General features: G+C 63.9%; 49 protein-coding genes, 5 tRNA genes and 1 pseudogene (1 of these 55 running past the window's edge). 23 read left to right on the top strand and 32 right to left on the bottom strand.

What is annotated here, in order from left to right; genetic code table 11:
* Window positions 1-559: 559 nt before the first annotated feature.
* The 5 genes from HDG34_RS17460 (at window position 560) to HDG34_RS17440 (ending at window position 5,494) form a co-directional block, all read left to right on the top strand.
* Entirely contained in the window at window positions 560-1,468 is a 909-nt protein-coding gene (locus HDG34_RS17460) for an aldose epimerase (RefSeq protein ID WP_184061450.1), read from the top strand.
* Window positions 1,469-1,621: 153 nt separating this feature from the next.
* Window positions 1,622-2,344 carry a peptidoglycan DD-metalloendopeptidase family protein gene (locus HDG34_RS17455; protein ID WP_184061449.1) on the top strand — a complete coding sequence of 241 codons (723 nt, stop codon included), beginning with the start codon at window positions 1,622-1,624 and terminating at the stop codon, window positions 2,342-2,344.
* Window positions 2,345-2,438: 94 nt separating this feature from the next.
* A complete protein-coding gene (locus HDG34_RS17450; RefSeq protein ID WP_090801089.1) occupies window positions 2,439-2,765 on the top strand; it encodes a hypothetical protein in 327 nt (108 codons plus the stop codon).
* A 996-nt stretch (window positions 2,766-3,761) separates the two neighbouring features.
* The gene (locus tag HDG34_RS17445) at window positions 3,762-4,070 is read left to right on the top strand and encodes a DUF2288 domain-containing protein (protein WP_184061448.1); all 309 of its coding nucleotides are present in this window, start codon (window positions 3,762-3,764) and stop codon (window positions 4,068-4,070) included.
* Between the two features lie 56 nt (window positions 4,071-4,126).
* The gene (locus tag HDG34_RS17440) at window positions 4,127-5,494 is read left to right on the top strand and encodes an MATE family efflux transporter (protein WP_184061490.1); all 1,368 of its coding nucleotides are present in this window, start codon (window positions 4,127-4,129) and stop codon (window positions 5,492-5,494) included.
* Window positions 5,495-5,712: 218 nt separating this feature from the next.
* Here the strand turns inward: HDG34_RS17440 and HDG34_RS17435 are convergent, their stop codons facing one another.
* Window positions 5,713-5,880: a hypothetical protein gene (locus HDG34_RS17435; protein ID WP_167368601.1), complete on the bottom strand. Its 168-nt coding sequence runs from the start codon at window positions 5,878-5,880 to the stop codon at window positions 5,713-5,715.
* A 178-nt stretch (window positions 5,881-6,058) separates the two neighbouring features.
* On the opposite strand from HDG34_RS17435, the gene HDG34_RS17430 reads away from it, so the two are divergent.
* The 5 genes from HDG34_RS17430 to HDG34_RS17410 all read left to right on the top strand — a co-directional run bounded on the left by HDG34_RS17430 (window position 6,059) and on the right by HDG34_RS17410 (window position 8,603).
* Window positions 6,059-6,235 carry a hypothetical protein gene (locus HDG34_RS17430; protein WP_018421224.1) on the top strand — a complete coding sequence of 59 codons (177 nt, stop codon included), beginning with the start codon at window positions 6,059-6,061 and terminating at the stop codon, window positions 6,233-6,235.
* Window positions 6,236-6,619: 384 nt separating this feature from the next.
* Window positions 6,620-6,778, top strand: a complete 159-nt coding sequence (locus HDG34_RS17425) for a DUF3309 family protein (RefSeq protein WP_090801093.1) — start codon at window positions 6,620-6,622, stop codon at window positions 6,776-6,778.
* A gap of 110 nt (window positions 6,779-6,888) precedes the next feature.
* Window positions 6,889-6,965 (top strand) — tRNA-Pro (locus HDG34_RS17420).
* Between the two features lie 211 nt (window positions 6,966-7,176).
* Window positions 7,177-7,635, top strand: coding sequence for a histidine phosphatase family protein (locus tag HDG34_RS17415; RefSeq protein WP_184061447.1), 459 nt, complete (start codon window positions 7,177-7,179; stop codon window positions 7,633-7,635).
* A 155-nt stretch (window positions 7,636-7,790) separates the two neighbouring features.
* Window positions 7,791-8,603, top strand: coding sequence for a GNAT family N-acetyltransferase (locus HDG34_RS17410; protein ID WP_184028352.1), 813 nt, complete (start codon window positions 7,791-7,793; stop codon window positions 8,601-8,603).
* A gap of 93 nt (window positions 8,604-8,696) precedes the next feature.
* Here the strand turns inward: HDG34_RS17410 and ppx are convergent, their stop codons facing one another.
* Entirely contained in the window at window positions 8,697-10,349 is a 1,653-nt protein-coding gene (ppx, locus tag HDG34_RS17405) for an exopolyphosphatase (protein WP_184061446.1), read from the bottom strand.
* 204 nt (window positions 10,350-10,553) lie between these two features.
* Here ppx and ppk1 point away from each other — a divergent pair, with 204 nt between their 5' ends.
* Window positions 10,554-12,617, top strand: coding sequence for a polyphosphate kinase 1 (gene ppk1, locus HDG34_RS17400; RefSeq protein ID WP_090801097.1), 2,064 nt, complete (start codon window positions 10,554-10,556; stop codon window positions 12,615-12,617).
* 116 nt (window positions 12,618-12,733) lie between these two features.
* On the opposite strand, the gene phoR is transcribed toward ppk1, so the two are convergent.
* From phoR to HDG34_RS17345, 11 genes are all read right to left on the bottom strand, one after another.
* Complete coding sequence (gene phoR / locus HDG34_RS17395; protein WP_184061445.1) at window positions 12,734-14,047, bottom strand: phosphate regulon sensor histidine kinase PhoR; 1,314 nt, start codon at window positions 14,045-14,047, stop codon at window positions 12,734-12,736.
* A gap of 85 nt (window positions 14,048-14,132) precedes the next feature.
* On the bottom strand, window positions 14,133-14,834 hold the full coding sequence (gene phoB, locus HDG34_RS17390; protein ID WP_008922879.1) for a phosphate regulon transcriptional regulator PhoB: 702 nt from the start codon (window positions 14,832-14,834) through the stop codon (window positions 14,133-14,135).
* A gap of 26 nt (window positions 14,835-14,860) precedes the next feature.
* Entirely contained in the window at window positions 14,861-15,565 is a 705-nt protein-coding gene (phoU, locus tag HDG34_RS17385; RefSeq protein ID WP_027198295.1) for a phosphate signaling complex protein PhoU, read from the bottom strand.
* 28 nt (window positions 15,566-15,593) lie between these two features.
* On the bottom strand, window positions 15,594-16,442 hold the full coding sequence (gene pstB / locus HDG34_RS17380; protein ID WP_184061444.1) for a phosphate ABC transporter ATP-binding protein PstB: 849 nt from the start codon (window positions 16,440-16,442) through the stop codon (window positions 15,594-15,596).
* Window positions 16,443-16,458: 16 nt separating this feature from the next.
* On the bottom strand, window positions 16,459-17,355 hold the full coding sequence (gene pstA / locus HDG34_RS17375) for a phosphate ABC transporter permease PstA (protein WP_090801102.1): 897 nt from the start codon (window positions 17,353-17,355) through the stop codon (window positions 16,459-16,461).
* Complete coding sequence (pstC, locus tag HDG34_RS17370) at window positions 17,352-18,353, bottom strand: phosphate ABC transporter permease PstC (protein WP_184061443.1); 1,002 nt, start codon at window positions 18,351-18,353, stop codon at window positions 17,352-17,354. Before pstC ends, pstA begins: the two co-directional genes overlap by 4 nt.
* A gap of 160 nt (window positions 18,354-18,513) precedes the next feature.
* A complete protein-coding gene (gene pstS / locus HDG34_RS17365; protein WP_184061442.1) occupies window positions 18,514-19,545 on the bottom strand; it encodes a phosphate ABC transporter substrate-binding protein PstS in 1,032 nt (343 codons plus the stop codon).
* A gap of 435 nt (window positions 19,546-19,980) precedes the next feature.
* The gene (gene glmM, locus HDG34_RS17360; RefSeq protein ID WP_184061441.1) at window positions 19,981-21,339 is read right to left on the bottom strand and encodes a phosphoglucosamine mutase; all 1,359 of its coding nucleotides are present in this window, start codon (window positions 21,337-21,339) and stop codon (window positions 19,981-19,983) included.
* Window positions 21,340-21,368: 29 nt separating this feature from the next.
* Entirely contained in the window at window positions 21,369-22,268 is a 900-nt protein-coding gene (folP, locus tag HDG34_RS17355) for a dihydropteroate synthase (RefSeq protein ID WP_409259409.1), read from the bottom strand.
* 83 nt (window positions 22,269-22,351) lie between these two features.
* Complete coding sequence (ftsH, locus tag HDG34_RS17350) at window positions 22,352-24,241, bottom strand: ATP-dependent zinc metalloprotease FtsH (protein WP_018421239.1); 1,890 nt, start codon at window positions 24,239-24,241, stop codon at window positions 22,352-22,354.
* Window positions 24,242-24,431: 190 nt separating this feature from the next.
* Window positions 24,432-25,094 carry an RlmE family RNA methyltransferase gene (locus HDG34_RS17345; protein ID WP_184028328.1) on the bottom strand — a complete coding sequence of 221 codons (663 nt, stop codon included), beginning with the start codon at window positions 25,092-25,094 and terminating at the stop codon, window positions 24,432-24,434.
* A gap of 197 nt (window positions 25,095-25,291) precedes the next feature.
* Between HDG34_RS17345 and HDG34_RS17340 the strand changes: the two genes are divergently transcribed.
* Entirely contained in the window at window positions 25,292-25,819 is a 528-nt protein-coding gene (locus HDG34_RS17340; protein WP_184061440.1) for a YhbY family RNA-binding protein, read from the top strand.
* Window positions 25,820-26,020: 201 nt separating this feature from the next.
* On the opposite strand, the gene HDG34_RS17335 is transcribed toward HDG34_RS17340, so the two are convergent.
* The 7 genes from HDG34_RS17335 to gloB all read right to left on the bottom strand — a co-directional run bounded on the left by HDG34_RS17335 (window position 26,021) and on the right by gloB (window position 36,353).
* Window positions 26,021-26,530 carry a DUF4149 domain-containing protein gene (locus HDG34_RS17335; RefSeq protein ID WP_184061439.1) on the bottom strand — a complete coding sequence of 170 codons (510 nt, stop codon included), beginning with the start codon at window positions 26,528-26,530 and terminating at the stop codon, window positions 26,021-26,023.
* Window positions 26,531-26,550: 20 nt separating this feature from the next.
* Complete coding sequence (gene greA, locus HDG34_RS17330) at window positions 26,551-27,027, bottom strand: transcription elongation factor GreA (protein ID WP_026225947.1); 477 nt, start codon at window positions 27,025-27,027, stop codon at window positions 26,551-26,553.
* Window positions 27,028-27,180: 153 nt separating this feature from the next.
* On the bottom strand, window positions 27,181-30,435 hold the full coding sequence (gene carB / locus HDG34_RS17325) for a carbamoyl-phosphate synthase large subunit (RefSeq protein ID WP_184061438.1): 3,255 nt from the start codon (window positions 30,433-30,435) through the stop codon (window positions 27,181-27,183).
* A gap of 158 nt (window positions 30,436-30,593) precedes the next feature.
* On the bottom strand, window positions 30,594-31,748 hold the full coding sequence (gene carA, locus HDG34_RS17320; protein ID WP_090801117.1) for a glutamine-hydrolyzing carbamoyl-phosphate synthase small subunit: 1,155 nt from the start codon (window positions 31,746-31,748) through the stop codon (window positions 30,594-30,596).
* Between the two features lie 462 nt (window positions 31,749-32,210).
* Window positions 32,211-33,452 carry a nitrate/nitrite transporter gene (locus HDG34_RS17315; protein WP_184061437.1) on the bottom strand — a complete coding sequence of 414 codons (1,242 nt, stop codon included), beginning with the start codon at window positions 33,450-33,452 and terminating at the stop codon, window positions 32,211-32,213.
* Between the two features lie 263 nt (window positions 33,453-33,715).
* Window positions 33,716-35,404, bottom strand: coding sequence for a transglycosylase SLT domain-containing protein (locus tag HDG34_RS17310; protein WP_184061436.1), 1,689 nt, complete (start codon window positions 35,402-35,404; stop codon window positions 33,716-33,718).
* A gap of 157 nt (window positions 35,405-35,561) precedes the next feature.
* Window positions 35,562-36,353: a hydroxyacylglutathione hydrolase gene (gloB, locus tag HDG34_RS17305; protein WP_184061435.1), complete on the bottom strand. Its 792-nt coding sequence runs from the start codon at window positions 36,351-36,353 to the stop codon at window positions 35,562-35,564.
* Window positions 36,354-36,371: 18 nt separating this feature from the next.
* Between gloB and HDG34_RS17300 the strand changes: the two genes are divergently transcribed.
* The 5 genes from HDG34_RS17300 to HDG34_RS17280 all read left to right on the top strand — a co-directional run bounded on the left by HDG34_RS17300 (window position 36,372) and on the right by HDG34_RS17280 (window position 41,028).
* Window positions 36,372-37,253, top strand: coding sequence for a class I SAM-dependent methyltransferase (locus HDG34_RS17300; RefSeq protein ID WP_184061434.1), 882 nt, complete (start codon window positions 36,372-36,374; stop codon window positions 37,251-37,253).
* Complete coding sequence (rnhA, locus tag HDG34_RS17295; RefSeq protein ID WP_184028269.1) at window positions 37,250-37,696, top strand: ribonuclease HI; 447 nt, start codon at window positions 37,250-37,252, stop codon at window positions 37,694-37,696. The genes HDG34_RS17300 and rnhA overlap by 4 nt, the downstream gene beginning before the upstream one ends.
* Before the next feature lie 81 nt (window positions 37,697-37,777).
* Complete coding sequence (dnaQ, locus tag HDG34_RS17290) at window positions 37,778-38,512, top strand: DNA polymerase III subunit epsilon (RefSeq protein ID WP_184061433.1); 735 nt, start codon at window positions 37,778-37,780, stop codon at window positions 38,510-38,512.
* A gap of 48 nt (window positions 38,513-38,560) precedes the next feature.
* A tRNA-Val gene (locus tag HDG34_RS17285) sits at window positions 38,561-38,635 on the top strand.
* A 518-nt stretch (window positions 38,636-39,153) separates the two neighbouring features.
* Window positions 39,154-41,028, top strand: a complete 1,875-nt coding sequence (locus HDG34_RS17280) for an ABC transporter ATP-binding protein (protein WP_184061432.1) — start codon at window positions 39,154-39,156, stop codon at window positions 41,026-41,028.
* 84 nt (window positions 41,029-41,112) lie between these two features.
* On the opposite strand, the gene HDG34_RS17275 is transcribed toward HDG34_RS17280, so the two are convergent.
* The 3 genes from HDG34_RS17275 to HDG34_RS17265 form a co-directional block, all read right to left on the bottom strand.
* Window positions 41,113-41,577, bottom strand: a complete 465-nt coding sequence (locus tag HDG34_RS17275) for a DUF2214 family protein (protein ID WP_184006244.1) — start codon at window positions 41,575-41,577, stop codon at window positions 41,113-41,115.
* A 150-nt stretch (window positions 41,578-41,727) separates the two neighbouring features.
* A complete protein-coding gene (locus HDG34_RS17270; protein WP_184061431.1) occupies window positions 41,728-42,576 on the bottom strand; it encodes a hypothetical protein in 849 nt (282 codons plus the stop codon).
* Between the two features lie 260 nt (window positions 42,577-42,836).
* On the bottom strand, window positions 42,837-43,901 hold the full coding sequence (locus HDG34_RS17265; RefSeq protein WP_184061430.1) for a glycosyltransferase family 4 protein: 1,065 nt from the start codon (window positions 43,899-43,901) through the stop codon (window positions 42,837-42,839).
* Window positions 43,902-44,597: 696 nt separating this feature from the next.
* Between HDG34_RS17265 and HDG34_RS17260 the strand changes: the two genes are divergently transcribed.
* Entirely contained in the window at window positions 44,598-46,433 is a 1,836-nt protein-coding gene (locus HDG34_RS17260) for an ABC transporter ATP-binding protein (protein WP_184061429.1), read from the top strand.
* Between the two features lie 90 nt (window positions 46,434-46,523).
* On the opposite strand, the gene otsA is transcribed toward HDG34_RS17260, so the two are convergent.
* Both otsA and otsB read right to left on the bottom strand, forming a co-directional pair.
* Window positions 46,524-48,002, bottom strand: a complete 1,479-nt coding sequence (gene otsA, locus HDG34_RS17255; protein ID WP_184047663.1) for an alpha,alpha-trehalose-phosphate synthase (UDP-forming) — start codon at window positions 48,000-48,002, stop codon at window positions 46,524-46,526.
* 53 nt (window positions 48,003-48,055) lie between these two features.
* Entirely contained in the window at window positions 48,056-48,805 is a 750-nt protein-coding gene (gene otsB / locus HDG34_RS17250) for a trehalose-phosphatase (RefSeq protein ID WP_090801136.1), read from the bottom strand.
* Between the two features lie 487 nt (window positions 48,806-49,292).
* Between otsB and HDG34_RS17245 the strand changes: the two genes are divergently transcribed.
* The 3 genes from HDG34_RS17245 to HDG34_RS17235 are packed head-to-tail and all read left to right on the top strand — an operon-like array spanning window position 49,293 to window position 51,321.
* Window positions 49,293-49,907 (top strand): SCO family protein, encoded by a 615-nt coding sequence (locus HDG34_RS17245; protein WP_184061428.1) that lies wholly within the window; start codon window positions 49,293-49,295, stop codon window positions 49,905-49,907.
* 28 nt (window positions 49,908-49,935) lie between these two features.
* Window positions 49,936-50,397: a copper chaperone PCu(A)C gene (locus HDG34_RS17240; protein ID WP_184061427.1), complete on the top strand. Its 462-nt coding sequence runs from the start codon at window positions 49,936-49,938 to the stop codon at window positions 50,395-50,397.
* 39 nt (window positions 50,398-50,436) lie between these two features.
* On the top strand, window positions 50,437-51,321 hold the full coding sequence (locus HDG34_RS17235) for a cytochrome c oxidase assembly protein (RefSeq protein WP_184061426.1): 885 nt from the start codon (window positions 50,437-50,439) through the stop codon (window positions 51,319-51,321).
* 11 nt (window positions 51,322-51,332) lie between these two features.
* Here the strand turns inward: HDG34_RS17235 and HDG34_RS17230 are convergent, their stop codons facing one another.
* Both HDG34_RS17230 and HDG34_RS17225 read right to left on the bottom strand, forming a co-directional pair.
* Window positions 51,333-51,833, bottom strand: coding sequence for a GNAT family N-acetyltransferase (locus HDG34_RS17230; protein WP_184061425.1), 501 nt, complete (start codon window positions 51,831-51,833; stop codon window positions 51,333-51,335).
* A gap of 139 nt (window positions 51,834-51,972) precedes the next feature.
* Window positions 51,973-52,509, bottom strand: a pseudogene (locus HDG34_RS17225) (TraB/GumN family protein); the annotation flags it as partial.
* Between the two features lie 228 nt (window positions 52,510-52,737).
* Between HDG34_RS17225 and HDG34_RS17220 the strand changes: the two are divergent.
* The gene (locus tag HDG34_RS17220; RefSeq protein ID WP_184061424.1) at window positions 52,738-52,938 is read left to right on the top strand and encodes a hypothetical protein; all 201 of its coding nucleotides are present in this window, start codon (window positions 52,738-52,740) and stop codon (window positions 52,936-52,938) included.
* 142 nt (window positions 52,939-53,080) lie between these two features.
* Here the strand turns inward: HDG34_RS17220 and HDG34_RS17215 are convergent.
* The 5 genes from HDG34_RS17215 to uvrC all read right to left on the bottom strand — a co-directional run bounded on the left by HDG34_RS17215 (window position 53,081) and on the right by uvrC (window position 56,705).
* Window positions 53,081-53,154, bottom strand: a tRNA-Cys gene (locus HDG34_RS17215).
* A 128-nt stretch (window positions 53,155-53,282) separates the two neighbouring features.
* A tRNA-Gly gene (locus HDG34_RS17210) sits at window positions 53,283-53,358 on the bottom strand.
* Window positions 53,359-53,419: 61 nt separating this feature from the next.
* Window positions 53,420-53,495 (bottom strand) — tRNA-Gly (locus HDG34_RS17205).
* A 181-nt stretch (window positions 53,496-53,676) separates the two neighbouring features.
* Window positions 53,677-54,270, bottom strand: coding sequence for a CDP-diacylglycerol--glycerol-3-phosphate 3-phosphatidyltransferase (gene pgsA / locus HDG34_RS17200; protein ID WP_184061423.1), 594 nt, complete (start codon window positions 54,268-54,270; stop codon window positions 53,677-53,679).
* 203 nt (window positions 54,271-54,473) lie between these two features.
* Window positions 54,474-56,705 (bottom strand): excinuclease ABC subunit UvrC, encoded by a 2,232-nt coding sequence (gene uvrC, locus HDG34_RS17195; protein WP_184061422.1) that lies wholly within the window; start codon window positions 56,703-56,705, stop codon window positions 54,474-54,476.
* A gap of 263 nt (window positions 56,706-56,968) precedes the next feature.
* Here uvrC and earP point away from each other — a divergent pair, with 263 nt between their 5' ends.
* Window positions 56,969-57,259, top strand: the beginning of a protein-coding gene (earP, locus tag HDG34_RS17190) for an elongation factor P maturation arginine rhamnosyltransferase EarP (protein ID WP_184061421.1). The gene runs 903 nt beyond the window's last position; 291 of the gene's 1,194 nt are visible here — the first part of the coding sequence; the start codon lies at window positions 56,969-56,971; the stop codon falls past the right edge of the window.

The following is a 57,259-nucleotide window of genomic DNA, read 5'->3' as shown; positions in this document are numbered from 1 at the left end:
GAACTGCGCGCCGCACAAAAGGGGGAGCCGGCGCGTCAAAGGCGCACCGATTATGCCTGGCTACACACCCAGCGCCAAGCGGTTAGGCCACATTCGGAGAGATATTGACGCGCCGCGTCACAACTCGACACCGTTGTTACGCGAGAGCAAGAAAGCGGGCGGCGGATTCGTCGCGCGCGTGCTGCGAAAGCAGGGAATGAAAACCAGCGGATCAGCGCTCGAGAGAGTGGAAGAAGTAGTACGTGCTGGCGGTGAATATACCGAATAAGGCCACCGCCATTGCCGTTGCGAGATCCATGATGCCTCCTGAGCCGATTCGCCCGGGAGTCGGATGGACCGGACGCTCCGACGGATTATCAATAGGATTCGCCCTTTTCCGACACCCGCAATTTCCCGGGAAGGGTTTCCCCGTAGCGCAAAGCAGCGCAAAATCGCGGTTTCGCCGCGCGAGACGCAGTCGCCGCGAATGGCGCAAAACGCCGCTTCCATGCAGATGCAACGGCCGACCCACGCGGCCGCTTTGCGCGACCCTCAACCTCTATCTGGCTAGCTATTGACCATGCCCCTCTCCCCGGAACAGGACATTCTCGAGATCGCCCAGGACGCCTCGGTGCTCCGTTTTTCGCCGCAAGCCGGCGGCCGTCTGCTGTCGTGGACGATCGACGGCGAAGAGGTGATTCACTGGCCCGAGCACGCTGACTGGAGCGTGCCCGCGCGGATTCGCGGCGGCAATCCGCTGCTGTTTCCATTTCTCGGCCGTCATCGCGTCGACGGCAAGATCGGCTATTGGCGTGACGCGCGGGGCACCGTGCGCGAGCTGCCGATGCACGGCTTCGCGCGCGACCTGCCGTTCGAGCCTCACGCCGACGTGCATGGCGCCGGCCTGCGGATGGTTCTGACCGACAGTGAAGCGACCCGCGGCTCCTATCCGTTCGGCTTCCGCTTCGAGGCCGCCTACGAGCTCATCGATCCGCGCACGCTCGACGTGACGCTGACCACCACCAATACCGGCGACGCGCGCCTGCCCTACTACGCCGGCCATCACTTCTACTTCACGCTGCCGCACACGCAGCGCGCGCAAACGACGCTCGAACTGCCGCGCACCGAGCGGTGCCGTCAGCTCGAGGACGGCTCGATCAGCCCCGCCGAGCCGGGCGAAGCGAGCTACACGCTCGACGAAGACCGGATCTACGACCGCTTCCATTGCCTGACCGGCACGCCCGATCGACCGGTGAGGGTCGATGCGCCGGGCATCGATCGCGTGATCACGATCGATCTGCAGCGGCCCGGCTCGGTGCCCTGGTACGCGGTGACGACGTGGACTGAAACGCCGCAGTCGGACTTTTACTGCGTGGAGCCGTGGCTCGGGTTGCCCGATGCGATCCACAACGGCCGAGGTTTGCGCTGGCTCGAGCCGGGACAAACCGAAACGGCGGCACTGCGCATTACCGTCGAGAAGACCAGCTGATACGCCGGCGCCGGCGGCGAGCCGCTCGAAGCGGCCGCCCGCCACTTCGCTCCCCTCGCCGGGGGGCGCAACACAAAACCGTTAGAATCGAACGCTTTGTCTGTCTGTGCCGCGTGATCGGGATCAGCGCGCGGCAGTGTTTTGCGAGGTCCAATGCTGGAAACGACAAGAATCAAACGACTCGGCTGCGCGGCATTGCTCGCGCTGCTCACCGCGTGCGGGTCGGCGCCGGTGGGGCCGGGCTACTACCGGGTCGAACGGGGCGACACGCTGTCGAAAATCGCGCGCGGCAACCGGCAATCGGTGCAGAACATCGCACGCTGGAACAACCTGACCAATCCCGACCGCATCGAGGTCGGCCAGGTGCTGCGCGTCGCGCCGCCAGGCGGCGCGGCGTCGACGAGCGGCGCGATCCGCAGCGGCGGTGGCGATAGCAGCAGTGGCAGCGCGAGCGCGGCGGTCGCGCCGCGTCCTGCGCCCGCGGACACTGCGCCGGCGACCGCGCCCGTCCCGATCTCGCTGGTATGGCCCGCCGACGGCACGGTGTTCCGCCGTTTCGACGGCGGCAACTCGAAGGGTATCGATATTGCCGCGGCGGCCGGCACGCCCATCGTCGCGGCGGCGCCTGGCACCGTCGTCTATGCGGGCAACGGTCTGCGCGGCTACGGCAATCTGCTGATCCTCAAGCACAACGCCGACTATCTGACCGCTTACGCGCATAACCGCGCGCTGTTGGTGAAGGAAGGCGAATCGGTCAAGCGCGGCCAGAAAATCGCCGAAATGGGCGACACCGATACCGATCGCGTGATGCTGCATTTCGAACTGCGCTACCAGGGCCGTTCGATCGATCCGTCGAAACAACTGCCACCGCGCTAGGCGGCGGGCGCGGGAACCCGCCGTGCTATAAACGCTCAATTCGAAGCGGCGTGGCTGCGCGCCACGCCCTTCCGTTATTTGCAAGGAATCTGAAATGAAAAGCCCATTGGCGCGCGTCGCGGCGGCTGCGACGATCAGTCTTGGCCTCCTGACGCTCGGCGGCCTCGGCGGCTGCTCGACCACGACCACGATGACCTATCTGCCGAGCGGCGACACCGGCTTCGCGATCAACTGCAGCGGCAGCGACGCCAGCACGAGCTGGGCCGAGTGCTACAAGCGCGCGGGCGAAACCTGCGGCAACTACGGGTACGACGTGGTTTCGAAAGACGTCGACAACGGCGCGACGTCGGGCGGCACGATCGGTGGGATTTTCGGCGCGAATGTGAAAAACCGTTCGATGGTCATCCGCTGCAAGCAGTAAAAGGCAGCGCGCCGTGCGGCACGCGCGGCCGCCGAGCGGCAGAGCGTCACCGCTTAGCGGCGTCGCCAGCGCCCGGAGCGCGGATCGATGCGCGTGGCGAAGCGCACCAGCAACGCGAGCGCGATTAGCCACACGCCGACAAAAATGATCACCCCGGTCATGAGTCTCGCGCCGAAAAATAATCCGCCATCATCGGCCGCATATGTGAATTCGCGGTGAAGATCGCTGCGGCAGGTTAAACATCCGCGTAAATCCATTCAAAAAAAAAGCCCGGCACGAGGCCGGGCTAACGGGGGTTCGGCGCATATCGGCAAAGGACCGGTTCACCATGCGCCAGAACGAAATCTAACAATCCGCATTTCCAAGCGCAATGTATTAATTTTGCGGCCAATGTTACACGGCGTACGGATTCCGCAATCCGTGAATCGGAAATGTCGGAATCAGACCGGCTTAATGCGCCGCAGCTGGGATACTCCACACGCCAAATCATTCAAACCAGGAATGTCGGAGTATCGCACCGGCTAATGTTCCTGGGCTATCGGCGGAAAGTCCCGCCAAACCAGCAGAGGAAAGACGTCTGGCCGAATAACACTAACTCATCCGGCAATAACGCCGCTTTGGCTTGCGAATATTAACTTGGTGCGCAAACGCACGTAACGCATCGATTAGTCGCGGCAACTCTTCCGAATAAGCGTCGATACTGCTTCGCAATAAATTCGCGAATAGTGAAATATTTAACATTGACAATTCCGCCGACAATATTGAAACCGCATTCAAACTCGTTTCAGTTTTGAATATTCGGACGATTAATAGCCGGTGCTGATGGGCGGCACGCCTCGTGTGCCGCCGTCGTTGAATCCGCCGGTATCCAGGTTCAGAATCCGATTCAGTCCGCGCTGCATAAAAGGCCGCCCGGCGCGTTGCGCAAGGCCGCCACGCGGCCCGCCGGTCCTTGCCAATAGTTTATAGTGACGGCCCCGTCCGACCCTGTCCACGATGACTTCCAACGACGCCTCCCAAAGCCCCCTTTATGCGAAGCTACTCGGCGAAACCGCCAAGATCGGCTGGAGCGAACTCGAACGTTTTTTTGCGCGCGGCATACTGCTGCACGTCGCGCGCGACCTCGATCTCGTGAGCGTCGCCGAGGCAATCGCCAACGACGACAGCACCCGGGTCGCCCAATGGTTGTCCTCCGGCCTCGTCGTGCGCGTTCAGTCGGAGACGGCCGCCGATTTCGCCGCGCGCGACCCCGAGCTGTGGGCCGTCGTCGTCTCTCCTTGGGTGTGCGTGCAGGAGCGCTCTTGAACGACGCGAGTACGCCCGATGCCGGTATGCCCGATGCCGGTACGCCCGATGCCGGCATGCCCCCCGCCGCGCGATCCGAAACCGCCGCACACCCAGCCAGCGCGCCCGCGCTGCCGGTGCGCTGGCATCGCCGGGTGCTCGCGCTCGCATTCCCGATCGTCCTCGCGAATCTGACGCAACCGATCCTCGGCGCGGTCGACACCGCCGTCGCTGGTCATCTGGACAGTGCCTCTTACCTCGGCGGCGTCGCGCTCGGCGGGCTCTTCTTCAACTTCGTGTTCTGGGGCTTCGGCTTCCTGCGCATGGGCACGACCGGCCTCGTCGCGCAGGCGCACGGCGCGGGCCGCAGCGACGAGTTGCGCAACACCGTCGTGCGCGCACTGCTGATGGCGGCCGCGATCGGCGCACTGGTGCTGCTCGTGCAGCAACCGCTGATCGACTATGCGCTGCGGGCGATCGGCGGCAGCGACGCCGTGCAGCGGCACGCGCTGGTTTATTGCCACGCGCGCATCTGGGCCGCGCCGCTCGCGCTCGGCAACTACGTGATACTCGGCTGGCTGCTCGGCACGCAGCAGGTGCGGCTCGCATTGCTGTCGCAGGTCTTCATCAACAGCGTGAACATCGCTGCGGTGCTGCTGTACGTGTACGCGTTTCATTGGGGCGTGGCCGGCATCGGCGCGGCTACCGCGACCGCCGACGCGCTCGGCTTCGTGCTCGGGCTCGCCCTGCTATGGCACGGCAGGCCGCGCGGCCTGCCCGCGCTGAATCGCGCCGCCTTGTTCGACGCCGCCGCGCTGAAGCGGCTCGTCGTGCTTAATCGCGACATCTTCGTGCGCACGCTGTGCCTGCTGTCGTCGTTCGGCTGGTTCGCGCATCTCGGCGCGCGGCAAGGCGACGCGACGCTCGCCGCGAACGCATTGCTACTCAATTTCCAGACCTTCATGGCGTACGGGCTCGACGGTTTCGCGCACGCGGCCGAGGCGCTGGTCGGCGCGGCGATCGGTGCGCGCGATCGTCACGCGTTCGCGCAGGCGGTCAAGCTCACCGCGCTGTGGTCGGCGCTCGGCGCGATCGGCTTCTCGTGCGTCTACTGGGGCGCGGGCGCGTGGATCATCGAGCGGCTGACCGATCAGGCCGCCGTGCGTGCCGCGGCCGAAACCTATCTGCCGTGGGCGGCGCTGTCGCCGGTCATTTCGGTGTGGGGCTTCCTGCTCGACGGCGTGTTCATCGGCGCGACGCGTACGCGCGAGCTGATGATGTCGATGGCGGTGTCGCTTGCGGTGTTCGTGGCGGCGTCGTCGGCATTGCTCGCGTGGCACGGCAATCACGGGCTGTGGATCGCGCTGCTGATCTTCATGGCCACGCGTGGCGCAACGCTCGCGCGTTACCTGCCGGGCGTGTCGCGGGGGCTTGCGGCTGCCTAGCGCGGTGCGCTGGGCACCGTTGGCTATTCGGCGGACGACAGACCGTTACGGCTTGAAACAAGCGCATACATATCGCATAACGAGCGCGTCCTGGAATGCTCTCAGCCCGTGCTCTCCGCGCGAACCGTCGGCACGGGTCAGAAGTGCCGGCGTGCCCGCGCCGGTGCTTCGCTTTCCCCGCCCTTTCCCGCTCGTTTTCACTTCAATTCAACGAGCGCTCACTGCGCGACGGGCGCGGGCACCATCGCGGGCGGCCGATCGTCGGTGGGCACGCCGTGGTAGTCGGCGGGATCATGTGGTGGGCTGCCGCGATGCGCGGACGGATTGTCCGCACAGCCGGCGACGCCGGCGCACAACAGCAAGGCAAGAGTCAGAACGCGGGTCATTTTGCAATCGTCTCCGGGACAAAGCGATGGCGGAGGTCCGCCATCGCGCCGAGAGTCTAACCGCAAAGCGCGTTCGGCGACGCCATCACACACCTCGTGCGTCGCCGGTTCCAGTTCGTGAGATTTCACCGGACCTGCGCTACTATGGGTTCATGGCTGAACCTACCGGGAGACTGCCATGGACGGTGAATCGATCGCGGGCCTGATCGGGCTCGCAATAGGCCTGATCGTGCTGGTGGCGTTGTCGATTTTCGAATCGCGGGCCTACCGGCGTGAACACGATGGCGAGGGCATGCTGCATCACTGGACGCATCAGCATCTACATATGCCGCATTGGAGGCGTCCAAGGCATTGATGCGGGTGATCTTCAACTCTGACCGAATGGCCTCTGGCCGCGGCACCGGCATGTCACGGTACCTCAGTCGCGCGTCCGCTCGATGACGCGTTGACCGGCGTTGCGGCGCCTGCGCGCATCGAGGTCCGCTGGACGTGCGCAACGCCTTTCCGGTTCTTTGCGCATACCTACATCGAACGACGACGCTTCCTGCGTCGCTCTCTCCTTCTGCGCTTTCGTCCAAGGCCTCACTGCATCGAGCTTAACGGGTGATGGGCACATGCCTTGCTGGTTCCGATCCAGCAACAGACGCGCGACACGCGCGTCGATTGTCGCGGCGCGCGCGCCAAACCAGCGTGAAGATGCGGCCAGCGATTTCGCGGCCCCCTCAAAAAGGAGAACGCCATGACCGTCGGAACCATCCTGCTAATCGTGCTCATCCTGCTGCTGATCGGCGCGTTGCCAAGCTGGCCGTATAGCAGCGGCTGGGGCTATCGGCCGACTGGACTCGTCGGCGTCGTGCTGATCATCGTGATCGTTCTGCTGTTGATGGGGCGTATATAGCCCACCGCGAGGCCGGCGCGAGCCCGCTACGGTGAACGTCGTTGCCCATGCGGTTAGGGCCGCCAAGGGATTGACGCTCCTGCCCGCACCCCCTATACTCTCGGATTCGTCGGAGCGTAGCGCAGCCTGGTAGCGCATCTGATTTGGGATCAGAGGGTCGTAGGTTCGAATCCTATCGCTCCGACCACGAAAAGCAGCTCGAAACCCGCGAAGCCTCCGGCTTCGCGGGTTTTTGCTTTTTTGGCTCGCGTTCAGGTGGACGCCGACAGCCGACCCGTCAGGCACTCGCCTTGCAAATCATCACCTGCGCATGCGACAGTGCTTGAGGCAGTACCTCGCTGCGAAGACGCGCAAGCCCGCCGCAACGCCATCCCAAGCCGCTCAAAAAGGAGACTCCCATGGACCTGATCCTCTGGCGTCACGCCGAAGCAGAAGATGTCGCCGCGAGCGATCTCTCCCGCGCGCTCACCACGCGCGGCCGCAAGCAGGCGCAGAACGCCGCGAAATGGCTGCGCGCCCGTTTGCCCAACGACGCGGTCATACTCGCGAGCCCCGCCGTGCGCACCATCCAGACCGCCGAGACGTTGAGCGACCAGTACCGCGTCGTGCGCGAACTCGCGCCGAACGCGAGCGCGAACGACGTCCTGGAAGCGGCCGGCTGGCCCGGCGGCATCGCGCAAACCGTCGTGATCGTCGGCCATCAACCGACGCTCGGCCACGTCGCCGCGCAACTGCTCGGCGACAGCCGCGCGAGCTGGCCACTGAAAAAAGCCGGCATCTGGTGGATCGAGAGCCGCGAGCGCAACGGCGAAGATGAGGCGGTGTTGCGCGCCGCCATCAGCCCCGATCTGATCTGAGCGCGCGTGTCGCGCGACACCTCCGACATTACAGGCACCCACGCGAGGGCTTACGGGCAGTCATCCAATCGTCACGGCTTTGCCATGCGAGCGTCACCGCGCGTTACTACATTGGCGAAAAAAGAAATCCTCACTCTTTTCGACCAGGACAGCCAATGCGAGAACTGCCGACGCCCACCCTGCCCTTCGCCTCGCTTTTCGAACCGCGCCGTCTGCCGCGCGCCGAGGAAACGGTCACCGCGCAGCATCGCCTGCAAGTGTCGTGGGCGCGTACCGACGAAGAGCTGCGTGAAGCGCAGCGTCTACGCTATCGCGTCTTCGCCGACGAAATGGGCGCACGCCTCAGCGGCCCCGCGGGCCTCGACGTCGATGCCTTCGATTCGTACTGCGACCATTTGCTGGTACGCGATCTCGACACGTTGAAAGTAGTCGGCACGTATCGCGCCCTGCCGCCGCATCAGGCCGCGCGCATCGGCCGTCTATATGCGGAAAGCGAGTTCGACGTGTCGCGTCTCACGCATCTGCGCGCGAAGATGGTCGAGGTCGGCCGCTCGTGCGTGCATCCCGACTATCGCAGCGGCTCGGTGATCATGTCGCTATGGGCTGGGCTCGCCGCGTACATGAAGCACAACGGCTACGAGACGATGCTCGGCTGCGCGAGCGTCGCGATGGCTGACGGCGGCCACTATGCGGCGAACCTGTATTGCTCGCTGCGCGACAACGCGCTGACCGCGCCCGAATATCGCGCGTTCCCGCATACGCCGCTGCCGGTCGACGAACTGCAGACGGGTGCCGCCGTCGCGCCGCCCCCGCTCGTGAAGGGCTACTTGCGTCTCGGCGCGAAGATTTGCGGCGCACCGGCGTGGGACCCCGACTTCAATACCGCGGATTTCCTGACGCTGTTCCGTCTGTCCGATATCAACGCGCGCTATGCGCGGCACTTCCTCGGCGATGCGTTGCCGCGATAAGCTGCGCCGAGATACGAAAAAGCCCTGCATTTGCAGGGCTTTTTTTGTTCGTGCACACGCCGCGAATCGACGCGTGCGTCGATCCGCATCGCGTCAATCGTCCGTATAAACGACACGGTACGGAATCCCGACTTTCTCCCACTCCGCCGCCTCCTGGATCAGGCTGTAATCCGTCAACGGATTGTTGGCGACCCACTCGTTCGGCAAACGCACCTCGTAACCGCCGTTCGCCTGAGCAACCGTGATGCCCGGCAGGCCGACGTCCGCGCGTCGACGGCACAGCAACGCCGCGAGCCGCAGACAGAACAGCAGCGGCCATTCGACGTCGCGCGTCTGCGACAGCTTGCCGAGCTTGCCCGCGTGGCCGAGCACGAGCGCTGCGAGGCGCGCCTGGTCGGTACGCGAAAAGCCCGGCATGTCGGCATTGCTCGCGATATAAGCCGAGTGTTTGTGATACGCGCTATGCGAGATCGACAGGCCGATTTCGTGTAGCGACGCCGCCCAGCCGATGAACATGCGGTTTTCCGCGCGGCGTTCCTCGTCCGGTTCGACGAACTGGTCGTAGAAGCTCGTCGACAGATCGCGGATGCGCCCCGCCTGCGGGCGATCGATGCCATAGCGGCGCATGAAGCCCTCGACCGTCACCGTACGCATGTCCTCGTGCTGCGAACGGCCGAGCAGGTCGTACATGACGCCGAGGCGCAGCGCGCCGTCGGTGGTGTCGACATAGTCGACGCCCAGTTCGTCGAACACCGCGATCATGATCGACAGCCCGCCCGCGAGCACCGGCACGCGGTCGCTCTTCAGCGCAATCAGTTTCAGCCGGTTGACGTTTTCGGCCTTGATCAGCGCGCGCTTGAGCCGCTCGAGGCCGCCGCGCGAAATGCCGTGGGTGACGCCCGCATCGTTGAAATTGTTCGCCTCGACCAGTTCGGCGAGCGCGCGCGCGGTGCCCGACGAGCCGATCGCCTGCTCCCAGCCGGTCTTCTTGTATTCGGCGGAAATGATCTGGATTTCGCGGCGCGCGGCGAGCTCGGCCTGGCGCATCGTGTACTCGTCGACGTTGCCGGCCGGGAAAAACGCGCGGCTATGGCTCACGCAGCCGATATACAAGCTCTCCATCATGATCGGCGTGTAGTGCGAGCCGATGATGAATTCCGTCGAGCCACCGCCGATATCGACGACGAGCCGCTTGCCCGCGCTCGCCGGCACCGAGTGCGCGGCGCCCGCATAAATCAGGCGTGCTTCCTCGCGCCCGGCGATCACTTCGATCGGAAAACCGAGCGCGGCCTCCGCCTCGCCGAGAAATTCGCCCGCATTCTTCGCGATGCGCAGCGTATTGGTCGCGACCGCGCGCACGTGGTCCGGATGAAAATCGCGCAACCGCTCGCCGAAGCGCTTCAGCGCATCCCAGCCACGCACCTGCGATGCGCGATCGAGCATCTTGTCGCTCGATAGCCCGGCCGCGAGCCGCACCGGCTCGCGCAAGGCGTCGACCTGATAGATCTGGCTGCCCGCGTCGGTTTCCTCGACCCGGCCCACGATGAGCCGGAAGCTGTTCGAACCGAGATCGACGGCGGCGAGGAGATGAGGAATATTGACCATCGGGTAAGCGTACTCCATGCGCGCGAGCGCGGCGGCTGCGGCCGAGGGCGTGGCGGCGGACTCCGGCAGCGCCACGCGCCGGCCCGGCGCCTTCGGCGCATGGTGCGCGTCGCGGCCAGCCGCACTGTTCAAAGACGCCATTCTAAGCGTAGCAGCCTTCACGGTGTCACCTCGCGGCGCAGGGAGTTCGGTATCGTCGCATAGGTAGCGCGTCATATTGACGACAGACGACGATTGCGGCATAAAATGTTAAAAACATCGCCGATGTCATCAGGACGTCATCAAACCGTGAGAATTTCCGAGCGTCTTTCCGTCTCCATTTCAGACATTCCAATCTCGCCGCCGATGTCCGTCCGCTATCCCCTATTGAATCGCGAGCTGGGCATTCTGGGTTTCAACGAGCGTGTGTTGGCGCAAGCCGCCGATCCCGCCGTCCCCTTGCTCGAACGTCTCCGCTTTATCTGCATCACCAGTAGCAACCTCGACGAATTCTTCGAAGTCCGCATGGCCGGGCTTCAGGAACAGATGGGCGACAACCCCGGCGCATTGTCGCCCGACGGCATGTCGCTGCTTCACATGTACGACCTCGTGGTCGAACGTGCGCAGAAGCTCGTGCATCGCCAGTACACGATGCTGCACGACACGGTGCTCACCGCGCTCGAACAGGAAGGCATCTATTTCCACGGCAACGAAGCCTGGAGCGACGCGCAGACCGAATGGGCGCGCAACTACTTCTTCAACGAACTGCTGCCGGTGCTCACGCCGATCGGTCTCGACCCCGCGCATCCGTTTCCGCGCGTGCTGAACAAGAGCCTGAACTTCGTCGTCGAGCTCGAGGGCAAGGACGCGTTCGGCCGTCAGGCGATGATGGGCATCGTGCAGGCGCCGCGCGCGCTGCCGCGACTCGTGCGCATGCCGCAGGAGCTGTCGGGTTATCCGCATGGCTTCGTGCTGCTGAGCTCGCTGCTCCAACACTTTGTCGGCGAGCTGTTTCCGAATCTCTTCGTGCGCAGCTGCAATCAGTTTCGCATCACGCGCAACAGCGAGCTGTTCGTCGACGAAGACGAAATCACCAATCTGCGCGTCGCGTTGCAGGGCGAACTGCCGGCGCGGCATCTGGGCAATGCGGTGCGGCTCGAAGTGTCGGCGGAAACGCCCACGCATGTGGTGCGGCGCCTGCTCGACGAAAGCGGTCTGTCGAACAAGGACTGCTACTACGTGAACGGCCCCGTCAATCTGGTGCGGCTGATGCAGCTGCCCGAGATGGTCGACCGGCCGGATCTGAAGTTCGTGCCGCACATTCCGTCGACGCCGAGGCAGATCGCCAACAGCGCGAGCATGTTCGACGTGATCGATCAGGGCGACGTGCTGCTGCATCATCCGTACGAGAGCTTCCAGCCGGTGCTCGAGCTGCTGTTGCAGGCGGCCAAGGACCCGAACGTGGTCGCGATCAAGCAGACCATCTATCGGACCGGCACCGACTCGCCGCTGATGGATGCGCTGATGCAGGCCGCGCGCAACGGCAAGGAAGTCACGGTGGTCGTCGAGCTGCTCGCGCGCTTCGACGAGGAAACCAACATCAACTGGGCCTCGCAGCTCGAAGCGGTCGGCGCGCACGTGGTCTACGGCGTAGTCGGCCACAAGTGCCACGCGAAGATGATGCTGATCGTGCGACGCGTGTCGGCGGGCGGCAAGGCGAGCCTGAAGCGCTACGTGCACCTCGGCACGGGCAACTATCACCCGCGCACCGCGCGCCTCTATACCGATTTCGGTCTGATGACCGCCGATCAGAAGATCTGCGAGGACGTGCACCATGTGTTCCAGCAGCTCACCGGCATCGGCGGCGAGCTGAAGCTGCACGAGCTGTGGCAGTCGCCGTTCACGCTGCATCCGAAGCTCGTCGACGCGATCCGCAAGGAAGCCGAGCATGCGCGCGCGGGCAAGAAGGCGCGCATCGTCGCGAAGATGAACGCGCTGCTCGAGCCGACGGTGATCGCCGAGCTGTACGAAGCATCGCAGGCCGGCGTGAAGATCGATCTGATCGTGCGCGGCGTGTGCTCGCTGCAGCCGGGCGTGCAAGGGCTCTCCGAGAACATCACGGTGCGCTCGATCGTCGGGCGCTTTCTCGAACACCATCGCATCTACTACTTCTACGACGGCGGCAAGGAACAGGTCTATCTGTCGAGCGCCGACTGGATGGATCGCAATCTGTTCCGGCGCGTCGAAGTCGCATTCCCGGTCAACAACCGGCGACTGAAGCGGCGCGTGATCGCGGAAGGGCTGTCGGCGTTTCTCGGCGACAACCAGTCGGCCTGGTTGATGCAGAGCGACGGTCACTATCGCCGGCGCCGGCCGGGCAAGGCGTCGCGCAATGCTCAGATGAGTCTGCTCGGCAAGTTCTGTTCGTAGTCGCCCGCGTTTCGGGTGCTCGCCGCGATGGCGGGCACCCGACGATCCGCGCGCATAAAAAACCGCCTTTTTCAGGCGGTTTTTTTATGCGTCGACCAGTCGTACGACTGCCGCGTTCAAACCTGTGCGGTTTGAACGCGCGCCGTCCGATATACCGGAAAGCGCACCGTGAACGTGCTGCCGCGCCCTTCTTCGCTCTTCACGTCGAGTTGCGCATCGTGCCGTTGCAGTACGTGCTTGACGATCGCGAGACCGAGCCCGGTGCCGCCCGTGTCGCGCGAACGGCTGCGATCGACGCGATAGAAGCGCTCGGTGAGCCGCGGGATATCGGCGGCCGGAATGCCGAAGCCGCTATCGGTGACCGAGAACACCGCATGGCCACCCTGCGCACGCCAGTTGACCTTGATCGAGCCGCCGTCCGGCGTGTAGCGGATCGCGTTCGTCACCAGATTGCCGAATGCGCTGAAAATCTCGGTTTCGACGCCGGTGACGGTCAGTGCTTCGTCGGCATCGAAGACGATCTTGTGATGATCGCTGGACAGGCTCTGCGCGTCGTCATGCAGATGCCGCAATACCGCGCGCATGTCGATCATCTGATCGCTCGGTGGCTTGTTGTCGCCTTCGAGCGTCGCGAGCACGAGCAGATCGCTGACGATATGACGCATGCGCGACGCCTGCTGCTCCATCAGTTCGAGATAACGCGCGCGCTCGGCTTCGCCCAACGGCAGCTCGCGCATCGTCTCGAGAAAGCCGGACAACACCGTGAGCGGCGTTTTCAATTCGTGCGACACGTTGGCGACGAAGTCACGCCGCATCGCATCGGTGCGCTCGAGCTCGGTGATGTCCTGCGACAGCACGAGCTTGCGATTGTCGCCGTAAGGAAACACCTGTACCGACAGCACGTTCTGGCGCTTGTCGCCCATGCCGCGCATGATCAGCATTTCCTCGTACCGATGCGAATTCAGATAGCGCACGAAATCCGGATGACGCACCAGATGCGTGATGTGCTGACGCAGATCGCGCTTCGCATCGAGCCCAAAGTGGCTTTCGGAAATCGCGTTGCACCACTCGATCTGATCATGATCGTCGAGCATCGCGACACCGTTAGGCGACGCCTGGATCGCCTGGATGAAACGCGAATGCTGCTGCTCGACCTGGCGCACCTGGGCATGCCAGCGCTTCGCGAGCTTGTGCAGACGGTAATAGATTTCGCCCCAGATGCCGGGGGCGCTCGGCACTTCGCCGTACACCGGCGCGTCGAGCAGACGCCACAGACGCTGCTTGTGGAAGGTACTGAAGACACTCTGTACGAGCAGCAGGACGATGGCGAGAGCGAGCCCTGCCTTGACGTTCAGCAGTGCGCCGACCACCACGCACAGAACAGCAAGCAGCACGACCGACACGATGGAGCGCGCCCAGATGATGTTCATGGTCTAGCGATCGAAGAGAAAATACAGCGCAGGAGGGAGGCACGGCGGCACAGCGCCATGCGATGCAGCGCGCCGCCGACGGCTATCAGGCGCTCTTCGCCAGCCGGTAACCGCTGCCGCGTACCGTTTCAATCATAGCATCGCACCCGGCCGGCTTGAGTGCCGCGCGCAGACGCTTGATATGCACGTCGACGGTCCGCTCTTCGACGAACACGTGATCGCCCCACACCTGATCGAGCAGTTGCGTGCGGCTGTGCACGCGCTCCGGGTGAGTCATGAAGAAGTGCAGCAGACGGAATTCGGTCGGGCCGAGATCGAGCTTGATCTCGCTGCCTTCCGCATGCGCGGCGACGCGGTGCGTGGCGGGATCGAGCTTCAGGCCGTTGATTGCGACCACGTCTTCGGTCAGCTGCGGCGCGCGGCGGCGCAGCACCGCCTTGATGCGCGCCATCAGTTCCTTCGGCGAGAACGGCTTCGTCACGTAGTCGTCGGCGCCGATCTCGAGGCCGAGCACCTTGTCCTGCTCGTCGCCTCGCGCGGTCAGCATGATGATCGGGATATGCTTCGTACGCTCGTTGTTGCGCAGATCGCGCGCGAACGAAATACCCGATTTACCCGGCAACATCCAGTCGAGCAGCACGAGATCGGGCAGTACGTCGCTGATCAGGTTGTGCGCCTGCTCCGCGTTGTACGCGCGAATCGGGCAGTGCCCGGCGTGTTGAAGATTGACCGAAATCAGTTCGGAAATGGCGGGCTCATCTTCAATGACGAGAATGCTGCTGGGCATCGGCACCTCTGTTCCTTATCTCTGGATTAGCTGAGCGCTTCGCGTTCGAGCGCGTCGCGCGACTGGTGCCGCACGTCGGTACCCTTGACGATGTAGATGATGAATTCCGCGATGTTCTTCGCGTGGTCGCCGATCCGCTCGATTGCCTTGGCGATGAACAGGAAGTCGAGGCCCACCGAGATCGAACGCGGATCTTCGGTCATATACGAAATCAGCTTGCGCACGAACGCGCGGAATTCCTCGTCGATCGCCTTGTCGTCGCGCACGATCTGCGCGGCGGCGACCGTGTCCAGACGCGCGAACGCGTCCAGCGCACGGCGCAGGATCGACACGGCCATTTCGCCCGACAGCTTGATCTCGGCGATGTTGATGGTGCGCGATGCGCCGTCTTCCATCAGACGCTTGGTGCGCTTCGCGATCTTTTCGGCTTCGTCGCCGGCGCGCTCGAGGTTCGTGATGGTCTTCGAGATCGCGATCAGCAAGCGCAGATCGCGCGCGGCCGGCTGACGGCGCGCGATGATGTTGCTGCACTCTTCGTCGATCTCGACTTCCATCTTGTTCAGACGGTCTTCGGCGACGATCACCTGCTCGGCGATGTCGAGGTCGAATTCGTTGAGCGCCTGCATCGCGTTGACGATCTGCGATTCGACGAGACCACCCATTTCGAGCACCTTCGACGAAACGAGGTTGAGGTCGGCGTCGAACTGGCTGGACAGATGTTTATCGGACATGTCGTACTCCGTTGTATTGCCCGGCGGATTAGCCGAAGCGGCCAGTGATGTAGTCCTCGGTTTCCTTGCGGACCGGCTTGATGAAGATCTTTTCGGTGTCGCCGAATTCGATCAGTTCGCCGAGGTACATATAGGCAGTGTAGTCCGAACAGCGGGCCGCCTGCTGCATGTTGTGCGTGACGATCACCACCGTGTAGTCGCTCTTGAGTTCAGCGATCAGCTCTTCGATACGGCCCGTCGAAATCGGGTCGAGCGCCGAGCAGGGCTCGTCGAGCAGCAGCACTTCGGGGCGAATTGCAATACCGCGCGCGATGCACAGACGCTGCTGCTGGCCGCCCGACAAACCGTAGCCGCTCTGGCCGAGCTTGTCCTTCACTTCGTTCCACAGCGCCGCCTTGGTCAGCGCCCATTCGACGCGGTCGTCCATTTCCGAGCGCGACAGCTTCTCGAACATCTTCACGCCGAAAGCGATGTTGTCGTAGATCGACATCGGGAACGGCGTCGGCTTCTGGAACACCATGCCGATGCGCGCGCGCAGCAGCGAAATGTCCTGGCGCATGGTCAGCAGGTTTTCGCCGTCCATCACGATCTCGCCTTCCGCGCGCTGCTCCGGATAGAGCGCGTACATCTTGTTGAAGGTACGCAGCAGCGTGGACTTGCCGCAGCCCGACGGGCCGATGAACGCGGTCACCTTGCCTTCGGGAATCTGCAGATTGATGTTCTTCAGCGCGTGATACTTGCCGTAGAAGAAGTTGAGGTCCTTGACCTCGATCTTCGGACGCGACGGGGTTTGCGCTTGAGCGCTGTGTTCGGGGTCGGAGCCCGCGGGCGCGGCTGCGTGCCCGATCGGATTGAGTTGGGTTTCTGCCATGTTCATCGGATTCACTCCGCCCTTACTTGTTCGAGAAGATCGTGCGCGCGAGGACGTTCAGTCCCAGCACCGCGAGCGTGATCAGAAAGACGCCGGCCCACGCGAGCGATTGCCACTGCGCGAACGGGCTCATCGCAAACTTGTAGATCGTGACCGGCAGGTTCGCGACCGGCTGGCCCATATCGACCGAGAAGAACTGGTTCGACAAAGCGGTGAAGAGCAGCGGTGCGGTTTCGCCGGCAATTCGCGCGACACCGAGCAGCACACCGGTGACGATGCCCGCGATCGACGCCTTCAGCGTGATCGACAGCACCATCTTCCACTTCGGCGTGCCGAGCGCGAACGCGGCTTCACGCATCGCATTCGGCACGAGCTTCAGCATGTTTTCGGTCGTGCGAATCACGATCGGAATCTGCAGCAGCGCCAGTGAGAGCACGCCGGCCCAGCCGCTGAAGTGGCCCATCTTCACGACGACGAGCGCGTAGACGAACAGACCGATGACGATCGACGGCGCCGACAGCAGGATGTCGTTGATGAAGCGCGTGAGGTTCGCGAGCCAGCCTTTCTGGCCGTATTCGGCGAGATAGACGCCCGCCATGATGCCGATCGGCGTGCCGACGAAGGTCGCGAGCCCGACCAGCAACAGGCTGCCGACGATCGCGTTGGCGAGACCGCCGCCATCGGTGTTCGGCGGCGGCGTCGACTGCGTGAACAGCTCGACCGACAGACCACCGATACCGAGACGCAGCGTCGTATAGAGAATCCACACGAGCCACAGCAGGCCGAACGCCATCGCCGCGAGCGACAGCGTCAGCGCAAGCGCGTTGGTCATGCGACGGCGCCCTTGCAGACGCACGCGCATCGTTTCGAGCGTCGCGGCGTCCTTCAGACCCGGCATGTTCAGGGACGGCCCGCTCATTTCGCGCCCTCCCCTTTCTCGAGACGCAGCAGCATGATTTTCGAAATCGCCAGCACGATGAATGTAATCACGAACAGGATCAGGCCGAGCTCCATCAGCGCCGACGTATGCAGGCCCGGCTCCGCTTCCGCGAACTCGTTGGCGAGCGCCGACGTGATGCTGTTGCCCGGCGAAAACAGCGAAATATTGTCGAGCAGGTTGGTGTTGCCGATCACGAACGTGACCGCCATCGTCTCACCCAGCGCGCGGCCGAGGCCGAGCATGACGCCGCCGATCACACCGCTCTTGGTGAACGGCAGCACGATCTTCCACATCACTTCCCACGTCGTGCAGCCGATACCGTACGCCGATTCCTTCAGCAGCACCGGCGTCACTTCGAACACGTCGCGCATCACCGCTGCGATGTACGGGATGATCATGATCGCAAGGATCACGCCCGCGCACAGAATGCCGATGCCGATCGGCGGACCGGCGAACAGCGCGCCGACGATCGGAATGCCGCCGAGCACCGCGCCTAGCGGCTTCTGGAACCACACCGCGAAGATCGGCGCGAACACGAGCAGACCCCACATGCCGTACACGATCGACGGAATCGCGGCGAGCAGCTCGATCGCGATGCCGAGCGGCCGGCGCAGCCACGCGGGCGACAGTTCGGTCAGAAATAGCGCGATACCGAAGCTGACGGGCACCGCGATAAGGAGAGCGATGATCGACGTCGCGAGAGTGCCGTAGATCGGCACGAGCGCGCCGAATTGGTTGCTGGGTGGATCCCACACCGCCGTCCACAGGAACGCGAGACCGAACTCGCGAATCGACGGCATCGAGGCGACGATCAGCGACACGATGATGCCGCCGAGCAGCAGCAGCGTGACGATGGCGGAAAGGCGTGCGAGGCCGCCGAAGATCACATCGCCCGAGCGGCCAGGCGCTTTTTGCTGCGACGCGCGGCCAGGCGGAGTGGCCCGGCTCGTGCCGGACGCTAAATGAATATCGGACATGAGAGCCTGAGGGACCTGTTTCCAGTTGCCGGACGACACATGTCGGGCGGTCGGTGATGCATGCGGCGCATGCCGCGTGAAAGTCACAGGCCGTCCTCGCACGAGGACGGCCGGGGTGCTATAGGGCGCGGCCCAGATCGACCGCGCCAGCTTACGCCTGTTACTCGGCGAGCGTCTTGCCTGCCGAATCCTTGACCTTCTGCTTCCACTGCGTGCGGATTTCCGAGACGACCGACTGCGGCAGCGAGATGTAGTCCAGATCGTTCGCAGCCTGGCCGCCGTTCTTGAACGCCCAGTCGAAGAACTTCAGCGTTTCCGAGCCTTGCGGTGCCTTGTCCTGCGTCGTGTGCAGCAGCACGAACGTCGCGCCGACGATCGGCCATGCGTTCTTGCCCGGCTCGTTCGTCAGGATCTGATAGAACGACTTCGACCAGTCGGCGCCAGCCGCCGCTGCCTTGAACGTGTCGGTCTCCGGCTGAACCACCGCGCCGGATTCGTTCTTCATCGCGACGTAGTTCATGTGGTTCTGCTTGGCGTACGCCCATTCGACGTAACCGATCGCGCCCGGCAGACGCTGCACGAAAGCCGCGACGCCGTCGTTGCCCTTGCCGCCCGTGCCGGTCGGCCAGTTGACCGTCGCACCTTCACCGACCTTCGTCTTCCATTCCGGGTTGACCTTCGACAGGTAGTTCGTCCAGATGAAGCTGGTGCCCGAACCGTCGGCGCGGCGCACCACGGCGATGTCCAGATCCGGCAGCTTGACCTTCGGGTTCAGCGCGACGATTGCCGGGTCGTTCCACTTCTTGATCTTGCCCAGGTAGATGTCGCCGAGCACTTCACCCGACAGCACCAGTTCGCCCGGCTTGACGCCCGGCACGTTGACTGCCGGCACCACGCCGCCGACCACCGTCGGGAACTGGAACAGGCCTGCCTTCGCGAGTTCGTCGTCCTTCAGCGGAGCGTCCGACCCTGCGAAATCGACGGTCTTCGCCTCGATCTGCTTGATGCCGCCCGACGAACCGATGCCTTGGTAGTTAACCTTGCCGCCGCCGGTCTTCTGATAAGCGTCGGCCCACTTCGTGTAAATCGGTGCCGCGAACGTGCTGCCCGCGCCGGTGATGTCTGCGGCTTGCGCTGCGATTGCGAAGAGCGCGCCAGCGACGCCAGCGAACACGGTTTGCATCAATTTCATGAGACCTCCAAGGGGGTGTGAGCGTGTGGTGTGAGCGTGTGGTGTGAGCGTGAAACTCGAACACCGCGAAGCTTAGGGTCTCTTTATGACAAAAACGTGACTGATAATGAATCACATGTGACAGTAATATTACCCCGTGAAAGGTGCCGAAGCCGCCGAATTACCGGTGTGCCGATGCCCGTTGCATCGCATTTTTCGAGGTAGTCAAAAAAAGATGGGGCGCGAACGTTTGCGCTGCGCGCGGAGGTCGTTTTTGTGCGGGATGTGCCGTCCTTTTGGCGGCTGCGGAGTGGGGATTCGATGGGGTGAGGAATGAGCCTTCGTTGGGTGTGAAAGCCCGGCCACCCAGTTTATGGAGCCCGCTGAATCTTCTGCCTGCGACGCTCAGGCAGGCGGCAAGCGGTCGCCACCGCCCGCCGTCGACTCGGGAATCGATCAGGCCGTCGCTACCCGCACGGCTTCGGCAATCGCTTCAGAATGCTCGAGCGCGTCCGCGACGTTCTGCGCCTCCACCATCACGCGCAGTACCGGCTCGGTGCCCGACGCGCGGATCAGCACGCGGCCGCGGCCGTCGAGCGCGCCTTCGGCCACCTTGATCGCACTGCGGATCGTCTCGCTGCCCTTCCAGTCCGAGCCGGGCTTCATGCGCACGTTGATCAGCTTCTGCGGAAACAGGGTGACACCGTCGAGCAGATCCGTGAGCGATTTGCCGCTGCGCTGCATCGCCGCCAGCACGAGCAGAGCGGACACGATGCCGTCGCCGGTCGAATGGCGATCGAGTGACAGAATGTGGCCCGAACCTTCGGCGCCGAGCTGCCAGCCGTGCTCACGAAGCTGTTCGAGCACATAGCGGTCGCCGACCGCGGCGCGCACGAACTTGACGCCGGCATTCTGCAGCGCGACCTCCACGGCCATGTTGGTCATCAGCGTGCCGACCGCTCCTTCCACGTGGCCGGCGGTCGCGATACGGTCCTTGACCAGCACGTACAACAGCTCGTCGCCGTTGAAAAGGCGGCCAGACTCGTCGACGACCTGCAGACGGTCGGCGTCGCCATCGAGCGCGATACCGAGGTCCGCGTGGTTCGCGCGCACCGCGCGAACCAGCGCATCCGGCGCGGTCGCGCCGACGCCGTCGTTGATATTGAAGCCGTTCGGCGAGACGCCGATCGGGATCACTTCCGCGCCGAGCTCATGGAACACGTGCGGCGCGACGTCGTACGCGGCGCCATGCGCGCAATCGACGACGAGCTTCATGCCGCGCAGGTCGTACGCGGCCGGGAACGTGCTCTTGCAGAACTCGATGTAGCGGCCACCTGCGTCATCGAGACGGCGCGCTTTGCCCAGTTGCTCGGAGGCCGCGCACGCGAGCGGCAGTTCGAGCTGCTCCTCGATCTGCGCCTCGACGTCGTCCGGCAGCTTGTTGCCGTCGGCCGAGAAGAACTTGATGCCGTTGTCGTAGTACGGGTTGTGCGATGCGCTGATCACGACACCCGCGGCAAGCCGCAGTGCGCGCGTCAGATAGGCGATGCCGGGTGTCGGCATCGGGCCGGCCAGCATCACGTCGACGCCGGCGGCCGAAAAGCCCGATTCGAGCGCGGCTTCGAGCATGTAGCCCGACACCCGCGTGTCCTTGCCGATCAGCACGGTCGGACGGGTGCCTGTTTTCGCCCATTGATCGGCGCCCGCGAGCACCTTGCCGGCCGCATAGCCGAGCCGCAACACGAATTCCGGCGTAATCGGGCCTTCGCCGACCTTGCCTCGAATGCCGTCCGTTCCGAAGTAACGACGTGCCATGTTTGTTCTCCCTGTCCGTGGCTGCGGGTTCAACCGTGCGCGCGGCTCTGCTTGTCCGCGTCGCGCAGGGTTGCCCATACTTTCAATGCATCGACTGTTTGCGCGACGTCGTGTACGCGCAGAATCGCGGCGCCCCGTTCGGCCGCGCACACCGCCGCGGCGATGCTGCCGGCCACGCGCTCCGGCGCCGGCCGCCCCGTCACCGCGCCAACCATCGACTTGCGCGACATGCCCGCAAGAATCGGATACGGCGAAGCGGCGCGCGGAGCCGTGTCGCGCAGATGCGCGAGCAGCGCGTAGTTATGCTCGACGACGACCTTGCCGAAGCCGAAACCCGGATCGACGCTGATACGCTCGCGCGCAATCCCCGCCTGCTGCAACGTCGCGACACGCTCCTCGAGGAAGTGGCGCACTTCGCCGACGACGTCGTCATAGTGCGGCTCGCCCAGCTGCATGGTCTGCGGCTCACCTAGCATATGCATGACACAAAGGCCGCAGTCGCTGTCGCGCACCGCGTCGATCGCGCCGGGCATGCGGAAGCCCCAGATGTCGTTGATCAGGTCGGCGCCCGCGTTCAACGCATGACGCATCACTTCCGGCTTGTACGTATCAACCGACAATGGCACGTTCGCGCCACGCAGTTGCTCGACGAGCGGCAACACGCGCTCCAGCTCTTCGTCGAGCGGCACCGGCGGCGCGCCAGGACGCGTCGATTCCCCGCCGATATCGATGATGTCCGCGCCCTCGAGCATCATGCGCTCGGCCTGGCGCAGCGCATCGCCGCGCGTCGCGAACTTGCCGCCATCGGAAAAGGAATCGGGAGTGACGTTCAGGATGCCCATGACCAACGGGCGTTCGAACGTCAGCTTGAAGCGGCCACACTGCAGCGGCTCTGGAAGGGGTACGGAAGAAGAATCGACTTTCGACACGTAGCAATGCTTCACTTGGAACGGATAAATGCAAAACGGGCCGGTGTGTAGCACACCGGCCCGCACTTTCTACTGGCTGCCGATCAGGCCGGCGCGGTTGCGCTGCCCGGCTTGACTTCGGTGCCCGGGCTGCCGCCCGACGAGGCGTCGCTTGCCGACGGCGGCGAGCTCTTCGGCGAACGCGGCGGACGGCCTGCCATGATGTCGTTGATCTGATCGGCGTCGATCGTCTCCCACTCCATCAGTGCGGCGGTCATCGCTTCGACCTTGTCGCGGTTCTCTTCGAGCAGGCGCCGTGCGAGATTGTACTGCTCGTCCAGCACATGACGGATTTCCGCGTCGACCTTCTGTTGCGTCGCTTCCGAAATGGTCCGCGTGAAGCCTCGGCCGAACGGCGAAGCGTCGTTCTCGTCATCGACATAGACCATCGGTCCGAGCGCATCCGTCATGCCGAAGCGGGCAACCATTGCGCGAGCCGTCTGCGTCGCCTTGTTGAAGTCGTCCGACGCACCGGTGCTGATCAGGTTCAGGAACAGCTCTTCCGCGACGCGGCCACCGAACAGGATGGCAAGACGGTCGAGCAGATATTCCTTCGAGTACGTTTCGTTGTCATGCTCCGGCAACTGCCATGTGACGCCCAGCGCACGGCCGCGCGGAATGATCGTGACCTTGTGCACCGGATCGGCCTTCGGCAACAGCTTCGCGATCACCGCATGACCTGATTCGTGATACGCGGTAGCACGCTTCGATTCTTCGCGGATCACAGCCGACTTGCGCTCTGGACCCATGAAGATCTTGTCCTTCGCGTCCTCGAAGTCCGTCATTTCGACGATGCGCTTGCCGCGGCGCGCCGCGAACAGTGCCGCTTCGTTGACGAGGTTTGCGAGATCTGCGCCCGAGAAACCCGGCGTGCCGCGCGCGATCACTGCCGCATCGACGTCGTTCGAGATCGGCACCTTGCGCAGGTGCACCTTCATGATGTGCTCGCGGCCGCGAATATCGGGCAGACCCACGTACACCTGACGGTCGAAACGGCCCGGACGCAACAGCGCCTTGTCGAGCACATCCGAACGGTTCGTCGCGGCGATGACGATGACGCCCGAGTTCGCCTCGAAGCCGTCCATTTCGACGAGCATCTGGTTCAGCGTCTGTTCGCGCTCGTCGTTACCGCCGCCCATGCCGGCGCCTCGATGACGGCCGACCGCGTCGATTTCGTCGATGAACACGATACACGGCGCGTGCTTCTTGGCCTGCTCGAACATGTCGCGCACGCGAGCCGCGCCGACGCCGACGAACATTTCCACGAAATCTGAACCTGAAATGCTGAAGAACGGCACCTTCGCCTCGCCGGCGATGGCGCGCGCGAGCAGCGTCTTACCGGTTCCCGGCGGGCCAACGAGCAGCACGCCGCGCGGAATACGACCACCGAGCTTCTGGAATTTCTGCGGATCGCGCAGGAAGTCGACGAGTTCCGACACTTCTTCCTTGGCTTCGTCGCAACCGGCGACGTCGGTGAAATTGATTGCGTTGTTGTTCTCGTCGATCAGTCGCGCGCGCGACTTGCCAAACGAGAAGGCTCCGCCTTTGCCGCCCCCCTGCATCTGTCGCATCATGTAAAACCAGAAACCGATGATCAGGATCGTCGGCCCGAGGTAATACAGCACGGACATCAGTGCATTGGGTTCGTCGTCAGCCTTGCCGCTCACCTGTACGCCATACTTCATCAGATCGCCGACCATCCAGATGTCGCCGGGCGACACGATCTGGTACTTCTGGCCGTCTGCTGGAGTGACCGTGAGGTTCCGCCCCTGGACAATGACGTTCTTGACTTTGCCGTTCTTCGCGTCGTCCATGAACTGCGAATAGGAAACGCCTTCCTGGACACGGGGCTTGTCGAACTGCTTGAACACCGTAAACAGCACCAGTGCGATCACCAGCCACACTGCTGCTTTCGAAAACATATTGTTGTTCAAAGCACCACTCCTTCACTTAGACGGGCGCCTACATTTGCCTTGCGGCACCACGAAAGCATTCTAATCCAGTCCGCAGACCCCTGCCATAAGGTTTCACTACCACGGAAATAGGGTAGCGGGCCGGCTTGACGCCCGTCTCCGGACGCATCGGGCTAATTATTGGCAGAGATGGAACCGGCTCGCCGCATCCCTATGCGGGACGCTTCAGATGCTTACCCAAAATAAATGTTTCTGACGATTTATCCCGCGACGCCTTCGGCTTGCGGGCCGCCACCACCTTGAATTGGCGTTTGAACTTTTCGACAATCTGACTATATCCGCTGCCATGAAAGCATTTGACTAAAAGGGCACCATCCGGCTTCAGGTGATTTTGCGCGAATTCGAGCGCGAGATCGCATAAATGCTCGATCCGCGCCGCATCCGCGATCGCCACGCCCGACAGGTTGGGCGCCATATCCGAAATTACAAGGTCTACCTGGCGCGCACCGACCAATTCTTCGAGCTGGACCAGCACCGAGTCTTCGCGGAAATCGCCCTGGATGAAGTGCACGTCGGCCACCGGCTCCATCGGCAGAATGTCCAAAGCGATGATCGTGCCGTCGATGCCACCTTCGCGCTCCGCGTTGCGCTGCGAGCCGCCCGCGAGCTTGTTGCGCACGTACTGGCTCCAACTGCCCGGCGAGGAACCGAGATCGACGATCACCTGCCCGGGACGGATCAGCTTGTCCTGCTCGTCGATTTCCTTGAGTTTGTAGGCCGCGCGGGCGCGATAACCTTCCCGCTGCGCCATTTTGACGTACGGATCGTTGATGTGGTCGTGCAGCCACGCGGTATTGAACTTGTTTTTTGCCATTAAAGATTTAACTATTGCTGCGTCGGGTCGCGCTTTAGGGGATAATACGCGGTTAATTCGCGCGGCCCCCGCCAGACTGGCGGCGATCCGCGATTCTGTTGTTCTGACGCGCGCCCTGCTGAATCGAGTCGCCCGAATCGCTCGGCGATCGGACGAAAACGCAGGAGCCGCCATTTTAGTCGAGTCTTCCACTTTCCATGCCAGCCCTCAAAGTCTCTTCCGACCAACGCGCCGAGTTGCGCTCCCAGGCACGTGCGCTCAAACCGGTCGTGCTCGTCGGCGCCGAAGGCTTGACCGACGCTGTGCTCGCCGAAATCAAGGTGCACCTCGCCGCGCATCAACTGATCAAAATTCGCGTGTTCGGCGAGGAGCGCGAGGAGCGCATCGCTATCTACGAAGAAATCTGCGACGCGCTGAACGCTGCACCGATCCAGCATATCGGCAAGCTGCTCGTGATCTGGAAGCCAGAATCGGCACAGCCGGCGGCAAAAGCGAAGCGCGGCGCGTTGCCGAGCGCCCGCGAAGCGGCAGCCGAAGAAACCCGGCCGGCCAAGGGACGCGCACCCCGCATCGTCAAGGTCGCCAAGCCGACCGACGTGCCGATGCGCAAGCCGCGAGCGAAAGCGGTGCTGGTGCGCGGCAATGAACGCGTGACGCAGGGCGGCAACATCAAGCGCGCGAAGAAGCGTCAAACCAGCGCAAAGCGTTCGCATCAGTCGAAGTAAGAGAACACGCGCCCAAGCTGCGGACCGACTCCGCACTGCGCATTGGCGGCCTTGAGCGCGAGGCCCGAAGCAGCGCGAATGAACCGTAGTTGGCCACCGGAATCGCGACGATTCGTCGCAACGTGAGGTTCATCGCGGGCATCGGCATCGACCCGGCGGCCATGGCACGCGCACCGTCACACCATCAGCCACCCGCGAGCTTCAGCCCGGCACCTTGCCCGTGACGCCGCGCGCGCCCTCTTCCTCGGCCGCGGCACCAACAGGCGCCGGCAGCAGCCAAACGAGCGCAACCCCTAGCAGGCTCTCGATCAGGTAGAACAGACTGGACACGCCATGCAGGATGCCGAAGCGCGTCGCATAAACGGAATGCCCGATGTCGCTGCCCGCCTCGAGCGCCGCCACGCGCATCGCGTTCATGAACGGCTGCAACGCGAAATAGCCAACCAGCACGCATACGAGCATACCGGCGAGCAGCCAGCGCAAGCGGCGATATGCGCCACTCCCGCGCCGCACGAGCAAATTGGCGAGACCGAGCAGCAAAATGCCGCACACGACGCCAATCACACCCTGAATACGAAACAGCTGCGCGGCGACGGCGCCCGCCGTCATCCGGTCGAGCGTCGTGAACAGCACGGGCGCAACCGCATAGCCGATAGTCAACAGACTACCGACCCACACCACCGTCAACAGGCGGAAAAAACGATGCGGCATCAAAGACACCGGCGCCACCCTTAGATGTAGCTGACCGCGATGATTTCGTATTCGCGCACGCCGCCCGGCGCTTGCACCGACGCGACGTCGCCTTCCGACTTGCCGATCAGCGCACGCGCGATCGGCGAGCTGATCGAGATCAGGCCGTGGTCGATGTCCGCTTCGTCGTCGCCGACGATCTGGTATTTGACCGACGCACCCGACTCGAGGTCTTCGAGCTCGAGCGTCGCGCCGAACACCACGCGGCCGTCCGCTTCCACTTGCGACGGATCGATCACCTGCGCGCCCGCGAGCTTCGACTCGATTTCGGCGATACGGCCTTCGATGAAGCCCTGCTTTTCCTTCGCAGCGTCGTATTCCGCGTTTTCCGACAGATCGCCCTGGGCGCGCGCTTCCGCGATCGAGTTGATCACGGCCGGACGTTCAACCGATTTCAGGCGCTGCAATTCATCGCGCAGCATGTCTGCGCCGCGCTTCGTCAATGGAATAGTGCTCATAAACAACTCTGGAGGCAAAAAACGGCCATAAAAAAAATCACCGCGGTTAAGTGCATTCCGCGAAAGCCGCCGCCCGTGGACAAACCCGGGCCGCAGCACCTGCGGAACGCCGCTTAACCGCGGCACTTACATCTTGGACAGCTAGTCGAAGCCTTAGTTTAGGCGAGCATGGAGTCCTTGTAAATCATAGACTTCCAGGTTCTTCAGATAACGAAGACCCTCCACCGCCGCGCGTGCGCCCGACATCGTCGTGTAGTAGGTGACCTTGTTCGCCTGCGCGCTCATGCGGATCGAACGCGAATCGGCGATCGCCGCGCGCGTTTCGTCGACGGTCGTGAAGACGAGCGCGATCTCGCCGTTCTTGATCATGTCGACGATGTGCGGACGGCCGTCCTTCACCTTGTTGACGACCTTGACTGGCACGCCGGCCGCTTCGATCGCGGCAGCCGTGCCCTTGGTCGCGACGATCGGGTAGCCGAGCTCGTGCAGCATGCGCGCGACTTCGACTGCCTTCGGTTTGTCGGCGTCCATCACGGTCAGCAGCACCGTGCCCGATTCGGGCAGACGCGAACCCGCCGCGAGCTGTGACTTGAACAGAGCCTCGCCGAACGTCTGGCCGACGCCCATCACTTCGCCGGTCGAACGCATTTCAGGTCCGAGCACCGGGTCGACCGCCGGGAACTTGACGAACGGGAACACCGCTTCCTTCACGCTGAAGTACGGCGGCTCGACTTCCTTCGTCACGCCTTGCGCGGCAAGCTTCTGGCCGACCATCGCGCGCGCTGCGATCTTCGCGAGCGGCAGGCTGGTCGCCTTCGACACGTACGGCACCGTGCGCGACGCGCGCGGGTTCACTTCGAGCACGTAGATGATGTCGTCCTTCGAGCCGTCAGCCTGCGGTACCTGCTGGATCGCGAACTGCACGTTCATCAGGCCGACCACGTTCAGCGCCGTCGCCATCGCAGCGGTCTGGCGCTTCAGTTCGGCGATGGTCGCCCTCGATAGCGAATACGGCGGCAGCGAGCAGGCCGAGTCGCCCGAGTGCACGCCCGCCTGTTCGATGTGCTCCATCACGCCGCCAATGAACACGGCATCGCCATCGGAAATGCAATCCACGTCGCATTCGATCGCGTCGTTCAGGAAGCGGTCGAGCAGCACCGGCGAGTCGTTCGACACCTTCACCGCCTCGCGCATATAGCGCTCGAGATCTCGCGGCTCGTGGACGATTTCCATCGCGCGGCCGCCCAGCACGTACGACGGACGCACGACGAGCGGATAGCCGATTTCGTCGGCGAGCTTCAGTGCTTCGTCTTCGGCGCGCGCGGTGCGGTTCGGCGGCTGGCGCAGACCGAGGTCCTGCAGCAGCTTCTGGAAGCGCTCGCGGTCTTCGGCCGCGTCGATCATGTCCGGCGACGTACCGATGATCGGCACACCGTTCGCCTCGAGGTCGAGCGCGAGCTTCAGCGGCGTCTGGCCGCCGTACTGCACGATCACGCCGACGGGCTTTTCCTTGTCGACGATTTCGAGCACGTCTTCGAGCGTCAGCGATTCGAAGTACAGACGGTCGGAGGTGTCGTAGTCGGTCGACACGGTTTCGGGGTTGCAGTTGACCATGATCGTTTCATAGCCGTCCTCGCGCATCGCGAGCGCGGCATGCACGCAGCAGTAGTCGAACTCGATACCCTGGCCGATCCGGTTCGGGCCGCCGCCCAGCACCATGATCTTCCTGTTGCTGGTCGGATTCGCTTCGCACTCTTCCTCGTACGTCGAGTACATGTACGCGGTCCTGGTTGCGAACTCGGCCGCGCAGGTGTCGACGCGCTTATACACCGGACGCACGTTCAACTCGATACGACGCGCGCGCACGTCCGCCGGCTTCGCGCCGAGCAGCTTGGCCAGACGACGATCCGAGAAGCCGCTCTGTTTCAGATACTTCAGCTCCTCCTTCGTCAGGCTCGCCAGCGCGCGGCCTGCCAGCGCCTTTTCCTTCAGCACGATCTGTTCGATCTGCGCGAGGAACCACGGGTCGATCGCGGTTTCCTCGAAGATCTCTTGCGCGCTCATGCCCACACGGAACGCGTCGCCAACATACCAGATGCGATCCGGACCAGCTTCGCCGATCTCGCGGATGATCTCATCGCGATTGGCGGTCTTTTCATCGAGACCGTCGACGCCGACTTCGAGGCCGCGCAGCGCCTTCTGGAACGACTCCTGGAACGTGCGGCCAATCGCCATCACTTCGCCGACCGACTTCATCTGCGTGGTCAGGCGCGAATCGGCTTCACGGAATTTCTCGAACGCGAAACGCGGGATCTTCGTGACGACGTAGTCGATCGTCGGTTCGAACGAGGCCGGGGTCTGGCCGCCGGTAATTTCGTTCTTGAGTTCATCCAGCGTGTAGCCAACCGCCAGCTTCGCCGCCACCTTCGCGATCGGGAAGCCGGTTGCCTTCGACGCCAGCGCCGACGAACGCGACACGCGCGGGTTCATTTCGATCACGATCATCCGGCCGTCTTCCGGATTGATCGAGAACTGCACGTTCGAGCCGCCGGTGTCGACGCCGATCTCGCGCAGCACCGCGAGCGACGCGTTACGCAGAATCTGGTATTCCTTGTCGGTCAGGGTCTGCGCCGGCGCGACGGTGATCGAGTCGCCGGTATGGATGCCCATCGGGTCGAGGTTTTCGATCGAGCAGACGATGATGCAGTTATCCGCCTTGTCGCGGACCACTTCCATCTCGTACTCTTTCCAGCCGAGCAGCGACTCTTCGATCAGCAGTTCGCGCGTCGGCGACAGGTCGAGCCCACGTTTGCAGATCTCTTCGAACTCGTCGCGGTTGTACGCGATGCCGCCGCCCGAGCCGCCCAGCGTGAACGACGGACGGATCACGACCGGATAGCCGCCGCTGCCAGTTTCCGCGGCGATCTTCGCCTGCACCTGCAGCGCTTCTTTCATCGAATGCGCGGTGCCCGACTTGGCCGAACCGAGGCCGATCTTGGTCATCGCGTCCTTGAACTTCTGGCGGTCTTCCGCCTTGTCGATCGCTTCCGGCGATGCGCCGATCAGCTCGACCTCGTACTTCGCCAGCACGCCGTGCGCGTGCAGGTCGAGCGCGCAGTTCAGCGCGGTCTGGCCGCCCATCGTCGGCAGGATCGCGTCCGGGCGCTCCTTCGCGATGATGCGTTCGACCACTTCCCACGTGATCGGCTCGATATAGGTCACGTCGGCCGTGTTCGGGTCGGTCATGATCGTCGCCGGATTGCTGTTGACGAGAATGACCTTGTAGCCTTCCTCACGCAGCGCCTTGCATGCCTGCGCGCCCGAATAATCGAACTCGCACGCCTGACCGATGATGATCGGACCCGCGCCGATGATGAGGATGCTCTTGATGTCTGTCCGCTTGGGCATAACGCTCTCGCTAATGTATTCCTGAATTCTTTCCGTCGGCGCGCGCCGTTTTCACGTTGCGCGCGCTGTTTCGCGGCATGCCCGCCGCGTAGCGCCGCGGGCTGCGGCGGCCGCCGCGAGCCGTTTCCGGCTGGCCCCTGCGGCCGGCCTGTACTACTTCAAGCCGCTGCGCTCTTGCCGTTCTTGTGCGCGTCCATCAACGCGGTGAAGCGGTCGAACAGGTACGCGATGTCGTTCGGACCGGGCGATGCTTCCGGGTGGCCCTGGAAGCAGAACGCCGGCTTGTCGGTCAGCGCGAAGCCCTGCAGCGTGCCGTCGAACAGCGACACGTGGGTCACGCGCGCGTTGGCGGGCAGCGTGTCGGCATCGACCGCGAAACCATGGTTCTGCGACGTGATCACCACGCGGCCGTCTTCGAGATCCTTGACCGGATGGTTCGCGCCGTGATGGCCGGTCTTCATCTTCATCGTCTTCGCGCCGACCGCGAGGCCCATGATCTGGTGGCCCAGGCAGATGCCGAAGGTCGGAATGCCGCGCTCGATGAACTCCCTGGTCGCCGCGATCGCGTAGTCGCACGGCTCAGGGTCGCCCGGGCCGTTCGACAGGAACACGCCGTCGGGGTTGAGCTCAAGCGCGTCAGCGGCGCTCGCTTGCGCCGGCAGCACGGTGACATGGCAGCCGCGCTCGGCCAGCATGCGCAGGATGTTCTGCTTGACGCCGTAGTCGAATGCGACCACGCGGTACGTCGGCGCTTTCTGCTCGCCGTAGCCCGTGCCCAGACGCCATTCGGTTTTGGTCCACTCGTAGGTTTCCTGGGTCGACACGACCTTCGCGAGGTCCATGCCGGCGAGACCCGGGAACGAGCGCGCGAGTTCGATGGCCTTCGCTTCGTCGTCCGAGCCAGCGAGGATCGCGCCGTTTTGCGCGCCCTTGTCGCGCAGGAGGCGGGTCAGCTTGCGAGTGTCGATGCCGGCGATGGCGACCACGCCTTCGTCCTGCAGATATTGCGGGAGCGTGCCCTCCATGCGGAAGTTCGAAGCGAGAACCGGCAGATCACGGATGATCAGGCCGGCGGCATGGACTTTCGTCGCTTCGACGTCTTCGGCGTTCACGCCGACGTTGCCGATATGCGGGTACGTGAGGGTCACGATCTGGCGCGCGTAGCTCGGGTCAGTCAGGATTTCCTGATAGCCGGTGATGGCAGTGTTGAACACGACTTCACCGATGGTATGCCCAGGGGCGCCGATCGAATAACCACGAAAGACCGTGCCGTCGGCGAGCGCGAGTAGAGCGGGAGAAAATGACGGCAACACGGGAGACTCCTTGGGGGAACACCCTGTTGCCACCTGTCTATCCAATTGCAAGCCGCAGCGAAACACATCGTGGATGCGCGCGCAGACTCGCTCGCGAGCTGCCGGTGACGCTGCAAGGGGCGCGATGGGTCCATTGTGTGGACGACTCGGCTGGGTGTGGAGCCCTTCTTGCTACGCCAATGGCGCGCGGCGGATGAACGGTATGGGGGAGGTAGGCGCTAGGGTGCGGGTGGATAAGCTCAAACCTTCAAATTATAGCCTGAATGCACTGTTCCCTCCAAATGGGAGATAGGACGAGGCGTTGAGGCGACGTGCCTGGGCGGATCTTCAAAGCCTTGCCGGGCCGCGTCGCCAGGTATTTGCCACGCCTGTCCATGCGGTTCTGTCGAGACACCACTATTGACGGGGACCGAACCGCCGCGGCGGCCCCTCCGGGTCCGACGCAAGGCCTGGCGCGGCCGTTCAGGCCTCCTGTTCCGCGCGCATCTCGCCCGAACGGGCAAGCTGCCGACCCGGCAACACGTACCAGATCGCACTCAGCACCTGCAGCACGACGAGGATTTTCCACGCGCTCAGATGCGCGAGCGCCGGGTAATGCCCGCCGCTCGCCGGCCAGTGCGACAGCACCGCGCCAACGCCGATCTGGAAACCGAAGATCAGCAGAAAAATAATTAGCGTCAGCGTCGTGTTGACGCGGCCGATCATCTGCGGCGGGAAATGCCGCGCCATCACCGCGTAGCTCAGAATCCCGGTGCCGCCGAAGATGCCGTAGGCGGCCCACAACAGGCTCGCCGGCAACGGCGCGTTAAACATGATGAGCATCTGCGTCAGCACATATAGCGCCATGCCGATGCCGCAGAACGCGTACAGCGAGAGGCCGCGCCGCTCGAGACTACGCGCCGCCGCGCCGAAACCGACGCAGCCGGCCATCATCGCGAAGCCGAGAATCGACACGAGCGCCGCCGCCTGGTGCGGCTCGAAGCCTTGTACGTCGCGCAGCCATGCTCCGACCCACAACGACTGCATCGCGTAGAAGACGCCTTGCGTAACGACCGAGAACGACGCGATTTTCCAGAATGCCGCGCTGCGCAGGATGTGCCACGTACCCTTGAACTGCGCGACGATGCTCGCCTGGCGATGCGTTTCGCGCGCGTCCGGAGCGAGCGTCCATTGCGCGAGCGCAACCGCTACCGTCAGCACACCGAGTCCGACGCAAACCGGGCGCCAGCTGGAAAAACCGAGCACCCACGTGAGCGGCGAACCGACCATCACGCCGCCGAAACCGCCGATCGCCATTACAAGCCCGTTCATCAATGGCAAACGCGCCACCGGAAAATGCTGCGCGAGCGCCTTGAACGCGGCGCCGAGACACACCGACACGCCAACGCCGATCAGCAGCCGCCCGACCATCATCATGCCGAGACTGTGCGCGGCGCCGAATACCCAGATGCCGAGCGCGGCAAAAAGCAGCGTGACGGACGTCACGCGACGCGCGCCGAAGTGATCGAGCAGCACGCCAGCGGGGATCTGCGCGCCCGCGAAACCGAGGAAATACAGACTCGTCAGCACACCCAGATCGGCGGCTGACAGACCGAGATCGCGCGTGATGAACGGCGCGAAACCAAGATTGACGCCGCGAAACACGTAAGAGACGAAGTAGCCGGCGGAAAAAAGCAGAAAGACGCGCAGTTGGGTCGACGACATAAATCAGGAAGTAAACCTGGAAATGACCTCAAGAACCTCTCCCGAGGTTCGGACGGATCAGGACGGACCGGCACCCCGCGGCCAACGCGGCCGAAGCACGAACAATAAAGTAAATACCGCAAACGCGCAGGAATCGTCCGCGCAATGAAAAACGCCGTCACCCTGAGGTGACGGCGTTGGATGAACACGGTACGTGATCGGAGCGCAATCCATGCGCTGCCCCCGCAACGCATGTGGTCACTACCGTGAGAGCCGCTATTGGTCTATTTACCCTTCTTCTTCGCGTTGGCCACGGTCTTCGGGCGGCTCTCAGCCGCGGCCTTCGACGCCTTGCCGGGCTCCGAGGCCGAGACCTTCTCGACCTTGCCCTTGCTGGCAACGGGCGCCGCCGGCTTGGTACCCTTGCCGCCCGGCTCGGAGATCTTGACGATGGCGGAGTGGCCGCGCCCTTTCTTCTTATCGTAGCGCGATTCACCGTGTGTGTCTGCGACGTGGACGCCAATCTTCTGCACACTGCCGCCTTGCACATCGGCGGCGATCTTTTCCGGACCCGGCTCGCTGGGTACCGGCTTGCCGACCGGCACGTGCAGCACGATCACCTGGCCGCGCGAAACCTGATCGCGATGCGTCCTGTTCCACGCCTTCAGCTGACCGACCGACACGCCGTAGCGCACCGCGATGGCCGCCATCGACTGATTGCGACGCACGCGGATCAGCATCTTGCGCGTGTCGGGTACGTCGGGTTCCATCGCGAGCACCGCGCTTTCGGCGACGTCGGCGCTGATGTCCTCGTCGTCGTCCGAGCCGCGCGGCACGACGATCGTCGAGCCCGGCTTCAGGCGCATACCGACCGGAATCTTGTTCACTTCCATCAGCGTGTCGGGGTCGACGCCGATCTTCTGTGCGATCGCCGCGGGCGTCGCGCGTGCGTCGACCGTGTAGGTGGTCCAGGACGACAGCGAGCCCGAGTACGTTTTCAGATTGCGCTCGAACGCGGACGCGTTGTCGAAAGGCAACAGAATCTGCGGCTGCGTCGCGCCGAGAATCACCGGCTTCCTGAACGATGGGTTCAGCGAACGGAACTCGTCCGTCGACATGTTGGCGAGCCGCGCGGCGACGTCGACGTCGATGTCGTGCGAGGTCGTGACCGTCACGAAGTACGGGTGGTTCGGAATAGACGGCAGGGTGAGCCCGTACATCTGCGGGTTCATCACGAGGTTCTTGACCGCTTGCAGCTTCGGCACGTAGTTGCGCGTTTCGTTCGGCAGACGCAGGCTCATGTAGTCGGTCGGCAGACCCGCCGCCTCGTTGCGCGCGATCGCGCGCTGCACGTTGCCCTCGCCCCAGTTATACGCAGCGAGCGCGAGTTGCCAGTCGCCGAACATGTCGTGCAGGTTCGACAGGTAGTCGAGCGCGGCACTGGTCGACGCAAGCACGTCGCGGCGCTCGTCCTGCCACATGTTCTGCTTCAGGTTGTAGGTCCGGCCCGTGCCCGGCATGAACTGCCACATACCCGCAGCCTTGGCGACCGACAAAGCCTGCGGGCTATATGCAGACTCGATGAACGGCAAGAGCGCGAGCTCGGTCGGCATATGGCGCGACTCAAGTTCCTCGACGATGTGATACAGGTATTTCTGCGAGCGCTCGGTCATGCGCTGCACGTAATCGGGACGCTGCAGATACCAGTTCAGCTGCATGTCGACGAGGTCGCTCTGCAGGTCCGGCATCTGGAAGCCACGGCGAATGCGGCCCCACAGATCGGCGTCCTGGCTCGTCAACTGATTGACGGAGCTCTGGTCGACGTTGATGGTTTCTTTAGCGGTGGCGTTCTTGCGAAGGGCGTCGGCTACGGCCTGCTGGCTGGCGGGGTTAGTGGCGGTATTCGTCGTCGGTCCCTGACTCGCGCACGCGGCGAGTGTCAGGACCAATAACGCACTTAAGATAAATCGCATGAACGTCTCGGTTTCCACAAGGGCTGGAATTTGCAGCCGATAGTACGAAACGTCAACGTTTCCGTCAATTGGAAAATCAAGAAAAAAATCAACCAAATCTGGGGCTTGGCGAATTTTTCCGATTCATCGCGTGAAGAACCGCCGAATGCGCTCCGGATCAACGGAAGCGGTTCTTCCATTCGCGCATCAATGTGAAGGCCTTCAGCCGGTCAGACACCGTTTCCTGCAATCGTGCTTCGAGGTTCGACTGGATCGCCGGCTCGCCTGCGCGCAGGAACGGATTGACCGCGAGCTCGTGCGCGATCGTGGTCGGCAGCGTCGGCTGGTGGCGGGCGCGCAACTCGTTCGCCTTGTCGCGCCACGCCTGCAGTTCGGCATTGTGCGGCTCGCAAGCGAGCGCGAAGCGAATGTTCGACAGCGTGTATTCGTGTGCGCAATGCACTTCGGTTGCGCCGGGCAGCGCGGCGAGCGCATCGAGCGAATTCAGCATCTGCTGCGGCGTGCCTTCGAAAAGGCGCCCGCAACCGCACGCGAACAGTGTGTCGCCGCAAAACACGTGCGGCGTGCCGCGCGTATCGGCCGCCTGGAAATAGGCGATGTGTCCGCTCGTGTGACCGGGCACGTCGAGCACGCTGAATTCAAGTGCGGGTGCAGCGATCGTCACGTGATCGCCACTTTTGAGACGATGTGTCAGGTGCGCGATCGCTTCGCCGGCGGGGCCGTAGACCGGCACGTCCTGGCCGTTCAGCAGATCGGCCACCCCGCCGACGTGGTCTTGATGGTGGTGCGTGAGTAAAATAGCGCTCAGCCGCCAGCCTCGTTGGGCCAGACAGGCGCGCACAGGGGCGGCTTCGCCCGGATCGACGACGACCGCGTGGTGTCCGTCGGCAATGACCCAGATGTAATTGTCTTCAAACGCCGGGACCGGTACGTACTCGAGCGCATTCATAGGCGACGCATTTTTAATATGACTGACCGAGCGATTATAGACTGGCCCGCCTGGACCGATTCGCCGCCAGGCCGCTACGTGCTCGACTGGGAGCAAACCCAGCTCGATCGCGTGGTGTCGGACGTGTTCGGCTATCATGCGCTGCAACTCGGCCTGCCGCAGCTCGACGCGCTACGCGAGAACCGCATGCCGTGCCGCGGCCTCGTGCTCGACGCGGCGAGCGGCGCGAGCGCGCCGTACACGTATCCGCGCTGGGCACGTCGTGGCAGCGTGAGCGGCATCGGCAGCGCGGGCAACGCTGGCGACGACAACCCCGCGAACGCCGCGCGAGGCGCCCCTGGTCTGCACGCGCCGGCCGGGCGCAGCGCGGTCTGGTGCGACCTGCTCGATCTGCCGTTCGAGGCGCAAAGCGTCGACCTGCTCGTGATGCCGCATACGCTCGAATTCACCAGCGACCCGCACCGGCTGTTGCGCGAAGCCGAACGCGTGCTGGTGCCCGAAGGCCAACTGATCATCCTCGGCTTCAACTCGTTGTCGCTGTGGGGAGTACGGCAGTCGATCGGCAAGATGACAGGCCGCCCGTTCGTGCCCTCCGCCGTCGATCTGATCGCGTTCACGCGCCTGAAGGACTGGATCAAGCTGCTCGGCTTCGACCTTGAACGCGGGCGCTTCGGCTGCTATCGTCCGCCGCTCGCGAGCGATCAATGGCTCGCGCGTTACGGCTTCATGGAAGCCGCCGGCGACCGCTGGTGGCCGATTTTCGGCGCCACCTACATGATCAAGGCGATCAAGCGCGTGCGCGGCATGCATCTCGTCGGGCCGCTCAAAGTGAAAAAGCCCGTGCTCGCGGCAGGCCTCGCGCCCGCCGCCACCCCGAACACACGAAACCACACCGAATGACTCCAGATCACATCGACATCTATACCGACGGCGCCTGCAAGGGCAATCCCGGCCCTGGCGGCTGGGGCGCGTTGCTGCGCTTCGGCAGCCAGGAAAAAGAACTGTTCGGCGGCGAGGCCAACACGACCAACAATCGCATGGAGCTGATGGGCGTGATTTCCGCGCTCGAGGCGTTGAAGCGCCCGTGCAAGGCGATCGTGCACACCGACTCGCAGTACGTACAGAAAGGCATCAGCGAGTGGATTCACGGCTGGAAGAAGAAAGGCTGGGTCACCGCGGCGAAACAGCCGGTCAAGAACGCCGATCTGTGGAAGCGGCTCGATGCGCTCGTCGCGCAACACGAGATTGAATGGCGCTGGGTGCGCGGCCACAATGGCCACCCGGAAAACGAGCGCGCCGATCAGTTGGCCAATCGCGGCGTGGCATCGCTCGCCGAGATGTAAAGAGCGTGCGCGCATCGGCAACACCGCGCGCCGCCCTCCCCGCTTTTTTTCCGGAATTTTTTCGAAGCAGGCTAATCCGACATGCGTCAACTGATCCTCGATACCGAAACTACCGGCCTGAACGCCCGCGGCGGCGACCGGATTCTCGAACTCGGTTGCGTCGAGCTCGTGAACCGCCGGCTGACCGGCAACAACCTGCACTTCTATATCAACCCCGGGCGCGACAGCGATCCGGGCGCGCTCGCGGTGCACGGCCTTACCACGGAATTTTTGAGCGATAAGCCGAAGTTCGCCGAGATCATCGACCAGTTCCGCGATTTCATCCAGGACGCGGACCTGATCATCCACAACGCGCCATTCGACATCGGCTTTCTCGACGCCGAGTTCGCGCTGCTCGGTCTGCCGCCAGTGAGCATGCACTGCGGCGAGATCATCGACACGCTCGCGCAAGCCAAGCAGATGTTCCCCGGCAAGCGCAATTCGCTCGATGCGCTGTGCGACCGCTTCGGCATCAGCAATGCGCACCGTACGCTGCACGGCGCGCTGCTCGACTCGGAACTGCTCGCCGAGGTCTATCTGGCGATGACGCGCGGTCAGGAAAGCCTCGTCATCGACATGCTCGGCGAAGCGCAGGCCGGCGGCGATACGCACGCGCCGCGTGTCGCACTCGACTCGCTCGAACTGGTCGTGATCGCTGCGAGCGACGACGAAAGCACCGCGCACGAAGCCGTACTCGACGATCTCGACAAAGCGCTCAAAGGCGCAAGCGTATGGCGTCTTGAACCCGCGCCGGCAACTGATGAGCAAACTGCTTAAAAAAGACTAGACGAACCCTAAATTCCCTGACATAATTTCGATCTCTTCGGGTGGTTAGCTCAGCGGTAGAGCACTGCCTTCACACGGCAGGGGTCACTGGTTCGATCCCAGTACTACCCACCAGATTCTTGGTGTGTCGATCACCGAAGACAAAAGGGCTTACGCAGCAATGCGTAAGCCCTTTTTCTATTTGCCGGCAAATACGTCGCATGCGCCATACGAGATATCGTTGGCTATAGAACCACGTCGTTCCGTAGGTTGGCGAGCGCCCCGCACTATTGCTATATTCGGCAAACGGGCATTCGCCCGGTCCGGCTCCGTCCGGTTTCTCCATCTTGAACCATCTCAGGGAGGCGCCCCATGTTTGCAGTGCATCGCGCGCTCCCCAGCATGGTTCCACGACCGCCGGCCCGTCCGCCGCGACCGATGCGACCTTGAAGCCGCAGCGTTGTCGCTGATGCGCCGCCGCCTCGGCAGGCGCACCGCGTTCATTCCAGACAGTCCGTTGTTCCGTTGCCGTTGTTTGCCGTCATATTTTTTCGCGCGTTCCCGCGCGGATTCCGGCATCCGCTGGCTGTCTACCCCTTTTTCGCTTCTGACTGGAATCTCGGCGCGCTCGTGCTTCGCCGGGCCCTAAGCAAATGGCCAACAGAAAACTCGACTTTCGCGGACAAGCCTTCAAGGATGTCCTCGGCTTCACCTTCCGTCACTGGGCGCAACAGCCGGGGCGCATCGTCGTGATCGCGGCGCTCGCGCTGTTCACGGCGGGCGCGGACATCCTGACGCCGGTCTTCGCCGGACGTCTCGTCGACGCGATCGCGGCCGGTCCGGCGTCGTCGGCGCCCATCTGGCATCACGCGCTTGCGGCCTTCGGCGCGCTCGCCGCGCTCGGCCTCACCGCGACACTGCTGCGCCAGGGCGTGTACTTCAACATCATCCGCTTCACGCTGAAGATGATGAGCGAGATCGCCGCGCGCGCGTTTCATCGCGTGCAGCGCTTTTCGACCGACTGGCACGCGAACAGCTTCGCCGGCTCGACCGTGCGCAAGATCACGCGCGGCATGTGGGCGCTCGACCTGCTGAATGACACGCTGCTGATCGCGCTGCTGCCATCGCTGGTGATGCTGATCGGCGCGACCCTGCTGCTCGGCTCGCGCTGGCCCATGATGGGCAACGTCGTCGGCATCGGCTCGCTGCTGTACATCGGCGTGACCGTGACGGTGTCGCTGGGCTTCGTCGCGCCGTCCGCGCGTCTCGCGAACGCGTGGGACACACGCATGGGCGGTGCGCTCGCCGATGCGGTCAGCTGCAACGGCGTCGTCAAGGCATTCGGCGCGGAAGCGCGCGAGGAAGCGCGCCTCGCGCACGTGATCGGCAAATGGCGGCAACGCACACGCCGCACGTGGGTGCGCGGCACGCTCAACGGCGGCCTCCAGGGCGGCATGCTGGCCGCGATCCAGGCGGCGATTCTCGGCGTGGCGCTACTGCTGTGGGCACGCGGCGAAGCGAGCGTCGGCGACATCACGTTCGCGCTGACGATGTTCTTCATGCTGCAAGGCTATCTGCGTGACATCGGCATGCACATCCGTAACCTGCAGCGCTCGGTCAACGACATGGAGGAACTGGTGTCGCTCGAGAGTCAGCCGCTCGGCGTCGAGGATCGTCCCGGCGCCGGCGCCATCGCGATCCGCGACGGCGAGATCCGCTTCGAGCAGGTGTCGTTTCACTATGGCGCGCACAGCCGGCCGCTCTACGACGACTTTTCCATCCGCATCGCGGCGGGCGAGCGCGTCGGGCTGGTCGGTCATTCCGGCTCGGGCAAGACGACCTTCATCAAGCTGATCCAGCGCCTTCACGACATTTCGGGCGGGCGGATCACGATCGACGGCCAGGACATCGCGCAGGTCCAGCAAGCGTCGCTGCGAAGCCAGATCGCGATCGTCCAGCAGGAGCCGGTACTGTTTCACCGCTCGCTTGCCGAGAACATCGCGTATGGACGGCCCGGCGCGAGCCGCGCCGACATCGAGCGGGCCGCGCGGCTCGCGAGCGCGCACGACTTCATCGCCGCGCTGCCGAACGGCTACGACACGCTGGTCGGCGAACGCGGCATCAAGCTATCGGGCGGCGAGCGTCAACGCGTCGCGATCGCGCGGGCTTTTCTCGCCGACGCGCCGATCCTGATTCTCGACGAAGCCACGTCGAGCCTCGACAGCGAAAGCGAAGTGCTGATCCAGCGCGCGATGGAGCGGCTGATGCAGGGGCGCACGACGCTGGTGGTCGCGCATCGGCTGTCGACGGTGCGCGCGCTCGACCGGCTCCTCGTGCTCGACAAGGGCAAGGTGATCGAGGAAGGCAGCCACGACGCGCTGATCAAACGCGACAACGGCTTGTACCGTCGCTTGTTCGAGCGTCAGGCGCTGGAGCTGATCAAGGGTCTCGGCGAGCCGGAGCTCGTGCGCGAGTCGGCAAAGGTCAAAGCCGACCGGGTCGACGATTCTGGCTTGTTGGTCGGCTAGCGCGACGCAGGCATGCACCAGGCTTCGCGGCAAACGATGCCACGCCTGGCGCCACCAGCCCCTGGCAATAGAAGGCCCGCCGCGCTACACCGCGCCGGCGGGCAACCCGATGCCGCGCGCCATTCCGGTCGCGGCAAACACCATCAGAACCAGCAGCACGGTCTGGATCACGCTGAAATGCGCGTAAGATCGCGCCTTCTTCAGATTCGGCGCCGCGCCGCTGCGGATCGACGCGCGCCAGCGCATCAGGCCGAGCATCGTGGGCACTTCGAGGATCAGGATCAGCACCAGCAACGTCATCTTCACGTGAAAGAGCGGCTGGTGCAGGTAGTAGTCGGCGCCCTTCTCATAGCTACCGAACATGCGCATCAGGCCGGTCACGATCAGCACCAGCGCGGCGATGCCCCAGCGTGAATCGGCGCGGAACACCGAACGCAACGCGGCGGGCACCGACGCGCGACGCAGCGACCACGTGCGTCTGAGAATCGACGCGAGCGCAAAACCATAAGCGAGCAGATGAAGGGCGGCAAGCAACCAGCGAACCAGCATGGCGACTCCTGCGAAAGACGCAATATGATCGATGAGTGTCCCACTCGCCCGCCTGCAGGCCGGGCGCCTTGATTGCATTATCGACGAAGCTTCGCTTCGGGATGCGTGCATCGGCCACGCGATGTGACCGATAGCACAAAACATGCAGCGTCAGACCTGGCGCAGCGTGGTGTCGAGCGCGCGAGCGGCGACGCGATCGCCTTCGGTCGTCAGCGCGGCGCGGAAAACGGTCTGCCGGTTATGACCCGCGGCGGCCGGCGAATCCCACAGCAACTCGACCTTCGGACGTACGCCGAACGCGCTGCGCGCAAGCGACGGCGCCGCGACCGACCCTATCGGCGCCGCTGACGCGCCGGCCTTGCCCGGCGCGCCGAACGCGACCGCGGGCGCCGGCGTCGCGCGCGCATTGGAACCGCTCGCCCAGCGCACCGACAATTCGCGCGCATCGTATTGCCCCACCTTGCGCCGCTCGGCCCACACGACGACGGTGCGGGTCAGCGGATCGAGCGACACCGCATAGCGGCCGATCGCAAAGCGCCGCGCCGCCACATTGGTGCGCCACAACGGCAGCGGCCGGCAGATCCACAAGACGACCGCATATAGCACCGGCGCCGCGACGAGCCAACCGTTGCTGGCCGCGACCGCCTGCATCGCGCGACGCCAGCCTGCGCTCGCGACGAACGCGCCGACCGACCACACCGCAAACAGAAACCCGAGGAACGCGAACAGGCGCAGCGCCTGACGCAGCCATTGCGGCAACGGATGGAACGGACGCTCCGCGACGGCGCGCGCGCCCGGCAGGAAGATCAGCAGGAACAGAAAAACGAGGTTGATACATGCCCACGGTGAAGACGCCATCGCGGTCAGCGCGGTGGTCAGCTTCATCTCGGACATCGAGAAAAACCAGCGGGCGGCGAGCACGAGACCGATGGCGCGCAACGTAAAAATCGTTCCGGCGCCGGGCGCGGCGTTCGCGCGCGTCTCTTTCGTTCTCGCCAAGGCATCCTCCTGTCGTCGGCGGCACCGCAGCCCAATTTGCGGCACGGCAATTATAGGGATATTACCGAGACTGGCTCGTTCGCGCCGCGCGGAAACCCGTATTTTCAGTGGTGCACCGACGAAAAACGCAGCGCGCATGCAACAACGCCCCGCCGGCGACGTGCCGGCGGGGCGTTCAGAGCAACGAAGGAAGCGTGCAACGAGTTGCTGCCAACAGCGTTTTATCTACCGCGAAACAACCGCGGCGAAATAATCGCCAATCAGCCCGCGTTGACTTCGCGCAGCACCGTGCGATGTTTGCGGCGCAGCAGCTCTTCATAGGTGGCGACGTAGTTCTGCGCCATCACCTTCGACGAGAAGCGCGCCTCGAACGCCTTGCGCACGCCAGCGCGGGGCAGCGTGTGCAGACGTTTGACGGCGGCGACCGCGCTGATTTCGTCCTCGACGACGAAACCCGACACGCCGTTTTCGATCACTTCCGGCACCGAACCGCGATTGAACGCGATCACCGGCGTGCCGCAAGCCATCGCCTCGATCATCACTAGACCGAAGGGCTCCGGCCAGTCGATCGGGAACACCAGTGCGTGCGCATTGCCGAGAAACTCGCGCTTTTCAGCTTCGCCGATTTCGCCGATGTACTCGACGTGCGACAACGACATCAGCGGCTTGATGACTTCTTCGTAGTAGGCACGGTCGGCCTTGTCGATCTTGGCGGCGACCTTGAGCTTCATGCCTGCCTGCCCGGCGATGCGAATCGCCCTGTCAAGCCCCTTCTCCGGCGAGACGCGGCCCAGGAATGCGAGGTAGCCGGGCTCGACGTTGGGAATCGGCTTGAGCACGTCTTCCGGCAAACCGTGATAGACGGTTTGCAGCCAGTGCGCCTGCGGCAGCGGAATGCGCTGGTTGTCCGAGATCGACACGACCGGCACGTCATTGAACGTGTTGAAGATCGGCTGCAGTTCAGGCAGATCGAGACGGCCGTGCAGCGTCGTGACGAACGGCACAGGCTGACGCGCGAACAGAGAGAACGGGTAGTAGTCGATGTGGAAATGCAGCACGTCGAATTCGTCCGCGCGGCGGCGCACTTCTTCGAGCAGCAGCATGTGCGGCGCCATCACGTCGCGGATCGTCGGGTCGAGGCGCAGGGCCTGCGGCCAGAAAGCTTCGAGCTTCGCCGAGGTTTGCGAATCACCGCTTGCAAACAGCGTGACGTCGTGGCCCTCCTCGACCAGCGCCTCGGTCAGATAGGACACCACGCGTTCCGTACCACCGTACAGCTTGGGAGGAACCGCCTCGTGCAGCGGAGCGATTTGAGCGATTCGCATATTGACGAACTCCTAGTAAAAAATCAGGCAAAAGTACTGCATTTGGAAAAAGCGACTCGCTTGCTCGCCAGGGCAGTCTGGCCGGAAATGCCGGCGCGGGCCTGATTCTTTTGAGAAATCCTGCGATGGATCGCTTGGTAACGAGCCCGGACAAGTGGATCAGCGACTGGGCATGTGCGAGTAAACGCGCACGTTGCACCGACGTTGACAAACTGTCAGAAAAATTGCCGGGCTAACGAGCATGCATTATCGATGCCTGGATTGTTGCAGCACCACAGCATTTCAAAGTCTTTACGTTGTTACAAACGCGAAACACTTTGCAAACCCTTGTTTTCAAAGACAGTTCTACAGTATGCACGAGGTTTCGGGAGGCGCGGCGGTACCGTGTCTGTGAGCTCTCGCCCATCAGCGTTGCCGGTAGGAATTGCAAAATTGCCGCAGCGCGGTCGAAGGCAATCTGTAATCATATCTCGAAATTTTCCGCAATCTGCCTGAATGGCCCGTCGGCTGGTGTGTCGGGACGACGCAGATCGCGGAGGTCCATCGCGAAATCAATCGCGTCAAAGCCCCGGATACACAGGGCGCAATCGCCTTTGCATGTTTACAATGCGAAGCATCGGCTTCACGCAGAGCCATGCTTGTCCGTGTGGTCCGCGCATTGCATGCACAACCCGCAACACATCGATCTCAGCTCAATTGGAACACTTGACCATCGCCCAGCGTAACGCCCAGAACGCCAAGCTCGCGAGCTATGCGCACCGGCCACTTGCGTTTCTCTTCCGCTTTATCCGCCGCCATCCGCTCGCGCATGCGATCGTGTTGTGCAGCGTGTTTGCGGCCGTGGGCTGTGCACTCGCTTCGCAGTACGCGATCAAACATCTGATCGACGTGCTCGGCGGCGGCAGGCATCATCCGGGACCGCTGTGGGGCGCGTTCGCGATCCTCGTCGGCCTGATCGCTGCCGACAACCTGTTGTGGCGGATCGGCGGCTGGTTCGCCGCGCACACGTTCGTCGCCGTGACGGGCGATTTGCGGCGCGACCTGTTTCAGTACCTGAGCGGCCACTCGCCGACCTACTACGCCGAAAAGCAGCCCGGCATGCTGGCAAGCCGGATCACCGCGACCTCGAACGCCGTCTACACCGCCGAAAACACCACCGCGTGGAACGTGCTGCCGCCGTGCATCGCGGTGCTCGGCGCGATCGTGATGATCATCGCGGTGAACCCGCTGATGGCCGCCGGCCTGATGCTGTGCTCGGCGATCCTGTCGGTCGTGCTGTACAAGCTCGCGGGCCGCGGTTCCGCGCGTCACCATAATTTCGCGACCAAGGCGGCATCGGTCGACGGCGAGCTTGTCGACGTGATCAGCAATATGGGGCTCGTGCGCGCGTTCGGCATGACGTTCCGCGAACAGCACCGCTTTGCTTCGACGGTCAAGTCGGAAATGGACGCGCGCCAGCAAAGCCTGCTGTACCTGGAAAAGCTGCGTCTGCTGCACGCCGTGGTCACCGCGCTGCTGTCGGCCGGCCTGCTAGGCTGGGCGCTATGGCTGTGGGACCAGGGCCGCGCGACCTCGGGCGACATCGTGCTCGTCAGCTCGCTCGGCTTCACGATCCTGCACGGCACGCGCGATCTCGCCGTCGCGCTCGTCGACGTCACGCAGCACGTCGCGCGACTCGCAGAGGCCGTGCGCACGCTGCTCGAACCGCACGGCATGCCCGATCGCGACGACGCGACCGAACTCGTGCCGCAGGGCGGCCGCGTCACGTTCGACGGCGTCACGTTCGCCTATCCGCGCCGCCGGCCGATTCTCGATCACTTCGACCTCGATATCGAACCGGGTCAGCGCGTCGGGCTGATCGGCAAGTCGGGCGCCGGCAAATCGACCGTGCTCGCGCTGTTGCAGCGCTTCTACGAGACCCAGGGTGGCGCGATCAAGATCGACGGCCAGGACATCGCGTCGATTACCCAGGACAGCCTGCGCCATGCGATCGCGCTGGTGCCCCAGGACATCTCGCTGTTCCATCGCACGGTGTACGAGAACATCGCGTACGGCCGCCCGGACGCGAGCCGCGAGGAAGTGCTCGCCGCCGCGCGCGAGGCGCGTTGCGTGGACTTTATCGAAGCGATGCCGGAAGGCTACGACACGATCGTGGGCGACCGCGGCGTGAAGCTGTCGGGCGGTCAGCGCCAGCGCATCGCAATCGCGCGCGCGATTCTGAAAAACGCGCCGATCCTGCTGCTCGACGAAGCCACGTCCGCGCTCGACAGCGCGTCCGAGGAAGCGATCCAGAAGGCGCTCGACCGCTTGATGGTCGGCCGCACCGTGATCGCGATCGCGCACCGTCTGTCGACGCTGAACAACTTCGACCGGATCATCGTGATGAGCGCCGGCAAGGTCATCGACGACGGCACGCCGGAAGAACTGCGCCAGCGTCCGGGCCTCTATCGCGACCTGCTCTCGAAGCAGTATGGGAAGGGCCAGACGCTGCATATCGGCGGCAAGAAGGTCGACGAACAGCACGTAGCCTGACGCACGCCTGGTCCACGCGCTGCGCATCGCTTGAAAAAAAGCCGCTCCCTGGAGCGGCTTTTTGCTGTCTGGCTCGCGGCCCGGCTTGGCTTAGCCGGTCACGCTCTCGCGCGCCGCCCTCTTGCGCGCGGCGCCCGCCGCACCCGTGGCCGCGTGCGCTTTCCCGCTTCTGGCGCGCTTCGCGCCCTCGACGCTCTGCAGATCGCGCATGAAGTTATCGCGCCACACCGACACGTTGTTCTCGCGCAGCTGCGCCATCATGTCGCGATAGCGCCCCTGGCGCTCGGCGAGCGGCATGTCGAGCGCCCGCGCGAGCGCTTCGGCCATGCCGTCGATATCGACCGGATTGACGATCAGCGCGCCGTCGAGCTCCTGCGCCGCGCCCGCGAAGCGCGACAGCACCAGCACGCCGGGATTCTCCGGATCCTGCGCCGACACGTATTCCTTCGCAACGAGGTTCATGCCGTCGCGCAACGGCGTCACATAGCCGACGTGCGCGGTACGGAACAGCGCCGCCAGCACCGAGCGCTCGTACTGCTTGTGGATGTATAGGATCGGCGTCCAGTCCAGCTCGGCGAAACGTCCGTTGATCCGTCCCGACTCGCCTTCGAGCTGTAGCCGGATGTCTTGATACGCGTGCAGGTCGGCGCGCGTCGGCGGGGCGATCTGCAGGAACGACACCTTGTTGCGCTGCGCGGCCGTATGCTCGAGCAGGCGCTCGAACGCGCGGAATCGCTCGACCAGCCCCTTCGAATAATCGAGCCGGTCGACACTCATGATCAGCTTGCGCGAATGCAGCGTCGCCTTCATCGTGCGCACCGGCTTGCCTCGTTCGCCCGCCTTCGCGAGCTCGGCGATCTCGTCCGGATAGACGCCGATCGGATACGCAGAGGCGCGCAACGTGCGGCCGAACGCATGCACACTCAGCGGTCCTTTCGCCGACGCGTCGATCGAGCCGCCCGCCTCGTTGATCACGTAGTCGCAGAACGCGCGCAGATCGGGACCGGTCTGGAAGCCGAGCAGGTCGAACGAACACAGCGCCTCGACGAGCTCGCGATGCGGCGGCACCGTCAACAGCACCTGCGCGGCCGGAAACGGAATGTGCAGAAAAAAACCGATGCGGTTCTTCACGCCTGCCGAGCGCAGCGCCTGAGCGAACGGAATCAGGTGATAGTCGTGCACCCAGATCACGTCGTCCTCGCGCAGGAGCGGCACGAGTTGCTGCGCGAGCCACGCGTTGACGCGGCAGTAGCCTTCGAAGTCGTGCCGGTCGTAATGCAGCAGGTCGGATCGATAGTGGAACGCGGGCCACAGCGTCGCGTTCGAGAAACCGCGGTAGTACTGGTCGTAATCGCGCCGCATCAGCGGGACGGTCGCGAAGGTCACCGGACCGCGCTCCTCGAGCTTGATCTGCGGCTGGCCGGAGCTCAGCACGTCGCCGCTCCAGCCGAACCACATGCCGCCGGTCTCCTTCAGCGCGTCGTACACGCCGACCGCCAGACCGCCCGCCGCCGGACCGCCCTCCGAAATAGGCGCCACCCGGTTCGAAACAATGATCAGTCGGCTCATGAAGCGCGATTCCCGATGCAGTATGTTGTTTTCGTTGAACGGGGCCGCCGGCGTCATGCGCCGCGCGCCGCCGCGACGATGGTTTCGAGCCAGTCGAGCAGTGACGACACCGATTCGACGCGCGTGTGCGCCATCGTTTCGCCCGCGCCGACCTTGATCGACAGACCGCCGCGCTCGTTGACGACCGCGAAGCCCTTCTCGTCGGTCAGATCGTCGCCGGCGAAGATCGGCGTGCGGCCGGTGAACGGCAGCTCGTCGAGGAACGCGCGCGTCGCGCGGCCCTTGTCGACGTCCTTCGGCTTGATCTCGTAGACCATCTTGCCGGGCTGCAGCACGTAAGAAGCGGGGTAATCGGCGACGAGCCGCTCGGTCGCCTCGCGCGCGACCGGCTCGCGGTCCGGCGCGTTGCGGTAGTGCAGCGCGAGCGCCGCGCCCTTGATCTCGAGCAGCATGCCCGGATGTTCGTTGACGACCTGCGCGAGCACCTGCTCCATGCGCAACAGGCGCTCGTCGTGAAAGCCGATGCGCTGCGTGTCGCCATTCGCATCGCGCCGCTCGGCGCCGTGCAGACCCGCGACCGGCAGATCGGGCATGCCGAGAAAACTGTCGATGCTGTCGATGCCGCGCCCCGACACCACCGCGACCGCGCCATTCGTCAGACTGCGCAGTTCGCGCAGCAGGTCGATCACGCGCGGCTGCACCAGCACGCCGTCCGGTGTGGGGGCGAGTTCGACGAGCGTGCCATCGAAGTCGAAGAAAAATGCCGTCTCGCTCGGAGACAGAACAGCCGGAAGTGCTTGCATCGCCTTGGTTCGCCTTTCAGCCATCTATGGCCGGAAAAGTGTGCGCATCTTACCGCGCATCCGTCAATTTTTCGAGAAAGTAAGCTGGGACTCAAGCCCGATGGGCGATCTATTCATCCGCCTCCATCGATTGCGTTCAAAAGCGCAACGATCGGGCTTCAACCGGCTTTCAGCAAGCTGCGTCAAATTGACCCGCAAATCGTGCGCCCGGCGCGCTGCGCGACGCTGGCGCCAATTTTGCGCTACAGTCGCTGCCACGCGGACCGTCGGCGTGATGGACATCGTTGCACGCTCTCGCTCAATCGCGTGCCGCGCGCGAATCTTGCGCGGCATGATCGGGCGACGGTGCGGCCTGCCTGCTCCATCGATTCGTGTTGCCTGCTCTTCAATCGAGTCATTGAACCCTGCTTTGTTCCCGATCCTGCCACCCCAGCGCCCGCGGCCGAACCTGTCCCGCTCACGACCCAAGCGACTCACGCACCGCTTGATGCACGGGTTGGCACGCCGGTTTGCGGCGGCAACTGCGCTGGGGACGCTGGTCGCGCTCGCCGCGCTGACCGGTTGCACACAGCGCGCCGAGCCGTGGCAGTTGACCAACGTGACCGGCCACCTGCCGGATCTGGACTTCACCTTGACCGACGACACCGGCCGTCCCGTCAACGCCGCGTCGTTCAGGGGTCGCACGTCGCTGGTTTACTTCGGCTACACGCATTGCCCGGACGTCTGTCCCGAAACGATGGGCCGTCTGATGCAGGTGCTCGGCAAGCTCGGTCCCGATGCGCAGAAAGTGCGCATTCTGTTCATCACCGTCGATCCCGCGCGCGACACGCCGCGGGCCTTGCACGACTATATCGGCGCGTTCGACGCACAGCACGCCGAAGGGCTGACCGGCACCGACTGGCAGATCGAGTCGCTGGCCAAGCGCTATCGTGTCGCTTATCAGATGGAAAAGCGCGACTCGAACGGCAACTACGAGGTCACGCACAGCTCCGCCGTCTATGTGTTCGACAGCCGGGGCCGCGCGCGCCTGCTCGCCACCGATCACGACACGCCCGATGCGATCGCGCAGGACCTGCGCCGCATCATCGATGACCAATCCTGATTCTTCTTTGATCCCACTCCATTCCATCATGACGATCAAGCTCAAACCAATCGCTTCCCTCGCCTGCGCGCTCGCGCTGTCACTCGGCGCCGCGTCGGCCGCGCAAGCGGCCGATGCTCACGCGATCAGCATCAAGGACGCGTGGGTGCGCTGGCTGCCGAACAACCTGCCCGCGGCCGGCTATGCGACGCTCGTCAACGCGAGCGACAAGCCGATCGACCTCGTCGATGTATCGAGCGACGACTACGGCGATGCGATGCTGCATCAAACCGTATCGAACGGTTCGACGCAGAAGATGGTGATGGTCGACAAGCTGTCGGTGCCCGCGCATGGCCAGGTCGCGATCGCGCCGGGCGGCTATCACGTGATGCTCGAGGACGCGAAGCACAAGGTCGCGCCGGGCGACACCGTGCGTCTGACGCTGAAGTTCTCCGACGGCGAAACAGTGAGCGCGCCGTTCGCGGTCAAGTCGCCGGGCCAGACCAGGTAAGCGGCACGACGAGCCGCCGCCACCGCACGCGCCATCGCCATGAACCTGCTCTACTGGCTCGATCCCTGGGAGTTTTCGCCGACCGTCGTGATCGCGTTGCTGATCCCCGCGATCCTGTTCGTGCGCGGCGCACGCAAGGCGCGGCTGTCGTTCGCGCGGCGTCTGTCATTCTGGTTCGGGCTGCTCGCGCTGTATGTCGTGCTGCATACGCGGCTCGATTATTTCTTCGAGCATGAATTCTTCATGCATCGCTTGCAGCATCTGGTGCTGCATCATCTCGGGCCGTTCTTCATTGCGCTGTCGTATCCGGGCGCGGCGTTGCGCGCGGGAATTCCGTTGCGCTGGCGACAGCGCTTCGTGCGGCCGGCGCTGCAAACACCGCTCGTGCGCACGGCGCTCGACGTCGTCATGCACCCGGTCGTCGCGCTCACGCTATTCGTCGGGCTGATCTATTTCTGGCTGCTGTCGCCGATCCATTTCGTCGCGATGCTCGACTGGCGGCTCTATCGCGTCATGAACTGGAGCATGGCGATCGACGGCCTGCTGTTCTGGTGGCTCGTACTCGATCCGCGTCCGGCGCCGCCCGCGCGTCTGTCTCCGGGCAAGCGCGTGCTCGTCGTGATCGCGGCGATTCCGCCGCAGATCGTTCTCGGCGCATTCATCTTTTTTACGACGCACGAGTTGTATCCGATCTACTCGATCTGCGGCCGCGCGTTCACGTGGCTGAGCCCGATGCGCGATCAGCAGATCGGCGGGCTCCTGCTATGGATTCCGGGTTCGATGATGAGCGTGGTCGGCGCGCTGATCGCGCTGCGTCACTGGATGCGGCTGTCGTCTCGCGGACGCCTGCGCGCCGAGCGGCATGCAAAAGCGGCGCGCGGGCTCACGCATGCGGCGTCGACGACCACGAACGTGCCCCGCTGACCCGTTCGCGTTCACAGCGCGCGCATCCACACATGCGGGATGCCGTCTTCGTCGTGAATCTCCGAGATCGGCATGAAGCCGAACGCACCGTAAAAACCTTGCAGATGCGCCTGCGCGTGCAGACGGATCGGCGTATCGGGCCACTGCGCACGGATTTGCGCGAGCGAGCGTTCGAGCATCGCATTGCCGAGACCGATGCCGCGAAACGGCGCGGTCGTCAACACCCTGCCGATGCGCACATCGGCATCCGCCGCATCGGGCAACAACACGCGCAGATAGCCGGCCAACGGCGGCAGCGCCGCACCGTCGCCGGTGCCATACGCAAGCAGATGCCAGGCTTCGACGTCGAACCCATCGATATCGCCATACACGCAGTTCTGTTCGACGACGAACACCGCGCTGCGGGCGGCCAGCATCTCATAGACTTCGACGCTCGTGAGGTTCCCGAACGGCTTCCAGCGCCATTCGAGCTGGGCGAGCCGCGCGGCGGCGGTGTGTTGCGGTTCAGTCATCGGTAGCTTTCAGGGTCAATGCGCGACAGCGCGGGCAACGATCCGCAATTATGCCGCGCGCCTCGTCATCGAGCATGCGCAGGCTTGGCATCCGGGCGGTCGACACGGCTGTCTTCAGTCGCGAAAGCCGCGCACGCGTTCAGAGCACCGCTTGCACGGGTCGCGCGAGACAGTCGGGGAGATTGCCGGGGCCGCATAGATGCAGCGCGCCGACGACCACCAGCGTGCGCTCGCGAACGTCCAGCAACTCGCTCAGCCGCGCGGCCCACGCGCGATTGCGCACGTCGAGAATCGCCTGACGGATGCCGGCCAGATTGAACATCGGCGCTTCGACGGCGATTTGCTGTATCGCGTGCAGATCGCCCTCCAGCCACGCCGCGTGCATCCGCTCGAGCGTGCGCTGCGGTTCGCCGCGGTCGGCCATCAGCATGTCGAGCGCCGCGGCAATGGCTTCGAGCGGAATCGATTCGAGCGCGACTGCGACGTCCCGCGCGGACTCGAGAAAGCGATACGGCTTCGCCTGCGCGAGCGCCGAGCGCAACATGCGCGGCTCGACACCCTCGACGACCTGCTGCAGCAGCGTCGGCGCGACGATCAGCGCGGCCCACGGACGCAGTGTTTCAAGCGGCGCGAGCAGGCCATCGGTCGGCCACAGCGCCTGCAGTTGCCTCCAGGCGACGCCGTCCGAACTCTTCACGAATAGCGCGTTGGGCCTGATCACGAATACGATCAACGGGCAATCGCTGTATAGCCCGCAGGCAAACTGGCAAGCAGGCGCTGCCTACATCAAGGTGGTGCGGCAAATGGTCGGAGACGAGTTGTACACCTACGACTGCATCTCACCGGCTACGACAGGCAGTAGTCCGACGCCCTGCTCGTCACGTTGCAAGGCGTTCGCGCATGGGTGGCCAACAGCGTGCTCGGGGGTAGCACGACCGACTATCGCGTGTATTACCAGAACAACGGCGGCATCTACGCGGGTTACATGATCAGGAGCGGCACAACGATGCAGATAGCACCGCTCGGAGGCGGTACGCCGCAAGAGCACTACTGCTTCCTGAACCCCGCTGCCGTGCAGTCAATCAAATCCGCGCTCAATTTCTGATCGATTCGGAGGAACGTCTGCGGCACACAGTCGGATCGACCGCTCCGCTCACCTTGATGACGACGATCGACAAGGCTGGCGAAGAGAGGAACAGAAAAAGAAAAGCCCCGACAAGTCGGGGCTTTCGCTTTACATCAAAGACTGGAGGCGCGAGCCGGAGTCGAACCGGCCTAAACGGCTTTGCAGGCCGCTGCATAACCGCTTTGCTATCGCGCCACAAGCGGACTGGAACCTGGACACGGGTTCGCAGATTTATCTGGTGATAATCAGAAGAACCGAAGCTCTGGAAGTTCAGAACGAGCGGCCTTCCAAACAAAAAGGGAAGCGCTGCTTCCCCTGATGTATGGAGCGGGAGACGAGGCTCGAACTCGCGACCTCAACCTTGGCAAGGTTGCGCTCTACCAACTGAGCTACTCCCGCATTGAACTGCTTCACCGCGCTGCCTTTTTTACTTCGCCAAACAACGCGATGCTTCGAATACTGGAGCGGGAAACGAGGCTCGAACTCGCGACCTCAACCTTGGCAAGGTTGCGCTCTACCAACTGAGCTATTCCCGCGTTGTGCTGCATTTACTGCGTCTCCGGTGTTTCGCGTTGCGCGCATCGGAGAAACGAGATTATGGAGAATCGACTGAAACGTGTCAACCCCTTTGCCCGTCTGTGTTAAAGAAAATATTTCTCTCGTAGTAGTGCGGGGTTCGAACACACTTTTGCGCCCCGTGCTCTTCTATTCACACCGTCACGCAATGCCGCCGCGCTCGCGAATCTGCGGCCACGCGAGCTTCATGTAGTACAGCATCGACCAGATCGTCAGGAACGCAGCCAGATAGATCAGCCACAGGCCCCACACGCGCGTGTCGACCGTCACGCCGCCACCGAGCGGCAGCGGGCCATAGAACAGCAGCATCGGAATCGCGACCATCTGGCAAGCGGTCTTGAACTTGCCGAGCGAGTTCACCGCGACGCTCTTCGACGCACCGATCTGCGCCATCCATTCGCGTAGCGCCGAGATCGCGATTTCACGTCCGACGATCACGAGCGCGATCGCGGAATCGATCCGCGTGAGTTGGACGAGCACGAGCAGCGCCGCGGTCACCATCAGCTTGTCGGCGACCGGATCGAGAAACGCGCCGAATGCCGAGGTCTGATTCCATTTGCGGGCCAGAAAGCCGTCGAACCAGTCGGTGAGCGCCGCCAGGATGAAGATCGTCGCGGCCGCGAGATTGCGGTGCGCGAGGCTCATCATCATGTCGGGCAAATAGAACACACCGACGACGAGCGGAATCAGCACGATCCGCAGCCAGGTCAGGAATATCGGGAAATTAAACGGCATGGGGCAGGCGCAGCGTCTGACGAGTGAGTTGCAATTGTGCCGTGTCACAGGGCCTGCCACAAGCAAGCGCGCCCAGGCATGGCCGCGCGGGGGCGGCAAGCGAGCCGCCCCCGGCGCGTCGTTCGCAGCCAGCGCATCCGCAGCGCGACGCCGCGGGTCCGATGAACCGTCGTTCCGATCACAGCCCGGCGTGGCCCGCCAATTCAATGCAGTTGCCGGTAGATCTGCTCGGCGAGCGCCTGCGAAATGCCTTCGACGCTCGCGAGATCCTCGACGCTCGCGGCCACCACGCCGCGCAAGCCGCCAAAGCGCGCCAGCAGGCGCTGACGCCGCTTCGCCCCTACGCCTTCGAGTTCTTCGAGCCGCGAGGTCTGGCGCGTCTTGCCGCGTTTGGCGCGCATGCCGGTGATCGCGAAACGATGCGCTTCGTCGCGGATCTGCGCGACCAGCATCAGCGCGGCGCTTTCCTTGCCGAGTTCGAGCGGCGTGCGGCCGTCCGCGAAAATCAGCGTCTCGAGACCGACCTTGCGCCCCTCGCCCTTCGCGACGCCGACGAGCATGCCAGTATCGAGCCCCAACTCCGTGAACACCTGCCGCGCGATCTCCACCTGCCCCTTGCCGCCGTCGATCAGCACGATGGTCGGCAGCACGCCGCCGGCCGCGGCCGGCTCGGCGGCATCGGCGGCGAGCGCGGGATCGGCGGCCGCGTCACTTTGCGATTCGGCGGCTTCGTCGCTCGCATTCGCGGCGGCCTGCGCGACCATCTTTTCGTAGCGGCGCGTGAGCACCTGGCGCATCGCCGCGTAATCGTCACCGGGCGTGATGCCGGCGATGTTGTAGCGGCGATACTCGGACGACTGCATCTTGTGGTGGTGATAGACGACGCAGGACGCCTGCGTCGCCTCGCCCATCGTGTGACTGATGTCGAAGCATTCGATGCGCAGATGCGCGAGGTCGTCGCACTCCATGCCGAGCGTGTCGGTCAACGCGCGCGTGCGCGCCTGCTGCGAGCCCTGCTCGGAGAGCAGGCGCGCGAGCGCGAGCCGCGCGTTCTGCTCGGCCATCGCGAGCCACGCGCGCCGCTGTCCTTGCGGTTGACGCAGTACGGTCACCTTGTGGCCCGCCTGCTCGATCAGCACGTCGACGAGTTCGCGCGCCGGCGCGTGGCTGACCACCAGCACCGGCGGCACGCGATTGCCGAGGTAATGCTGCGCGATGAACGCTTCGAGCACTTCGGATTCGATGCCGCCTGGCGCGCGGCCGTTGCGGCGCTTCGCCGCGCGGCCGGACTCTGCGTTCCCGTCGGTGCCTTCGTCCGCGCCTTCGTCGCTGACGGCGTCCAGGATCGCTTCGGCAGCCTCGTCGATCGCGTCTTCTTCAATACCATCGGCGTCCTCGTCTTCCGACGGCATGTCCTGAGCGATCGCGAGCGCATCGGCCGAGGCGCTCGCCGCCGCGGCCGATGGCGCGACCGCTCGCGCATCCGCCGATGCATCGTCCTGATCGCCGTCTTCTTCGAGCCCGCCTTCCTCCGCCGTCAACGCGCTCTCCACGTGCGTGGGAAAGTACGCCTTGTCGCCGAGATGTCGTCCGCCGCGCACCATTGCGAGATTCACGCACACGCGGCCGCCCAGCGCGACTACCGCGAGAATGTCGACGTCGCTGTCGCTGCCGACTTCGATTGCCTGCTGATGCAGCACCGTCGACAGCGAACTCATCTGGTTGCGCACCGCCGCGGCCTGCTCGAACTTCAGCTCGCTCGCGAACGCATGCATCTTCTGCTCGAGCTCCTTCATCACCTCGCCCTGACGGCCGAGCAGAAAGCGCGACGCGTTGGCGACGTCGCGCGCGTAATCCTCCTCGCTGATGTTCGCGACGCACGGCGCCGTGCAACGGCCAATCTGATGCAGCAGACACGGCCGCGTGCGGTTGTTGAACACCGAGTCTTCGCAGGTGCGCAGCTGGAACACGCGCTGCAGGATCTGAATGCTCTCGCGCACCGCCCACGCGCTCGGGAACGGGCCGAAGTACTGGTTCTTGCGATCGACCGAGCCGCGGTAATAGGCCATGCGCGGAAACTTGTGGCCGGTCAGCTTCAGATACGGATATGACTTGTCGTCGCGAAACAGGATGTTGTAACGCGGCGTGAGCGCCTTGATCAGGTTGTTTTCGAGCAGCAGCGCCTCGGCCTCGGAACGCGTGACCGTGGTCTCGATGCGCGCGATGCGCGTGACCATCATCGCGATACGCGGCGACAGCTGTGTCTTCGTGAAGTAGCTCGATACGCGCTTCTTCAGATCGCGCGCCTTGCCGACGTAGAGCACCGCGCCACTCGTGTCGTAATAGCGGTAGACGCCGGGCAGATGCGGCAGTTGGGCGAGCACTGTTTTCGGCTCGAAGGTGTCGGGGGCGTCGCTGGCTTCGGGTTCGGTCATGCGGGATCGATTGGGGTGGGACTGTCTCGCGCTGCCTCGCCGCTTGCACCGGTTGCACCGGTTGCACCGATTGCACTGATTGCGCCGTCGGGTGCCCGGCATCGTGCGCCGGGCGTCATGTCGCGTGTCGCCGATGCGGCCCGCATGGCGGACAAAGGGCGCGCGCGATCGCGAGCGAGGCTTTAGAATCGCCAGTTTAGAACATTCCGCGTTCGTTCGAACCCGCTCCGGTTCGCCGGAGTCACCGAGCCAGCCGAGCCGCCATGTCCTCCGTCGCGCCCGATTCCGGATCACCCGCCGCCCCTGCCAACCCGATCGCCTGCGATATCTTCTGCGCGGTGATCGACAACTTCGGCGACATCGGCGTGTGCTGGCGCCTTGCGCGCCAACTCGCGCGCGAGCACGGCTGGCAGGTGCGCGTGTTCGTCGACGATCTGCATGCGTTCAGGAGGCTGTGCCCGTCGCTCGGGCTGGAGCGTGCGCGGCAGACGCTCGACGGCATCGTCGTCGAGCATTGGCACGAACCGTCCCACGCTGGCGATACGCTCGAAGTC

This window comes from Paraburkholderia sp. HC6.4b, assembly GCF_014200875.1.
Classification (GTDB): domain Bacteria; phylum Pseudomonadota; class Gammaproteobacteria; order Burkholderiales; family Burkholderiaceae; genus Paraburkholderia; species Paraburkholderia tuberum.
This window is presented reverse-complemented; position numbering and strand designations above follow the sequence as displayed.

What these genes read in the sequence shown, in the direction of transcription:
- pstC (WP_184061443.1), bottom strand. Translation starts at nt 18,353, where the DNA reads ATGTCCGATATTCATTTAGCGTCCGGCACGAGCCGGGCCACTCCGCCT.
- HDG34_RS17240 (WP_184061427.1), top strand. Translation starts at nt 49,936, where the DNA reads ATGACGATCAAGCTCAAACCAATCGCTTCCCTCGCCTGCGCGCTCGCG.
- otsB (WP_090801136.1), bottom strand. Translation starts at nt 48,805, where the DNA reads ATGCAAGCACTTCCGGCTGTTCTGTCTCCGAGCGAGACGGCATTTTTC.
- HDG34_RS17340 (WP_184061440.1), top strand. Translation starts at nt 25,292, where the DNA reads ATGCCAGCCCTCAAAGTCTCTTCCGACCAACGCGCCGAGTTGCGCTCC.
- HDG34_RS17310 (WP_184061436.1), bottom strand. Translation starts at nt 35,404, where the DNA reads ATGCGATTTATCTTAAGTGCGTTATTGGTCCTGACACTCGCCGCGTGC.
- HDG34_RS17425 (WP_090801093.1), top strand. Translation starts at nt 6,620, where the DNA reads ATGACCGTCGGAACCATCCTGCTAATCGTGCTCATCCTGCTGCTGATC.
- pstA (WP_090801102.1), bottom strand. Translation starts at nt 17,355, where the DNA reads ATGAGCGGGCCGTCCCTGAACATGCCGGGTCTGAAGGACGCCGCGACG.
- HDG34_RS17345 (WP_184028328.1), bottom strand. Translation starts at nt 25,094, where the DNA reads ATGGCAAAAAACAAGTTCAATACCGCGTGGCTGCACGACCACATCAAC.
- glmM (WP_184061441.1), bottom strand. Translation starts at nt 21,339, where the DNA reads ATGGCACGTCGTTACTTCGGAACGGACGGCATTCGAGGCAAGGTCGGC.
- HDG34_RS17440 (WP_184061490.1), top strand. Translation starts at nt 4,127, where the DNA reads ATGCCCCCCGCCGCGCGATCCGAAACCGCCGCACACCCAGCCAGCGCG.
- rnhA (WP_184028269.1), top strand. Translation starts at nt 37,250, where the DNA reads ATGACTCCAGATCACATCGACATCTATACCGACGGCGCCTGCAAGGGC.
- carB (WP_184061438.1), bottom strand. Translation starts at nt 30,435, where the DNA reads ATGCCCAAGCGGACAGACATCAAGAGCATCCTCATCATCGGCGCGGGT.
- pgsA (WP_184061423.1), bottom strand. Translation starts at nt 54,270, where the DNA reads ATGCCGTTTAATTTCCCGATATTCCTGACCTGGCTGCGGATCGTGCTG.
- HDG34_RS17455 (WP_184061449.1), top strand. Translation starts at nt 1,622, where the DNA reads ATGCTGGAAACGACAAGAATCAAACGACTCGGCTGCGCGGCATTGCTC.
- HDG34_RS17265 (WP_184061430.1), bottom strand. Translation starts at nt 43,901, where the DNA reads ATGCGAATCGCTCAAATCGCTCCGCTGCACGAGGCGGTTCCTCCCAAG.
- phoU (WP_027198295.1), bottom strand. Translation starts at nt 15,565, where the DNA reads ATGTCCGATAAACATCTGTCCAGCCAGTTCGACGCCGACCTCAACCTC.
- HDG34_RS17280 (WP_184061432.1), top strand. Translation starts at nt 39,154, where the DNA reads ATGGCCAACAGAAAACTCGACTTTCGCGGACAAGCCTTCAAGGATGTC.
- ppk1 (WP_090801097.1), top strand. Translation starts at nt 10,554, where the DNA reads ATGTCCGTCCGCTATCCCCTATTGAATCGCGAGCTGGGCATTCTGGGT.
- HDG34_RS17245 (WP_184061428.1), top strand. Translation starts at nt 49,293, where the DNA reads ATGCACGGGTTGGCACGCCGGTTTGCGGCGGCAACTGCGCTGGGGACG.
- HDG34_RS17275 (WP_184006244.1), bottom strand. Translation starts at nt 41,577, where the DNA reads ATGCTGGTTCGCTGGTTGCTTGCCGCCCTTCATCTGCTCGCTTATGGT.
- phoR (WP_184061445.1), bottom strand. Translation starts at nt 14,047, where the DNA reads ATGAACATCATCTGGGCGCGCTCCATCGTGTCGGTCGTGCTGCTTGCT.
- HDG34_RS17335 (WP_184061439.1), bottom strand. Translation starts at nt 26,530, where the DNA reads ATGCCGCATCGTTTTTTCCGCCTGTTGACGGTGGTGTGGGTCGGTAGT.
- phoB (WP_008922879.1), bottom strand. Translation starts at nt 14,834, where the DNA reads ATGCCCAGCAGCATTCTCGTCATTGAAGATGAGCCCGCCATTTCCGAA.
- HDG34_RS17460 (WP_184061450.1), top strand. Translation starts at nt 560, where the DNA reads ATGCCCCTCTCCCCGGAACAGGACATTCTCGAGATCGCCCAGGACGCC.
- pstB (WP_184061444.1), bottom strand. Translation starts at nt 16,442, where the DNA reads ATGAACATGGCAGAAACCCAACTCAATCCGATCGGGCACGCAGCCGCG.
- HDG34_RS17450 (WP_090801089.1), top strand. Translation starts at nt 2,439, where the DNA reads ATGAAAAGCCCATTGGCGCGCGTCGCGGCGGCTGCGACGATCAGTCTT.
- HDG34_RS17235 (WP_184061426.1), top strand. Translation starts at nt 50,437, where the DNA reads ATGAACCTGCTCTACTGGCTCGATCCCTGGGAGTTTTCGCCGACCGTC.
- pstS (WP_184061442.1), bottom strand. Translation starts at nt 19,545, where the DNA reads ATGAAATTGATGCAAACCGTGTTCGCTGGCGTCGCTGGCGCGCTCTTC.
- HDG34_RS17300 (WP_184061434.1), top strand. Translation starts at nt 36,372, where the DNA reads ATGACTGACCGAGCGATTATAGACTGGCCCGCCTGGACCGATTCGCCG.
- HDG34_RS17415 (WP_184061447.1), top strand. Translation starts at nt 7,177, where the DNA reads ATGGACCTGATCCTCTGGCGTCACGCCGAAGCAGAAGATGTCGCCGCG.
- uvrC (WP_184061422.1), bottom strand. Translation starts at nt 56,705, where the DNA reads ATGACCGAACCCGAAGCCAGCGACGCCCCCGACACCTTCGAGCCGAAA.
- gloB (WP_184061435.1), bottom strand. Translation starts at nt 36,353, where the DNA reads ATGAATGCGCTCGAGTACGTACCGGTCCCGGCGTTTGAAGACAATTAC.
- HDG34_RS17410 (WP_184028352.1), top strand. Translation starts at nt 7,791, where the DNA reads ATGCGAGAACTGCCGACGCCCACCCTGCCCTTCGCCTCGCTTTTCGAA.
- greA (WP_026225947.1), bottom strand. Translation starts at nt 27,027, where the DNA reads ATGAGCACTATTCCATTGACGAAGCGCGGCGCAGACATGCTGCGCGAT.
- HDG34_RS17445 (WP_184061448.1), top strand. Translation starts at nt 3,762, where the DNA reads ATGACTTCCAACGACGCCTCCCAAAGCCCCCTTTATGCGAAGCTACTC.
- HDG34_RS17435 (WP_167368601.1), bottom strand. Translation starts at nt 5,880, where the DNA reads ATGACCCGCGTTCTGACTCTTGCCTTGCTGTTGTGCGCCGGCGTCGCC.
- HDG34_RS17315 (WP_184061437.1), bottom strand. Translation starts at nt 33,452, where the DNA reads ATGTCGTCGACCCAACTGCGCGTCTTTCTGCTTTTTTCCGCCGGCTAC.
- otsA (WP_184047663.1), bottom strand. Translation starts at nt 48,002, where the DNA reads ATGAGCCGACTGATCATTGTTTCGAACCGGGTGGCGCCTATTTCGGAG.
- ppx (WP_184061446.1), bottom strand. Translation starts at nt 10,349, where the DNA reads ATGGCGTCTTTGAACAGTGCGGCTGGCCGCGACGCGCACCATGCGCCG.
- HDG34_RS17430 (WP_018421224.1), top strand. Translation starts at nt 6,059, where the DNA reads ATGGACGGTGAATCGATCGCGGGCCTGATCGGGCTCGCAATAGGCCTG.
- HDG34_RS17230 (WP_184061425.1), bottom strand. Translation starts at nt 51,833, where the DNA reads ATGACTGAACCGCAACACACCGCCGCCGCGCGGCTCGCCCAGCTCGAA.
- dnaQ (WP_184061433.1), top strand. Translation starts at nt 37,778, where the DNA reads ATGCGTCAACTGATCCTCGATACCGAAACTACCGGCCTGAACGCCCGC.